Genomic DNA, 57504 nt, shown 5'->3' with positions numbered 1-57504 from the left:
ATCGAGGCGGACCTCTTCGGCGCCGAGCAGTGGTCGGCGGCGATGTTCTGGAACGAACTGGCGAACGGGCACCACTACGTGGCGGCGCTGGACTCCACCGACGCGCTCGTCGGCTACGCGGGGCTCGCCCTCGCCCCGCCGGACGAGGCGTGGGTGCAGAACGTGGCGGTACGCCGGGACGCCCAGCGCAGCGGCATCGGCCGGATGCTGCTGGTCGAACTGCTGGCCGAGGCGAACCGGCACGGCGTACGCCGGGTACTGCTGGAGGTGGCGGTGGACAACGCACCGGCCCAGCGCCTCTACGCGACGTACGGCTTCGAACCGGTCGGCGTGCGGCGCGGCTACTACCAACCGAGCAACACCGACGCACTGGTGATGCAGCTCGAACTGGAGCGGGCGAACAATGGCTGACGAACCCCTGATCCTCGGGATCGAAACGTCCTGCGACGAGACCGGCGTCGGTGTCGTACGCGGGCACACCCTGCTCGCCGACGCGCTGGCGTCCAGTGTGGACGAGCATGCCCGGTTCGGCGGGGTGGTGCCGGAGGTGGCCAGCCGGGCCCACCTGGAGGCGATCGTGCCCACCATGCGGCGCGCGCTGGACGACGCCGGGGTGACCCTGGCGGACATCGACGCGATCGCCGTCACCGCCGGCCCCGGGCTCGCCGGCGCGCTGCTGGTCGGGGTGGCCGCCGCCAAGGGCTACGCGCTGGCCGCCGAGAAGCCGGTGTACGGGGTGAACCACCTGGCCGCGCACGTCGCGGTGGACACCCTGGAACACGGCCCGCTGCCCGAGCCGGCGATCGCGCTGCTGGTCTCCGGCGGGCACTCCTCGCTGCTGCTGGTGGACGACCTGGCGACCGGGGTCACCCCGCTCGGCGCGACCATCGACGACGCCGCCGGGGAGGCGTTCGACAAGGTGGCCCGGCTGCTCGGGCTGCCGTTCCCGGGCGGCCCGCCGATCGACCGGGAGGCCCGGGCCGGCACTCCGGACGCGATCGCCTTCCCGCGCGGGCTGACCGCCCCGAAGGACCTCGCCGCGCACCGGTTCGACTTCTCCTTCTCCGGCCTCAAGACCGCGGTCGCCCGCTGGGTCGAGGCGAAGCAGCGGGCCGGTGAGCCGGTACCGGTACCGGACGTGGCCGCGTCGTTCCAGGAGGCGGTCTGCGACGTACTCACCAGCAAGGCGATCGCGGCCTGCCGGGACCGGGGCGTCGAGACGCTGGTACTCGGCGGCGGTGTCGCGGCGAACTCCCGGCTGCGGGCGCTGGCCGAGGAACGGGCGGCGAAACACGGCATCCGGGTCCGGGTACCCCGGCCCAAGCTCTGCACCGACAACGGTGCGATGGTCGCGGCGCTCGGCTCCCACCTGGTGGCCGCCGGGGTGGCCCCGAGCCGGCTGGACCTGCCCGCCGATTCCGCGATGCCGCTCACGATCGTCAGCGTGTAGTGGGGAGAGTGACGGCCGACGTGATCGTACGGATGTGGGAGGTACGCGCCGAGCGTGCCGGCTTCGCCGACCTGATCTCCTGGGTCTGCGACACGGCCCTGCCCGAGCTGGAACACGACCCGATGCACATCTCCAGCGAGGTCTTCTCCTCCACCGACAACCGGCTGGTGGTCATCTCGAAGTGGCGGGCCAACCCGGTCTCGCTGCCCGACCCGCCGGCCCGGATGCTCGCCCGTACCCCGCACGTCTGGGACTTCACCCAGGTCGACCGCTGAACCGAAGCCGCGGAAAACCCGTGGCAATCGTGGCGATTGGTTCCATAGCGTCACCCTGATGCGCCCCCTACCCGTCCCCGACCCGGGTGTGCCCGACCGGCGTTCGGCGACCAGGTTCCTGCTCTGGCTCGCCGCGCGGATCTGGCCCACCCTCGGCTGGGGGATGGGACTGGCCGTGGTCGCCTTCGTCGGCCAGGCCCTGATGCCGGCCGTACTGGGCAGGGCGATCGACGCCGGCCTGATCGCCCGGGACACCGACGCGCTGCTGCGGTGGGGGCTGGTGCTGCTCTCCCTCGGCGTCGCCCAGGCGATCGTCGGGATCGTCCGGCACCGGTTCGCCACCTTCAACTGGCTGGCCGGGGCGTACCGGACGGTGCAGATCACCGTCGACCACGCCAACCGGCTCGGCGCGACCCTGCCCAAGCGGCTCGCCACCGGCGAGGTGGTCAGCATCGGCACCGCCGACATCAACCACATCGGCGGCGCGCTCGACATCCTCTCCCGGGGCACCGGCTCGCTCTTCGCGGTGCTCACCATCACCGTGATCCTGCTCGCCACCTCCGTCCCGCTCGGCCTGGTGGTGGTGCTCGGGGTACCGGTGCTGATGGCGGTGGTCGCCGTGCTCATCCGGCCACTGCATCGGCGGCAGGAGGCGTACCGGGACCAGCAGGCGACCCTGACCACCCGGGCCAGCGACATCGTCGCCGGGCTACGGGTGCTGCGCGGGGTCGGCGGCGAGGCGGTCTTCTCGGCACGGTACCGGGCGGAGTCGCAGGCGCTGCGGCACGGCGGCGTACGGGTGGCCCGGGTGGAGGCGCTGCTGGAGGCAACCCAGGTCCTGATGCCCGGCATCTTCCTGGTGCTGGTCACCTGGCTCGGCGCCCGGTTCGCCCTCCGGGGCGAGATCACCGTCGGGCAGCTCGTCTCCTTCTACGGCTACACCGTCTTCCTGATCGGTCCACTCCGGATGCTGACCGAGCTGATCGACCGGATCACCCGGGGGCACGTCTCGGCTCGTCGGGTGGTCTCCATGCTCGACCTGCGACCGGGGATCACCGATCCGGAGCATCCGGTCGCGCTGCCGGACGGCCCCGGTGAGCTGGTCGACGTCGAGTCCGGGGTGACGGTGCGGCCGGGCCGGCTGACCGCGCTCGCCGCCGCCGCGCCGCAGGACGCGGTCGCCATCGCCGACCGGCTCGGCCGGTACGTCGACAGCGAGGCGACGCTGCGCGGCGTACCCCTGCGGAAGCTGACGCTGGGCACGGTCCGGCGGCGGATCATGGTGGCCGACAACGACGCGCGGCTCTTCTCCGGGCCGCTCCGGGCGGAGCTGGACCCGCACGACCGGGCCGACGACGCGACGATCGCGGCGGCCCTGGACGCGGCGAGCGCCACCGACATCGTGGCGGCGCTGCCGGGCGGGCTGGCCGGCCGGGTCGCCGAGCGGGGCCGCGAGTTCTCCGGCGGGCAGCAGCAGCGGTTGCGGCTGGTCCGGGCCCTGGTCGCCGACCCGGAGATCCTCATCCTGGTCGAGCCGACCAGCGCGGTCGACGCGCACACCGAGGCGCGGATCGCGGACCGGCTCGGCCCGGCCCGGCGCGGCCGGACCACCCTGGTCTGCACCACCAGCCCACTGGTGCTGGACCGGGCCGACCACGTGGTCCTGGTCTCCGACGGCAAGGCGGTGGCGGAGGGCGGGCACCGCGAACTGCTCGACACCGAGCCGCGCTACGCCGCCGTCGTGACCCGCAGCGAGGAGGACTGTGACCCGCAGCGAGGAGGACTAAGGTGACAGCCCGCGACTCGCTGCCGATCGCCGACCCGGCGCAGGTGCGACGGTACGCCCGCGGCCTGGTCCGCCGGCATCCCCGCGCGCTGGCCGGTGCGCTCGGGCTGCACGCGCTCGCCGCGGTCACCGGCCTGGCCGCGCCGCGCCTCCTCGGTGACCTGGTCGAGGCGATCTCCCAGGGCACCGGCACGGTGACCGTGGACCGGATCGCGCTGGCGATCGCCGGCTTCGTGCTGGCGCAGGCGGTGCTGGTCAGGTTCGCCCACTTCGCCTCGGCCCGGCTCGGCGAGCGGGTCCTCGCCGAGCTGCGGGAGGAGTTCGTGGACCGGATCCTGGCCATCCCGCTCTCCACCGTGGAGCGGGCCGGCACCGGCGACCTGCTGACCCGGAGCAGCCGGGACGTCGCCGCGCTGTCCCGGTCGGTCCGGTTCGCCGTGCCGGAGACGCTGATCGCCGTCGTCACGGTCTGCGCCGTGGTCGGCGCGGTGCTGCTGACCGATCCGCTGCTCATCCTGCCCGCCCTCGTCGCGGTGCCGATCCTGGTCCCGGCCACCCGCTGGTACCTGCGCCGGGCCGGGACCGGCTATCTCGCGGAGAACGCCGCCTACTCCGACATCACCGACGGGATCAGCGAGACCGTGGAGGGGTCCCGGACCACCGAGGCGCTCCGGCAGCAGGCCCGGCGCCGGGCCCGTACCGACGCCGACATCCGCCGGTCGTACGCGGCCGAGCGCTACACCCTCTTCCTGCGTACCGTCTTCTTTCCGCTGGCCGAGACCGGCTACGTACTGCCGGTCGTCGCGACCCTGGTCTTCGGCGGCTGGTTCTACGTCGAGGGCTGGGTGACGCTCGGCGAGGTCACCGCGGCCACCCTCTACGTGCAGCAGTTGATGGACCCGGTCGACCGGCTGCTCTCCTGGCTGGACGAGGTGCAGGTCGGCGGCGCGTCGCTGGCCCGGCTGCTCGGCGTGGCCCAACGTCCCGGGGACGCGCCGGCCGCCGGGGCGGCCACGACGGCCCGGCCGGCGGACCAGCGGCTCGTCGTCGACGACGTGCGGTACGCCTACCAGCCGGGGCGGGACGTGCTGCACGGCGTCAGCCTCGCCCTGGCGCCGGGGGAGCGGCTGGCCATGGTGGGCCCGTCCGGGGCCGGCAAGTCGACGCTGGGCCGGCTGCTCGCCGGGATCCACCAGCCGGGCAGCGGCTCGGTCACCGTGGGCGGTGTCCCGCTCGCCGATCTGCCGCTGGCCGATCTGCGTACCGAGGTCGCGCTGGTGACGCAGGAGCACCACGTCTTCATCGGTACGCTCCGCGACAACCTCAGGATGGTCCGGCCGGACGCCGACGACGACCGGGTACGCGCCGCGCTCGCCGCCGTCGACGCGCTGGACTGGGCGGAGCAGCTTCCGGCCGGGCTGGAGACCGAGGTCGGCTCGGGTGGCCATCCGCTCTCCGCCGCCCAGGCGCAGCAGCTCGCGCTCGCCCGGCTGGTCCTCGCCGACCCGCACACCCTGGTACTCGACGAGGCCACCTCGTTGCTCGACCCCCGGGCGGCCCGGCACCTGGAGCGGTCGCTGGCCGCCGTGCTGCGCGGCCGTACGGTGATCGCGATCGCCCACCGGCTGCACTCGGCGCACGATGCCGACCGGGTCGCGGTGGTGGAGGAGGGCCGGATCACCGAGCTGGGCCCGCACGCCGAACTGGTCGCCGCCGACGGCTCGTACGCGGCACTCTGGCGCTCCTGGCACGGTGACCGCCGCTGAGCCGATCGCCACGGACCTCTTGCAAAGAACTCTTTGCAAGAATAGCGTTGCAAACATGTCTGCGGATGAAGTCCGGCTGAACCCGACCTCGCTGCGTGGCCTCGCCCACCCGCTGCGGGTCCGGATCCTCAACACGCTGCGGGAGCACGGTCCCGCCACGGCCACCCTGCTCGCCGAGCGGCTCAACCAGTCCACCGGCGCCACCAGCTACCACCTGCGGCAACTCGCCCAGTACGGCTTCGTGGTCGAGGAGCCCGGGCGGGGCGCCGGGCGGGAACGGTGGTGGCGGGCCGCGCACCGGAACACCCGACTCGACAGCGAGGTCGGCCGGGACGCCCTCCCCGACGTCGAGACGTACCTGCGATCCGTCGCCGCGCTCTACGCCGAGCGGGTCGACCGGTGGCTGAACGAGTTGACCAACCTGCCGGCGGAGTGGGAGGGGACGTCCACGCTGAGCAACTGGCAGCTCCGGTTGACCCCGGAAGAGGCGCGGGAGTTCTCCGACGCGCTGACCGCGCTGATCGGGCGGTACCGCCGCGACGAGCCCGGCGTGACGGCGCCCGAGGACGCCGAGCCCTTCGTGGTGCAGGCGCAGCTGCTGCCCTTCGTCCGGCGCAACCACCACCGGCGGCCGGAGGACGACCGCCCGACGGAGGACGGCCGGGCGCCGGAGTCGGCGGACTGATGACCCGCAACCGCCGGCCGTTGGTCGGACTGCTGGTCGCCGAGGGAATCTCCCTGGTCGGCAGCCGGATGAGCATGGTGGCGCTGCCCTGGTTCGCCCTGCTGGTCACCGGCAGCGCCGCCAGGACCGGCCTGGTGGCGTTCGCCGAGATGCTGCCGTACGTGCTGGCCTGCGCCCTCGGCGGCCCGCTGATCGACCGGATCGGCGCCCGCCGGACCAGCATCGTCGCCGACCTGGGCAGCGCGGTGGCGGTGGCCGCCGTACCGCTGCTGCACCTGGCCGGTGCGCTCGACTTCGGCACGCTGCTCGGCCTCGTCGCCGTGGCCGGGCTGCTGCGCGGGTTCGGCGACACCGCCAAGCGGGTGGTGTTCCCGGAGACGGTGGCGGCGGCGGAGATCCCGATGACCCGGGCGACGAGCCTGCACGACGGGCTCAGCCGGCTCGGTACCCTGCTCGGCGCGCCCCTGGCCGGGCTGTTGATCGCCATCCTCGACGCCCCGCTGGTGCTGCTCCTCGACGCGGCGACCTTCCTGCTCTCGGCGGCGGTGCTCGCGGCCGCCGTACCGGCCCGGGACCGTGCCGACAGGACGGAAGAGTCCACGGTGGAGCCGACCACTGTGGAGGACGAGCAGGAGTCGTACCTGAGCGCGCTGCGCGGCGGCCTGCGTTACCTGCGGCGGGACCGGCTGGTGCACGGCATCGTGCTGATGCTGCTCGTCACCAACCTGGCCGACGCGGCGTACACCTCGGTGCTCACCCCGGTCTGGGCCAGCGAGGTGATCCGGTCGTCGACCGCGCTCGGCCTGCTCACCGCGAGTTTCGCCCTGGGCGCGGTGCTTGGCAACGTCGTCTTCACCGTCGTGGCGGACCGGGTGCCGAGGTTCGCCGTCTTCGCGGTCGGCTTCCTGCTCGCCGGGGCGCCCCGGTTCGTCGCGCTCGCCCTGCTGGACCGGCTCTGGGTGATCTATCTGATCTCGTTCGTCGCCGGGGTCTCCGTCGCGGCCGTCAACCCGATCCTGGGCGCCGTGAGCTTCGAACGGATTCCCGAGCGGCTCCGGGCCCGGGTGCTCGGGCTGGTGCACGCGGCAGCCTGGGCCGGCATCCCGCTCGGCGGGCTGCTCGGCGGGCTCGCCGTGCAGGAACTGCGGCTGCCGGTCGCCTGCCTGGTCTTCGCGGTGGCGTACCTGCTGGTCACGCTCATGCCGTTCGTGATGCCGGTCTGGCGCGGGCTCGACCGGCCGCCGACCCCGCCGGCCGAGCCGGCGGCGACGACGCCGGCCGGGCCGGAACTTACGGACGCACCGCGCCGATGATCTGGCCGATCCGCTCCGGCGAGGTCTCCGAACGCTGGTACTCGGGGCGGCTCAGCACGCCACCCATCCGGGGTACCGGGTTGCGGTGCGTCGCCGGGCCGTCCGAGCTGACCCGGGCGGTGAAGTGGTATTCGTCGGCGCCGGTGGCGGCGACGATCCGGGCGATGTTCCGCTCGTTGATCCCGCCGCCGGCCATCACCGCGATCCGGCCGGCGGCCTTGCCGACCAGGTCGGCGATGAGCGGAGCACCGGCCAGCGCGGTCTCCTCCTGACCCGAGGTGAGCACCCGGGGGATGCCCAGCTCGATCAGCTGCTCCAGCGCCTCGAACGGGTCCCGGACCATGTCGAAGGCCCGGTGGAAGGTGACGCTGGCACCGTCGGAGGCCTCGAGCAGCCGCCGCATGGTCGGCAGGTCGAGGTCGCCCTCCGGGGTCAGCGCACCGATCACGATGCCGTGCGCGCCGACCGTCACCGCCGCCTGCACGTCGCGGACCATCGCGTCGACCTCGTACGGGGAGTAGATGAAGTCCCCGCCCCGGGGCCGTACCAGCACGTGCACCCGGATCCGCTCGACGTGCCGCAGGGCCAGCTCGATGGTGCCGATGCTGGGGGTCAGCCCGCCCTCGAACAGTCCCGCGCAGAGTTCCACCCGGTCGGCGCCGGCCCGCTCCGCCGCCAGCGTCCCCTCGACGCTGTCGACACAGATCTCGAACGTGCTCATGCCAGCCTTTCCGATGACCGAACCAGGTTCTTGACAACCCGAACCACCAGGGCCATCCAAGGGTGCCCGATCGGTCCGGGCAACCGCATGTGGGAAAGAACGCCTTCGGCGGCCGGTCCGGCGGGGCGGAACGTGACGCCCGGGGCGGGACGGGACGAAGCGCTCAGCGGGTGATCTCCATGAAGGTCACCAGCAGCAGCAGGGTGGCGACGGCGACGGCGAAGACGATCAGCAGCTCCCGCCGGCTTCCGGTGCCGCCGCCGACCGGCTCGGCGACCTCCGGCGCCGCCGGCAGATCCCGGGTGACGGTGGCCAGCTCCCCGAGGGTACGGGCGGTGTAGACCGCACCGACCCGCTCGGAGAACTCCTCCAGGCTCAACCTGCCCTGCTCGGTGTGCCGTTGCAGGTCGGCGACCACCCGTTGCCGATCCGAGTCGGAGGCGCGCAGTTGCCCGTCCACGCCGGACAGCGTACGCCCCGGTGCCCGGTCAGCCCGCGTCGAGCGGGTCGGCGAGCAGGTGCTCGAAGGCCAGTTCCGCGGCACCGACCAGCGCACCGTCCTCGCCCAGTTGCGGGGTACGCAGTCGCACCTGCTCGCGCGGGGTGGGCAGGGCCAGCGAGTTGAGCCGGCTACGCACCCGGGCCGCCGCCGCGAGGTAGACGTCCCGGAGGGTGCCGCCGAAGATGACCACACCCGGGTTGAAGATGTTGATCAGATTCGCCACCCCGAACCCGAGCCAGTCGCCGACCTGCCGGACCGCCGCCTGGGCGTTCGCGTCACCCCGGGCGGCCGCGTCGACCACCCGCAGGGCGGCCTCCCGGCCCACGGCCTCACCCCGGCCGGCCGCCAGCAGCAGGGCGTACTCGCCGATCTCGGTCTCCCAGCAGCCGTACGAGCCGCAGCCGCACGGACTTCCGCCGGGGTTGACCACCATGTGCCCGACCTCGCCGGCGTAACCGCCCTGCCCGGTCAGCCGCCGCCCGCCGACGATGATCCCGGCGTCGATGCCGACGTCCCGGTGCAGGTAGATGACGTCGTCGTAGCCGCTGGCCGCACCCCGGGCGTGCTCGGCGACCGCGCTGGCGTCGGCGGCGTTGCTGACCAGCACCGGGCGCTCCTGCGGCAGCAGTTCACCGAGCGCCTCGGCCAGTCGCTTGTCCAGCTCGCCGCCGCCGGCCCAGGCGGCGCTCTCCGGCCGGATGTGCACCGCGCCGTCCGGGCGGCGCAACCGGCCGCAGACCGCCACGCCGCTGCCGACGTAGACCGAGCCGTCCGGTACCGCCTGGTGCATCTCCTTCACGAAGCCGGCCAGCAGCGGCAGGCTCTCCACCGCCGGCAGCCCCGGCGGCCGCTCGGCCTGCCGGCGGTCGAGTACGACCCCGCCCAGCCCGATCCGGGCGGCCCGCAACCGGTCCACCTCGACGCTGTACGCGTACGCGAAGACCCGCCCCGACTCGGGCCGGACGACCAGCGACGGCCGTCCGGCCCGCCCGGTCTCCCGGGGTGCCCGTTCGCTGACCAGCCCGGCGGCGGCCAGTTCGGCGGTGAGGGCGCCGATGGTGCTCCGGTTCAGCCCGAGCGAGGTGGTCAGCTCCGCCCGGGAGGTCGCTCCGTGGATGTGCACGTACCGCAGCAGCGCGCCGAGATTCTGCCGGCGAATCTCCTCCTGGCTCGGCCCCGCGCGCATCGTGCCCCTTATCGGTTACCGGTCGCTGCGGCCCGGCGTCGGGAGAGGGCGTCCACACTGGCCGCGAGCAGCAGCACCAGTCCGGTCACCACGAAGGTGAAGCCGGAACTGCGGCCGAGCAGCCCCATCCCGTTGTCGATGACCGCGATCACCGCGCCGCCGAGCACCGCGTCCACGATCCGGCCCTTGCCACCGAAGAGGCTGGTGCCGCCGATCACCGCCGCGCCGACCGCGTAGAGCAGGACCTTACTGCCCCCGGTGTTGGCGTCGACCGAGGTGGCCCGGCTGGCCGCCACGATGCCGCCGATCGCCGCCATCGAGGAGCAGATCACGAAGACCGAGATCCGGATCCGGTCCACGTTGATGCCGGCCCGCCGGGCCGCCTCGCGGTTGCCGCCGACCGCGTAGACGTGCCGGCCGTACGCGGTGCGTTGCAGTACGAAGGTGAGCACGACCAGCAGGACGACGATGATCGGCACCACGATCGGTACGCCCTTGAGCGAGACGAGCACGTTGCGGCTGCGTTCCAGGTTCAGCAGGTAGACGGCGGTACCGGCGATCACCGCCAGCGCCCCGATCCGGATCAGCACCACGGCGAGCGGCTCGGTGACCAGCCCGAGCGCGCTGCGCTTGCGGTGCCGGATCAGCTGCACGGCGGCGTAGCCGGCCACGCCGAGCAGGGTCAGCGCCCAGCCGAGCCACGGCGGCATGTTCCGGTTGGCGATCGCCACCAGCACCTCGTCCCGGACGGAGACGTTGGTGCCGCCCTTGATCAGCAGCAGCACGATGCCCTGGAAGGCGAGGAACGCCGCGAGGGTGACCACGAAGGACGGGATGCCGACCTTGGCCACCAGGAAGCCGATCACCAGCCCGATCACCACGCCGGTGACGAGCGCGGCGGCGACGGCGACGTACCAGGGATAGCCCTGGAGGGTGACGAGCTGGGCCAGCACCGCCGCGCAGACCCCGCTGGCGAAGCCGGCGGAGAGGTCGATCTCGCCGAGCAGCAGGACGAAGACCAGCCCCATCGCGATCAGCGTCACCGCCGCGCCCTGGGTGAAGAGGTTGGCGAAGTTCCCCTCGGTCATGAAGTTCGGGCGCAGCGCGGCGAAGACGACGCAGAGCACGATCACACCGAGTACGGCCGGCAGCGCGCCCATGTCGCCGCCGCGTACCCGGGCCAGGTAGTCCCGGAAGTGGCTGCCGACCGTGGGCACCGGCGCGGCCGGCACCTCGACCGGCGGCACCACGATGGTGGGAGGGGCGGCGCTCATCTGTCGACTCCTGCGCTCGTCGTCTCGGTGCTGGGTGGGGTGTCGTGCTTGCCGTTGCCGTTGCCGTTCTCGCCGGTCAGCCCGAGGCCGCCGCTGCGTCCGGCGGTGATCAGCTCGACCACCTGGGCGTGCGTGACGTCGCTGGTCCGCAGCTGCGCGACCATCTGCCCGAGGTAGAGCATGGCGATCTGGTCGGAGACGGCGAAGACGTCGTTCATGTTGTGCGAGATGAGCACGACGGCGAGACCGTTGTCGGCCAGCCGGCGGACCAGTTCGAGCACCTGGGCGGTCTGCGCCACGCCCAGTGCGGCGGTCGGTTCGTCGAGGATGACGACCCGGCTGTTCCAGAGCACGGCCTTGGCGATCGCCACGGTCTGCCGTTGCCCGCCGGAGAGGCTGGAGACGTGCTGCCGCAGCGACTTCACGGTCCGCACGGAGAGCCCGGCCAGGGTCTCGGCGGCCATCTGCTCCATGGTGGGCTCGTCGAGGACGAGGCCGCTGCGCTTCTCCCGGCCGAGGAACATGTTCTGCACGATGTCGAGGTTGTCGCAGAGCGCGAGGTCCTGGTAGACGACCTCGATGCCGAGGGTGGCGGCGTCCCGGGGGTTGTGGATCTGCACCGGTCGGCCCTCGAAGAGGATCTCGCCGCCGTCGGCCGAGTGGATCCCGGCTACGCACTTGACGAGGGTGGACTTGCCGGCGCCGTTGTCACCGACGAGTGCGGTCACCTCGCCGGGGTTGACCGACAGGTCGACGTCGCGGAGGACCTGGACGGGACCGAAACTCTTGTCGATCCCGCGCAGCTCCAGCAGGGGTGTCGCGGACACGGGTTGGTCTCCTTTACGCGGGTGTCCGGTGGCGGGTGCCGATCGCGGGGTGTCCGATCACGGGTCCGGTCCAGTTCTCTGGGGCGGCGAGGACGCCGCCCGGTACGGATGGTTCCGTACCGGGCGGCGTCTCGGCGGGGCGGTCGAGCCCGCTGCCGTCGTACGGTCAGCTCACGCCGGCCTCGGTGCAGGCGGCGGCGAAGGCGTCCTTGCAGAGCTCTTCCTTGGTGACGTAGCCGTCGGCGACGACGTCCTTGACGTTCTCCTTGTAGATGGCCTTCGGCTCCAGCAGCACGGCCGGCACGTCCCGGTTGCCCTCCGGGTCCCGGACGGTGGTGGGTGCGGCCTTCTTCTCGCCCTTGGCCAGCGCGATCGCCAGCTCGGCGGCCGCGTCGGCCTCCTGCTTGACCGCCTTGTAGACGGTCATGCACTGGTCACCGACGAGGATGTTCTGCAGGCCCTGCACGGTGGCGTCCTGGCCGGTCACCGGAACCTTGCCGTTGAGCTTGTTCCGCTTCAGCACGGAGATGACCGCGTTGCCCAGCCCGTCGTTCGCGGCCAGTACGCCGTCGATCTTGCCGTTCTGCTGGGTCATCATCTGCTCGAAGATCGTGCCGGCCTGGGCGTTGTCCCAGGCGGGTACCCACTGGTCGGGGCCCTTGACGTACTCCTTGGAGTCGTACTTGGCCTTCAGCACGCCGTCGTAGCCGTTCTTGAAGAGCGTGGCGTTGTTGTCGGTCTCCGAGCCGTTCAGTTCGGCGATGACCGGGTTCTTGGCGCCCTTGTCGGTCAGGCACTTGACCAGACCCTCGCCCTGGAGCTTGCCGACGGCCTCGTTGTCGAAGCTGACGTAGTACTCGGCCGAGCCGCCGAGGGTCAGCCGGTCGTAGTCGATGGTGGGTACGCCCTGGCTCTTGGCCTTGTCCAGCACCGCCTTGCCGGTGCCGGAGTCCAGGTTGACGATCATCAGGACGGTGACGCCCTCGGTCAGCATCTGGTCGGCGAGGGTCTGGAACTGCGCCTTGTCGCCCTGGGCGTTCTGGATGGTGTGCTTGACGCCGGCCGCGTCGAACGCCGCCTCCAGGTATTTGCGGTCCGCGGTCTCCCAGCGGACCGAGGAGGCGCTGTCCGGAAGGATGACGCCGATCTTCGGCTCGGGGGTGTTACCGCTGCCGTCGCCGGAATCGTCGCCGCAGGCGGCGAGGCCGCCCGTGGTCAGCAGGCCCACGGCGGCGATGGTGAGGATCCCTCTGCGCATTGCACGGGTCCTTTCGGGGTGGGTGTGGTGTCTCGGGTTCCAGCGGTGGTACGCCTGGACGGTCGTCGTGCGGCCCGTGGCCTCCCCCCGTTGGGCTGCCTGGATAGCGGCTCCGCCGGGTCGCGCTTCGGCGGGGCGTCGGTGGGCCGTGGCGATCGCCCGCCTCACTTTTGTTGTGTCCGGCAACGTATTGCGCGAAGACTCCTCGGGGCAAGGTCACCGAGGCCACGAGTTTGTTGTTGGCGATAACAATTCGGCAACGTGACCGACATCCCGGGATCGGCCGGTGGCGATACGCCGGAAATGATCGATCCTGCGGCGGCCCGGACGGACCGCCCGGACCGCCGGCCGAGGGCGTGGACCGGGCGACCGAGGACGGGGATCAGGGTGCGGCGACCGGCGCGGTGGTGGCCGAGGTGAGCCGGATCAGGTCGGCCGGGGCGAGTTCGAGTTGCAGCCCCCGGCGGCCCGCCGAGACGTAGATGGTGGGGAAGCGCTCGGCCGAGGCGTCGACCACGGTACGCAGCGCCTTGCGCTGCCCCAGCGGACTGATCCCGCCCCGGACGTAGCCGGTGGTCCGCTCGGCCAGCGTCCGGTCGGCCAGCGTCGCCCGCTTGCCGCCGACCGCCGTCGCCAGCGTCTTCAGGTCGAGTTCCCCGGTGACCGGTACCACCGCCACGGTCAGCACCCCGTCGACGCTGGCGACCAGCGACTTGAAGACCCGCTCCGGCGGTACGCCCAGCGCCGCCGCCACCTCGGCGCCGTAGTTCGGCGTCTCCGGCGCGACGTCGTACGGGTGCAGCGTGTGCGGGATCCGCTGCCGCGTCAGCAGCGCGGTCGCCGGTGTGCCCCTGCCCGCCACGGTCCGCACCCTACCCGGTCGACGCCGCCGGTTCCGGGGCCGGCACCGGACGGCAGAGCAGCACGGTAGGTGCGTCGGCGACCCGGGTCAGCACCAGGCTGACCGGCAGCGAGCCGGTCAGCCGCAGGTCGCGGCGGAGCCGCTCCGGCTCCAGCGCCGAACCCCGCTTCAGGATCTCCACCCGCCCGACGTCGAGGTCGCGCAGCCGGGTACGCAGCCGCTTCAGCGAGAAGGGCAGCGACTCGAGCACCTCCAGGCACCGGGCGTACGGGGTGGGCCGGGCGGCGTCGGCGTAGACGTACGCGATCTCGGGGTCGGCGAGGGTGCCGTCGACCGTACCGGCGAACTCGGCCACCAGGTGCGCCCGGACCACCGCCGGGTCCGGGTCGTAGAGGAAGCGCCGGACCGGGCCGACCGGGGCCCGGCGGGTCCCGTCCCCGGTCAGCTCGTGCACCGCCGTCCCGGCCAGCAGGGTGGCCCGACGGGGTGCGGCGGCGAGCGGGCCGGACCAGACGGTCGCCTCGACCAGGTCGCCGTCGACGCTGACCCACTCGCCCTCGGCGCTGGCCGGCAGCAGCCGGTGGTCGATCCCGGGCGCCACCTTGAAGACCGTCCGGGGCACCCGGTCGGCGAGGCCGAGCAGGAAGTCCCAGGGCGGGGAGTAGGCGGCCGGGTCGAAGATCCGCCGGCCGGTGCCGGCCCGGCGCCGGGCCGGGTCGCAGAAGACCGCGTCGACCGGGTCGTCGACGGCGGTCAGGTCGAACCGGGTCGCGTCGCCGAGCGTGACGGTGAACCGGTCCGCCACCCCGGCCGCCTCGGCGTTCGCGGCGGCCATCGCCGCGGTGACCGGGTCCGCCTCCACGCCGTACACCCGGATGCCGGCCCGGGCGGCGGCGAGCGCGTCGGCGCCGAGACCGCAGCCGAGGTCGACCAGGGTGGCCACCCCGGCGGCGCGCAGCCGGGCGGCCCGCCGGGCCGCGACCCCGGCCCGGGTGGCCTGCTCCAGCCCGGCCCGGGTGAAGAACATCCGGGCCGCCGCCGGGCCGAACTTGGCGGTCGCCCGGCGCCGCAGCTCGGCCTGGGTCAGCGCGGCGGCGGCCAGCCCCGGGGGTACCCCGGCCGAGCGCAGCGCGGCCGCCGCGCCCAGCGGGTCGCCGCCGGCCAGCTCGGCGGCGGTGGCCAGCGCGGTTGACCCGTCCGGGGTACGCAGCGCGGCGAGCTGCTCGACGTCCACCGGAGCATTGTGCCGGCCGGGGGCGGTCCCGGGCGTGTCGGGTTGGCACTCTCCTTGACGGAGTGCTAGCCGTCGGCATAACCTGCCGTTAGCACTCTCAAACCGAGGGTGCCAGCTTTCGGGCCGCTGTCCGGGAGCTGAACGCCAGGCGGACCGGCACCCGCGACGACGGACCCGCCCGGTGGCATGTGGCAGATTGACGCTGGTCGGCTCGCCGGCCGGCACAGAAACCAGTACCCCAGGAGGGTATGCCCGTGACTACCGCGACCAAGGTTGCGATCAAGCCGCTCGAGGACCGGATCCTGGTCCAGGCGAACGAGGCTGAGACGACCACGGCGTCGGGCATCGTGATTCCCGACACCGCCAAGGAGAAGCCGCAGGAGGGCACCGTCCTCGCTGTCGGCCCCGGCCGTTTCGACGACGACGGCAACCGGATCCCGGTTGACGTGAAGGTCGGCGACACGGTCATCTACTCGAAGTACGGCGGCACCGAGGTCAAGTACGCCGGCGAGGAGTACCTGGTGCTCTCCGCCCGCGACGTCCTCGCCGTCATCGAGAAGTGATCTGACTGATCCAGTGACGCTGCCCCGGACCGGCCCTGCCGGGCCGGGGCAGCGCTCGTGAAGGGACCCTGTTTACACAATGGCGAAGATTCTGAGCTTCTCGGATGACGCCCGGCACCTGCTGGAGCACGGTGTCAACACGCTCGCGGACACGGTCAAGGTCACTCTCGGCCCGCGCGGGCGCAACGTCGTCCTGGACAAGAAGTTCGGTGCTCCGACGATCACCAACGACGGCGTGACCATCGCCAAGGAGATCGAGCTCACCAACCCGTACGAGAACCTCGGCGCGCAGCTGGTCAAGGAGGTGGCGACCAAGACCAACGACGTCGCCGGCGACGGGACCACCACCGCCACCGTGCTGGCCCAGGCCATGGTCCGGGAGGGGCTGCGCAACGTGGCCGCCGGTGCCGGGCCGGCCGCGCTCAAGCGGGGCATCGACCTGGCCGCCGAGAAGATCTCCGAGGCACTGCTGGAGAAGGCCGTCGAGGTGGGCAGCCGGGAGTCGGTCGCGAACGTGGCGACCATCTCGGCGCAGGACGCCACCATCGGTGACCTGATCGCCGAGGCGATGGAGAAGGTCGGCCGGGACGGCGTCATCACCGTCGAGGAGGGTTCGACCCTCGCCACCGAGCTGGAGGTCACCGAGGGTCTCCAGTTCGACAAGGGCTTCATCTCGCCGAACTTCGTCACCGACACCGAGTCGCAGGAGGCGGTGCTCGACGAGCCGTACATCCTGATCACGACCCAGAAGATCTCCTCGATCGAGGAGCTGCTGCCGCTGCTGGAGAAGGTCCTCCAGACCGCGAAGCCGCTGCTGATCATCGCCGAGGACGTGGAGGGGCAGGCGCTCTCCACCCTGGTCGTCAACGCGATCCGCAAGACCGTCAAGGTCTGCGCGGTGAAGGCGCCCGGCTTCGGCGACCGGCGCAAGGCGATGCTCCAGGACATGGCGATCCTGACCGGCGGCGAGGTGGTGGCCCCCGAGCTGGGCTACAAGCTCGACTCGGTCGGCCTGGAGGTGCTCGGCACCGCCCGCCGGGTGGTGGTCGACAAGGACAACACCACCGTGATCGACGGCCGGGGCCGGGACAACGACGTCTCCGAGCGGATCACCCAGATCCGCAAGGAGATCGAGGCGTCCGACTCCGACTGGGACCGCGAGAAGCTCCAGGAGCGGCTGGCCAAGCTCTCCGGCGGCATCGCGGTGATCAAGGCCGGTGCGGCGACCGAGGTCGAGATGAAGGAGCGCAAGCACCGCATCGAGGACGCGATCGCCGCGACCAAGGCCGCGGTCGAGGAGGGGACCGTACCGGGCGGCGGCGCCGCGCTGGTGCAGATCCGCTCGGCGCTCGACGGCGACCTGGGCCTGACCGGTGACGAGAAGGTGGGCGTCTCGATCGTCCGCAAGGCACTGGTCGAGCCGCTGCGGTGGATCGCCCAGAACGCCGGCCACGACGGCTACGTGGTGGTGCAGAAGGTCGCCGAGCAGGGCTGGGGCAACGGCCTCGACGCCGCCACCGGCGAGTACAAGGACCTGGCCAAGGCCGGCATCATCGACCCGGTGAAGGTGACCCGCAACGCGGTCACCAACGCGGCGTCGATCGCCGGGCTGCTGCTGACCACCGAGAGCCTGGTCGTGGAGAAGCCGGAGAAGGCCGAGCCGGCCGCCGCCGGTGGGCACGGCCACGGTCACGGTCACGGCCACCAGCACGGTCCGGGCTTCTGACCGGTCCGGTCCGGATCACACCGATCCGCACCGCCCGACCGCGACACCGGGATCCGCGTGAGCGGGCCGGCGTGGGACCTCCCACGTCCGGCCCCGCTCACGCGGATCTTCGTTTCCGGGCTGTCGCCGCCCCGGCCCACGAACCCCGGCGCCTTTCCGCCCGGGCCACGGCCGATGGACACTGGTCCGATGAGGGTGCTCCCGGATCTGGGCGGTGACGGGCCGATGGCGACGACCCCGGCGGGACGCGGCGCCCTGCCGCGCCGGTTCGGTGCGCTGGCCGGGGTGGCCGCCGCGGCGGTCGCGGTCGGCGCGGCCGAGGTGGTGGCGGTGTTCACCGGCGCCCGCTCCGCCCCGCTGGTCGCGGTCGGCGGCGCGGTGGTGGACCTGGCGCCCGCCCCGCTCAAGCGGTTCGCCGTCGACGTCTTCTACGTCTACGACAAGATCGCACTCCTGGTCGGCACCGCCGTGCTGCTGGCCGGGTTCGCCGTCCTGGTCGGGCTGGTCGCGGTCCGGTCACGGCCCCTCGGGTACGCCGGGATCGCCCTCTTCGGCGCGGTCGGGGTACTCGCGGCGCTGACCCGGCCCGAGGCCGGCCCGCTCGCCGCGCTCCCCTCGCTGGTCGGCGCCGTACTCGCGGCCGGCGTACTGCGGCTCTTCGTCGCCGGACCGCTCGGCCGGTCCCTGGCCGCACCGACCGTCGCGGTCACCGCCCACCCGGACGAGTACGCCCGGCGGCGGTTCCTGACCGGGGTCGGGCTCGCGGTCGGCGGGGCGGCGGTGGGTGGCTTCGGCGGGCGCTGGCTGTCGACCCGGCGGGGTGTCTCGGCCGCCCGTGCGGCGGTCGAGTTGCCGGCCCCGGCCAGCCCGGCGGCGCCGGTGCCGGCAACCGCCGAACTCGGGGTTCCGGGGCTGTCGTCGTACGTCACGCCGAACCGGGACTTCTACCGGATCGACACCGCACTCGTGGTGCCCCGGGTGGACCCGGAGAGTTGGCGGCTGCGGATCCACGGTCGGGTGCGGAACCCGGTGACGCTGCGCTTCGCCGACCTGCTCGCCCGGCCGATGATCGAACGGCACATCACCCTCGCCTGCGTCTCCAACGAGGTCGGCGGGGAGCTGGTCGGCAACGCCCGCTGGCTCGGCGTACCGCTCGGCCCGCTGCTCGCCGAGGCCGGGCCGCTGCCCGGCGCCGACCAGGTGGTGGCGCGCTCCTCCGACGGCTGGACCTGCGGCAGCCCGACCGAGCTGCTCACCGACGGCCGGGACGCGATGCTGGCGGTCGGGATGAACGGCGAACCGCTGCCGATCGAGCACGGCTTCCCGGCCCGGGTGGTGGTGCCCGGCCTGTACGGCTACGTCTCGGCCTGCAAGTGGGTGGTGGAGCTGGAGCTGACCAGCTTCGCCGACTTCGACGCCTACTGGGTGCCCCGGGGCTGGTCGGCGCGGGGGCCGGTCAAGACCCAGTCGCGGATCGACACCCCACGGGCGGGCCGGACGGTGCCGGCCGGCCCGGTCACCGTCGCCGGGGTGGCCTGGGCGCAGCACGTCGGGATCCGCCGGGTGGAGGTACGCGTCGACGACGGGGACTGGCAGCCGGCGACCCTGGCCGGATCGGTCTCCACCGACACCTGGGCGCAGTGGTCCTGGCGATGGCTCGCCACCCCGGGCGAGCACACCCTGCGGGTCCGCGCGACCGACGCGACCGGGGCGGTGCAGACCGGGCAGTCGCGCCCGGTCGAGCCGGACGGGGCCACCGGCTGGCACACGGTCACCGTGACGGTGGGCTGAGCGCCCGGGGGCGGGCCGGGCGCGGGCCGTCGTCGGGTCAGGCGGAGCGTTGGATCGGTACCGGCTCGGGCCGAGCGTTGGTGGCGGGCATCGTCGACCGGAACGGCCGGCCGAGCCGGGCCTCCAGCCTGGCCACGTCCACCCGGCTCTGTCGACGGTCGGCGAGGTCCTCCCAGCCGACGGCGAGCAGGCGGAGCCGCTCGGACTCGCTGAAGCCACCCCACACCCCGTACGGCTCGCGTACGGCGAGCGCGTGGGCGGCGCATTCGGCACGAACCGGGCAGGTCACGCAGACCGCCTTGGCGCTGGCCTCGCGACGGTTGCGGGACGAGCCTCGCTCACCCTCCGGGTGGAAGAACTGGGCACTGTCCCGGCCCCGGCACGCGCCAAGCCGTTGCCACTCCCACAGATCGACGATGGGTCCAGGCAGCCTGCGTACGTTCGACATCAGCACCCTCCTTCCGCGCGGCACCGCGATGACCTGCTCGGCCGAGATCCGGGCGGCGGGCCGCGCAGGCGCACCGATCCGACCACGGGTTCCGGTACCCCGGGTGTGGACGGCTCACACGTACTTGATCGCGAACTTCTGGCGCCGAATCCGCTCCCTGGGGCGAATCGTCCAAAAAGTTTGTGGTTCATCCGTGGAAACTCATCATGATCATTCACCGGCGTGGTCTCCTCGTTGCGGAGAGGAGAGCACCGTGCGCACCGTTCTTGTCTGCGTCCGGACCCCGCTCGCGGCCCAGAACGTCGCGGCGGCGGCGGCCCGGCTCGGGTTGGCCGCCGCTGTCCGCACCGCGGTGTCCGACCCCGAAGCCATGCTCCGGCTCGCCGAGCGGCCGGCGGACGTGGTGCTCGCGGACACCGCGCTCACCCGCCCGGACAGCGTCGGCTTCACCCGGCGGGTCCTGGCCCGGTCACCCGGGGCGGCGATCCTGCTGCTCGGCGCCGAGGACCCGGGAGTCGCCGCGGCGACCATCGCGGCCGGCGCCCGGGGGTTGATCCAGGGCAGCGACCACGACCTGGTGAGCGTGGTCGCGAAGGCGATCCTGCTGCTCGGCGGCCGGCCCGGTCGGGGCGGTGCCGCCCTGCCCGGCGGCGCGCTGGCCGGCGGCGGTCAGGCCGGTCCCGTCGGTGCCGGCCGCGGCGGCGAGCCCGGTGAGCCGGGCGGCCAGCCCTCGGCCGGGCAGCGGCTGGGCAGTGTGGTGCGGGCGCCCACCGGACCCGGCCGGGACGGTCCGGGCGGGGAGACGCCGGGCGGCCGCTCACCGGGGGACGAGTCGGCCCCGCGTCGGCGCGAGGACCCGGAATCGCGTACCGGTGCCGGCGAGACCACCGGGGAACAGCCGACCGGGCCGGCGGTGGTACCGGCCCAGCGTGGCGACGACCCGAACGCGCCGACCGACCAGGGCACCTCGACCGGTACCGCCCCGGGGCAGTCGTACCCGACGGAGAAGGCCGGCCCGGACGGGCCCGGCGGAGGCGCTCCGGGCCAGGAGTCGCGCGGCGCCGACGGCCCGGGCGGAGCCGGCCGGGCCGCTCCGGCCCGCCGGCCGGTGCTGACCGAGCGCGAGATGCAGGTGCTGGTCGGGATGGCGGACGGGAAGAGCAACGCGGAGATCGGCCGGGAACTCTTCGTCTCCGAGGACACCGTGAAGACCCACGCCCGGCGCCTGTTCCGCAAGCTCGGAGCCCGGGACCGGGCGCACGCGGTGGCGGCCGGGTTCCGGGCCGGCCTGGTGGCCTGACCCCCACCCGGTGGGCCGTCCCCGCTCAGCGCGGGGTCTCGGTCTCGGCCTCGCCCTCGTTCTCGTCGGCGGTCTCGCTCAGGGTGTCGTGCACCCCGTCCGCGTAGCCACGGGCGTATTCCCAGGTGACGTAGTGATCCGGGTCGGGATCGTAGGCCGGCTCGTGCACCCGGGGCCGGCCCGAGGTCAGCAGGTGCCGCAGGTTGCCCCGGAGCAGGTCCCAGTCGAAGTAGTGCGGCTCCCGGCAGTCCTCGCACTCGATCACGAGGCCGCGTACCCCGACCGGACCCAGCAGCGCCTGGTAGATCTCCAGGTCGGCGAGGTCCTCCAGCACGTCCTGGCGCTCGACCTCGCTGAGCGGGTCGAGTTCGGTCTCCTCGCCCGGGTCGTCAAGGCCGGCGGAGGGATCGGCGGGGTCACCGTTGAACGGGTCGATCGGCTCCTCGTGCACCCCTCCACCGTAGTCCCAACACCGCCCGGCGTGGTCACCCGTTGTGGCCTGTACCGCCGCTGTACCCGCGCCCGCGACGCCCACCCCGCCGGATGGGTACGATGAACCATCGCGCCGTACCCCGGGGCGAACCCTGGCGCCGCCCCGCGCGGGCAGCCTGTCCGACCAGCTCAGCGCCGACCGACCCGCGTCGGCGAGATCGCGGCCGGGTCGGCGGTGACCGTCGTCGATCGTCAACCGGAGCACCGTCAACCGACCAGAGCACCGTCAACAAGCATCGTCAACCACAGCAGCAGGGGACACATCGTGGAGAACCGACCCACCAACGACCTTCCGCTGGCCACCGACGCCGACCAGCTCGCCGGGCACCTGCCCGAACTGCCGGCCGGTTCGGCCCGGGTGGTGCCGCTCGGGTTGACCTTCGACGACGTACTGCTGCAACCCGGCGAGTCCGAGATCATCCCGAGCCGGGTGAACACCATCACCCGGCTCAGCCGCAACGTCGAGATCGCCATCCCGCTGGTCTCCAGCCCGATGGACACGGTGACCGAGGCGCGGATGGCGATCGCGATGGCCCGCAACGGCGGCATCGGGGTACTGCACCGCAACCTCTCGATCGAGGACCAGGCGCTCCAGGTCGACCTGGTGAAGCGCTCCGAGGCCGGCATGGTCACCAACCCGGTCACCTGCGGGCCGGACGACACCCTGCGGGACGTCGACGCGCTCTGCGGCCGCTACCGGATCTCCGGGGTGCCGGTGACCGACGCCCAGGGCACCCTGGTCGGCATCGTGACCAACCGCGACATGCGGTTCGTCACCGACGGCGGTACCCCGGTACGCCAGATCATGACCCCGATGCCGCTGGTCACCGCCGAGGTCGGGGTGACCAAGGAGGAGGCGCTCGACCTGCTGCGCCGGCACAAGGTCGAGAAGCTGCCGATCGTCGACCCGGACGGGCGGCTGCGCGGCCTGATCACCGTCAAGGACTTCGCCAAGAGCGAGCAGTACCCGCTCGCCACCAAGGACGACGCCGGCCGGCTCCGGGTGGCCGCCGCCGTCGGGGTCGGCGAGGACGCCTACAAGCGGGCCCGCGCGCTGGTCGAGGCCGGGGTCGACGTGCTGATCGTGGACACCGCGCACGGGCACCAGCGGGCCGTGCTCGACATGGTCGGCCGGCTCAAGAAGGACACCACCGTCGACGTGATCGGCGGGAACGTGGCGACCTACGCGGGGGCGAAGGCGCTGGTCGAGGCGGGTGCCGACGCGGTGAAGGTCGGGGTCGGGCCGGGCGCCATCTGCACCACCCGGATCGTCGCCGGGGTCGGCGTACCGCAGATCACCGCGATCATGGAGGCGGCCCGGGCCGCCCGCCCGGCCGGGGTGCCGGTGATCGCCGACGGCGGAATCCAATACTCCGGCGACATCGCCAAGGCGCTGGTGGCCGGCGGCGACACCGTGATGCTCGGCAGCCTGCTCGCCGGCTCCGAGGAGAGCCCCGGCGAGCTGATGTTCATCAACGGCAAGCAGTTCAAGGCGTACCGGGGGATGGGGTCGCTGGGCGCGATGCAGTCGCGCGGGCAGGCCCGGTCGTACTCCAAGGACCGCTACTTCCAGGACGACGTGGCCAGCGAGGAGAAGCTGGTGCCGGAGGGCGTCGAGGGGCAGGTGCCCTACCGTGGCCCGCTGGCCCGGGTCGCCCACCAGCTCGTCGGCGGACTGCGGCTGGCGATGGGCTACGTCGGCGCGGAGACCATCCCCGAGCTGCACCGCCGGGGACAGCTCATCCGGATCACCGCCGCCGGGTTGAAGGAGAGCCACCCGCACGACATCCAGATGACGGTCGAGGCACCGAACTACCACACCCGCTGACGGTCACCGCCTCCCCGCCACCACCCCCCTTTCTACTCTGGAGTGACCCATGCGTGACGTGGTCGAGATCGGGCTGGGCAAGACCGCACAGCGCGGCTACCACCTGGACGACATCGCGATCGTGCCGAGCCGGCGTACCCGGGACGTGGACGACGTCTCGACCGCCTGGCAGCTCGACGCGTACCAGTTCGGGATCCCCTGCGTCGGGCACCCGTCGGACGCCACCATGAGCCCGGAGTCGGCGGTCACCCTGGGCCGGCTCGGCGGGCTCGGGGTGCTCAACGTCGAGGGGCTGTGGACCCGCTACGAGGAGCCGGCCAAGATCCTGGAGGAGCTGTCCCGGCTGGAGGAGGGCTCCGCGGCCACCCGCCGGCTCCAGGAGGTGTACGCCGAGCCGATCCGCCCCGAGCTGATCGCCGAGCGGGTCCGGCAGATGCGCGAGGGCGGCTCCACGGTCGCCGTCCGGGTCTCCCCGCAGCACACCCTGGCACTGGCCCCGGTGATCCTGGACGCCGGGGTGGACATCCTGGTGATCCAGGGCACCATCGTCTCGGCCGAGCACGTCTCCACCACCGACGAGCCGTTGAACCTCAAGGAGTTCATCGCCGACCTCGACCTGCCGGTCGTCGCCGGTGGCTGCACCGACTACAAGACGGCGCTGCACCTGATGCGTACCGGCGCGGCCGGCGTGATCGTCGGGCTCGGCGGCGACGACTGGTCGACCACCGAGTCGGTGCTCGGCATCCGGGTGCCGATGGCCACCGCGATCGCCGACGCGGCGGCGGCCCGCCGGGACTACCTCGACGAGACCGGTGGCCGGTACGTGCACCTGATCGCCGACGGCGACCTGCAGACCTCCGGCGACATCGCCAAGGCGCTCGGCTGCGGCGCCGACGCGGTGATGCTCGGCGAGCCGCTCTCGCTCTGCGCCGAGGCGCCGGCCGGCGGTGCCTGGTGGCACCCGGCGGCCAGCCACCCGAAGCTGCCGCGCGGCGCCTACGGGGTGGCCGACGAGCCGCTCGGCTCGATGGAGAAACTGCTCTACGGGCCGTCGGACGACCCGGAGGGCCAACTGAACCTGTTCGGCGGGCTGCGCCGGGCGATGGCCAAGTGTGGCTACCGGGACCTGAAGGAGTTCCAGAAGGTGGGGCTCGTCCTCGACCGGTAGTCGCCACCGTGATCGCGGAGGCGTGATGATCAGGCCGGGGCGGCCGGCGCTGGCCGGCGTACTGGCGACGCTGCTGGTGGCGCTCTCGACGGGCGGCTGCACCGGCACCCGCCGGGACGACCGGCCGACCGAGGGCTTCCGCCCCGGCGCGCCCGGGATCGGCGACCCGTACTTCCCGACCTACGGCAACGGCGGCTACGACGTCGCCAGCTACCACCTCCGGGTCAGGTACGACCCGGCGACCGACGAGCTGACCGGCGACGCCAGCATCGAGGCGACCGCCACCCAGGACCTGTCCCGGTTCAACCTCGACCTGGCCGGGCTGACCGTCTCGTCCGTACAGGTGGACGGCGTCGACGCCGCGCACGCCCGGACCGGCGCCGAGCTGGTGGTCACCCCGGCCACCGGCCTCGGCGAGGGCAGCCGGTTCGGGGTACGGGTCCGCTACTCCGGCAAGCCGGCCCCGATCAGCAGCCCCGAGCTGGGCAGCGGCGGGCTGCTGCACACCTCGGACGGTGCGATCGCGCTCGGCCAGCCGGAGTCGGCGAGCACCTGGTTCCCGGTCAACGACCATCCGCTGGACAAGGCGACCTACCGGATCGAGGCCACCGTGCCCGACGGGCTGGCGGCGCTGAGCAACGGCACCCCGGGCGGCAGCAGCACCGACGCCGGCTGGACCACCTGGCGCTGGGCGGAGCGGGCCCCGATGGCCAGTTACCTGGTCACGCTGGTGATCGGGAAATACCGGGTCAGCACCGGTACGCACGCCGGCAAGCCGCTGGTCACCGCGATCGCCGAGGGCCTGCCGGCGGGCGGGCCGGCGGAGCGGTCACTGGCCCGTACCGGTGAGATCGTCGACTTCCTGGCCAGCCGGTTCGGCCCGTACCCGTTCGAGGCGTACGGCGGGATCGCGCTCGCCGACAGCCGGATCGGGTACGCCCTGGAGACCCAGTCCCGCCCGGTGTACGGCCCCTCGTTCTTCGCCACCGGCCCGAACCTGGAGGTGGTGGCGCACGAGCTGGCGCACCAGTGGTTCGGGGACAGCGTCTCGATCCGGCGCTGGAGCGACCTCTGGCTCAACGAGGGCTTCGCCAGCTACGCCGAGTGGCTCTGGACCGAGCACGACGGCGGGCCGAGCGCGCAGACGATGTTCGAGCAGGAGTACGCCGGCACCGACTGGGCGGAGCCGGCGCTGGACCCGGGCCGGTCGGAGATCTTCAGCCGGGCGGTCTACAAGCGCGGTGCGCTGGCCGTGCACGCGCTGCGGCGTACGGTCGGCGACGAGACGTTCTTCCGGATCCTGACGAGCTGGACGACCGAGCGGCGGGACGGCAACGCGACCACCGACGACCTGGTCGCGCATGCCGAGCGGGTCTCCGGGAAGCCGTTGCGGCCGCTCTTCGACGCCTGGCTCTCCGGCACCACGGCACCACCCGTTCCCTGAACGCGTTGGTCTGGCCAGGCGATCGGCTGGTACGCCCGATCGCAACCGCCGGTGACCCGGCAGCCCGTGACGAATCACCGACGGTAGGGTCACAGTCCCCCACGGCGCAGCAGGTCGCGTCGGGAATCACTCACGGATTGGTGCAGATGACGACGACGCGGCGCTATCGGGCGGCAGTCGGCATGGTGGTGGCTGGCGCGCTCGGCCTGACCGGTTGCCAGGGCGACCCGGAGAAGACGGCGGTGCCGCCCGGCCCGACCCCCTCCGCCACCCCCAGCTACAACTTCCAGCCGGGTGCAAACGGTGTCGGCGACGACTACTTCCCCACGTATGGCAACGCCGGCTACGACGTCGACCGGTACGAGATCAAGGTCCGGTACGACCCGAAGACCGACCAGCTCAGCGGCACGGCGACGGTCTCGGCGAGCGCCACCGCCGACCTGGCCCGGTTCAACCTGGACCTGGCCGGCCTTACGGTACGGTCGGTCACCGTGGACGGCGCACCGGCGACCTCCGCCCGGCAGGGCAACGAACTGGTGGTCACCGCGGCGAAGGGGCTGCCGACCGGCACCCGGTTCAGCACGGTGATCGAGTACCACGGTAAGCCCGCACCGCTGCGCAACAAGGACCTTGGCGACGGCGGCTTCCTGCACACCACCGACGGCGCGATCGCGCTCGGTCAGCCGGAGTCGGCGAGCACCTGGTTCCCGGTGAACGACCACCCGGTGGACAAGGCGACCTACAGCTTCGAGATCACCGTGCCGAAGGGCCTGGTGGCGATCAGCAACGGCACCCCGGGCGGCAGTACCGTCGACGCCGGCTGGACCACCTGGAAATGGTCGGAGAGCACGCCGATGGCCAGCTACCTGAGCACGCTGGTGATCGGTAAGTACCGGGTGAAGACCGGCACCCACAAGGGGCGGCCGCTCTATACCGCGGTGGCCGACTCGGTGCGCAGGGGTGCCGCCGACACGGCCATGGCCAGCACCACCAAGGTCGCCGACTACCTGGAGACGCTCTTCGGCCCGTACCCGGTCGAGGCGTACGGCGGGGTGGTGGTCGCGGACGACCGGATCCGGTACGCCCTGGAGACGCAGAGTCGCCCCGTCTACGCCTCCGTCTTCTTCGGACCGAACGCCCGCAACGAGGTGGTGGCGCACGAGTTGGCGCACCAGTGGTTCGGCAACAGCGTGGCGCTGAAGACCTGGCAGGACATCTGGCTCAACGAGGGCTTCGCCACATACGCCGAGTGGCTCTGGGCGGAACACTCCGGCCGGCAGCGGGCCCAGCAGGCGTTCGACGTGCGCTACCAGCAGATGGACAAGTCGGTGTGGCAGCTCCCGCCGGGTAGGCCGGGCGCGGCGAACATCTTCAGCGAATCGGTGTACCAGCGCGGCGGCATGACGCTGCACGCGCTGCGGGTCACCATTGGCGACGACGCGTTCTTCAAGCTGCTGCGCACCTGGGCAGCGGAGAAGAAGGACGCGAACGCCAGCACCGAGGAATTCGTGGCGGTCGCCGAACGGGTCTCTGGCCAGCAGTTGGACGCCCTCTTCGACGCCTGGCTCTATGGCAAGAAGCGCCCGGCCCGGCCGAAGCACGCCGAATAACGCAGCGGCGCGGGCCGGTGCTTCGAGCCGGGCCGCGTCCGATCGCGGCCGTCGGTGCACCGGGAAGGCACGGGGCGAGCGAGATCGACGACGGCCCGGCTGCGGCCACGGTATGGCGCTCGGCATCGCTCGCGGCAACCGGCGTGGGAATCGCTGTGACTCAATCGCTGAGTCACAGCGATTCCGCGCTGGTCGGGATGCGTCAGGCCGCGACGTAGCCGTCGAAGACGTGGATCGCGTCGTGGGCGCCGCTGGAGTTCGCCCGGTTGGTGTTGAAGTAGAGCTTGCCGTCGCTGATTCCCACGCCCTCGATCTCGAAGAACGTGTACGCCGAGGAGGTGATGCGGAAGGAGAGGTCGGCGGCTGCCGGCGCGGTTCCGGTCGTCGTCGGCGACACGTTCCGGTAGACGAGCACGATGCTGCGGTTCTCCTTGGTCAGCGGGTAGTAGAGAACCTTCTTGGGCGCGTCGTAGAAGAAGCCCTGGTTGGTGAAGGTTCCGAGGTCCGGCACCACCGCGCCGTTGACGAGGGCGCCGTCGACCTGGAGGTTGAACGCGTTCGTCAGCTCGATGGTCCCGGAGGAGGCGCGCAGCGGGAGACTGCCGTTGTAGATCGTCCGTCCACTCTTGAACATGAACGTGATCGTGGTGCTGGTGACCGAGACGCGGTGGATTCCGGACGGCGTCGCCACGGCCCCGTTGAGACGCAACTGGTACGACCCGGCGTGGTAGTAGGTGGTGCCGTCGTAGCGGAGCCGCACGAGCTGCGGGCCGCTCGCCTTCATGGTGACGACGAACATGTGGTGCTGCGCGTCGATGTCGACGATCGTCATGTCGTTCGCGTGCCCGAGCCACGGGTTGGTCGACCCGCCGTTCGTGCCGTTCGTCATCAGCACCCGCGCGCCGGTGGTCTTGTGGACGCGGTAGATGACCGAGGTGTCGTCGTAATTGGTGCGGTTCTTGATCGAGTAGAGGTAGGTGGATCCGGCCGCGAAGCCCTGTACCCCGGTGCAGCAGCTCGTGTTGGGGGTGCTGGCGATGGTGGTGTAGGTGTTGTAATAGGCGGCCTGAGCTGGGGTTCCAGACAGGACCAGGGAACCGAGAACCAGTGTGACCAGGACTGTCAGTCGTTTACCGAACTGCATGTTGTCCTCCCCGAATCTCGACGACCCGAGGCCGGATGCCTCGGAGATCATCGAGTGCAGGCTATTGCTTCAGTTCCTGATCACAAGTTTCGGGTTGGCCGCCAGGTAGGCGTCGGCCCGGCCGGCGCGTAGTTCGGCGATGAACTTGCGGCCGACCGAGGTGAGTTGCTCGCCCCGGTAACCGCTGCCCCGGCCGACTCCGCTGCCGGGGAGCGCCACCAGGGTCATCGCCTCGGGGCGGAGCCGGCTGAGCGCGTACCCGAAGTCGACGATGTCGGAGCCGCTGCCGCTGCTGAAGGTCAGCGCGTCGCCGAGCGCGCGGACGACCTGGCGTACCCGCTCGGAGTCCCGGGCCAGGTCCTGGCTGAGGATCTTCGTCAGCATCGCCTTGATGAGCTGCTGCTGGTGCCGTTGCCGGGTGTACGCGCCACCGGTGGTGTAGCGCTGCCGGGCGTAGTCCAGCGCCTGCCAGCCGGTCAGCGTGCGGCGGCCCTTCTCGTAGACCATCTGCGGTCCGACGTAACCGCCGCCGCGCAGCGCGCGGTGCGTGCCGTCCGGCTCCCGGTGCTGCGAGACCACCCGCTGGTCCACGTAGAGGTCCACCCCGCCGAGGGCGTCGACCAGCTCGTCGAAGCCGCCGAAGGTGAGCACCGCACCGGCGTCGAACCGCTTGATCCCGGTGTACGCGCTCACCGTCGCGGAGAGCAGTTGGAAGCCCTGCGCGGTGCTCGGGCGCTTGTTCCGGCCGGGTACCCGACTGCCGTAGCTCATCGCGTGGGTCAGCTTGGTGCGGTCGCCGGGGAAGTTCGCCCTGGGAAAGCGCGGGATGTCGACGACCAGGTCGCGGGGGAGCGCGAAGAGGTATGCCCGGTCGAGTTCCTTCGTGACGTGCAGGACCAGCACGGCGTCGGCGTGCGGCTCCCAGTCCGGCTTGCTGACCCGGGTGTCGACGCCGACCAGCAGCAGGTTGAGCGGCCCCTTGATGTCGGCGCCGGGTTCCGGAGTCGGGCTCGGCGTCGGTGCCGCCGTGGTCGGTGCCGGCGTACTCGGCCGGGCCGTCGGAGCCGGATCGGAGCCGCCGCCGCCCCAGAGGCGGTTGGCCGCGTAGGCCGTACCGGCGAGCAGCACCGCGACCGCGACGATCGCGGCGAGCCAGACGATCCGGCGCCGTCTCGGCCGGCCGCCGCCGTGGCCGGATGCCGGCCCGTCGTCGTTTCCGGGTACGCCGGTAGCGCTTCCCCCGTGATCAGCCACGCGTCCACTTCCCCTCGGCCGTACGGTCTGCCAGGACCGGCCGTAACCCATAAGACGCCTCGTCGGCCCGCCGACGTTGCACCGCAGGAGCGCGGCAGCAGGAAATGATGGCGCAGATCCCGCCTGGTGCGATAGCTACCGCTCGGTAATGATGCTCAACATGGGGCAATCCGCCGGCACCGATCCCACCGACAGCACCGAACCGCCCGTCGACGTCGACGTCGACGTCGACGTCGTCGTCATCGGGTCGGGCTTCGGCGGCAGCGTGGCGGCGCTGCGCCTGGTCGAGAAGGGTTACTCGGTCCTCGTCCTGGAGGCCGGGCGACGGTTCGCCGACCACGAGCTGCCGAAGACCTCCTGGCGGATCCGCCGTTTCCTCTGGGCGCCCGCGCTGCGCTGCTACGGCATCCAGCGGATCACCCTGCTCCGCTCCACCGGCCGGGCCGCCCCCGGGGAACACGGCGGCGGTACGGCACCGGCGAAGGTGCTGGTGCTCTCCGGTGCCGGCGTCGGCGGCGGCTCCCTGGTCTACGCCAACACGCTCTACGAGCCGCTGCCCGCGTTCTACGCCGATCCACAGTGGCGGGAGATCACCGACTGGCAGGGTGAACTCGCCCCCCACTACGACCAGGCGAAACGGATGCTCGGCGTCACGACGTACCCGAAGGAGACGGCGGCGGACCGGGCGATGCGCGCGGTGGCCGACCGGATGGGGGTCGGGCACACCTTCCACGCCACCCCGGTCGGGGTCCACCTGGGCCGGCCGGGGGAGCGGGTGGCCGATCCCTACTTCGGCGGGGCCGGCCCGGAGCGGACCGGCTGCCTGCACTGCGGCGCCTGCATGACCGGCTGCCGGCACGGCGCCAAGAACAGCCTGGTCAAGAACTACCTCTGGCTGGCCGAGCGGCACGGCGCGCAGGTCCGCCCGCTGACCACGGTCACCTCGGTCCGGCCGGCGCCGTCGGGCACCGGCTACGAGATCGAGACGGTACGCACCGGAGCCTGGCCGGTCCGGCACCGCCAACGGATCCGGGCCGGTCAGGTGGTCTTCGCGGCCGGCGCGTTGCAGACCCAGCGGCTGCTGCACCGGATGCGCGCCGCCGGGGCGCTGCCGCACCTCTCGCCCCGGCTCGGCGCGTTGACCCGGACCAACTCGGAGGCGATCCTCGGCGCCACGGTGCCGGTACGGGCCGCCCGGCGTGCCGGGCTGGACTTCACCGACGGGGTGGCGATCACCAGCTCCTTCCACCCCGACCCGGCGACCCACGTCGAGCCGGTCCGGTACGGCCACGGCGCCAACCTGATGGGACTGCTCCAGTCGGCCCTGGTCGACGGCGGTCCGCGCCGAGTCCGGCGCTGGCTCGGCATCCTGGCCCGGCGACCCCTGACCTACCTGCCGCTGCTCTCGGTCCGGGACTGGTCCCGGCGCACGGTGATCGCGCTGGTCATGCAGTCGCTGGACAACTCGCTGACCGTGCACTACCGCCGTGGCCGGTTCGGCCGGCACCGGCTGGCGACCGCGCCCGGGCACGGCGCCGGCAACCCGACCTGGATCCCGGCCGGCAACCGGGCGGTCCGGTTGCTCGCCGAGCAGATCGGCGGCATCCCCGGCGGGTCGGTGACCGAGCCCTTCGACATGCCGGTCACCGCGCACCTGCTCGGCGGGGCGGTGATCGGGGCGACCGCCGCCGAGGGGGTGGTCGACCCGTACCACCGGGTCTTCGGGCATCCGGGACTGCACGTGGTGGACGGGGCGGCGGTCTCGGCGAACCTCGGGGTGAACCCGTCGCTGACCATCGCCGCCCAGGCGGAACGGGCGCTCTCGCTCTGGCCGAACCGGGGTGCCCCGGACCCCCGCCCCCCGCTCGGCGCGGCGTACGCCAGGATCCCGCCGACACCGCCGAGCCGCCCGGCGGTACCGCCCGACGCCCCGGCCGCGCTCCGCTGGTGATCCACCGCGTTCCCCCGGTACCCCGTCCGCCCGTGCGGCGGTTTCCGGGTCGGGACCCGTGCTGGGTAGGCTTCGTACACATGAACACGCCGCGCCCGGTCCTCGTGGTGGACTTCGGAGCCCAGTACGCCCAGCTCATCGCCCGCCGCGTCCGGGAGGCCCGGGTCTACTCGGAGATCGTCCCGCACTCGATGCCGGTCTCGGAGATGCTGGCCAGGGATCCAGCCGCGATCATCCTCTCCGGCGGCCCGGCCAGCGTCTACGCGCCGGGCGCCCCGCAGGTCGACGCGAAGCTATTCGACAGCGGCGTGCCGGTCTTCGGCATCTGTTACGGCTTCCAGGCGATGGCCCGGGCCCTCGGCGGCACGGTGGCGCACACCGGCGGCCGGGAGTACGGCGGCACCGCCCTGCGGGCCCGGTCCGACGCGGCCGCACTGCTCCGGGACCTGCCGGCCGAGCTGTCCGTCTGGATGAGCCACGGTGACTGTGTGACGGAGGCGCCGGACGGGTTCACCGTGACCGCCGAGTCGCCCGGTGCGCCGGTGGCGGCCTTCGAGGACCTCGTCGGCCGCCGGGTCGGCACCCAGTTCCACCCCGAGGTCGGGCACACCGAGCACGGCCAGCGGATGCTGGAGCGTTTCCTCTACGACGTGGCGGGGATCGAGCCGACCTGGACCCCGGAGAACATCATCTCCGACCAGATCGCCGAGATCCGTTCCCGGGTCGGCGACAAGGAGGTCATCTGCGGCCTCTCCGGCGGGGTCGACTCGGCGGTCGCTGCCGCGCTGGTGCACCAGGCCGTCGGCGACCAGCTCACCTGCGTCTTCGTCGACCACGGCCTGCTGCGGGCCGGCGAGGCCGAGCAGGTGGAGTCGGACTACGTCGCGGCGACCGGGATCAAGCTCAAGGTGGTCGACGCGGCCGACCGGTTCCTCGACGCGCTCGCCGGGGTGACCGACCCGGAGCAGAAGCGCAAGATCATCGGTCGGGAGTTCATCCGGGTCTTCGAGGCGGCGGCCCGGGAGGTGGCCGCCAGCGGGGACGTCGAGTTCCTGGTGCAGGGCACCCTCTACCCCGACGTGGTCGAGTCCGGCGGCGGCACCGGTACGGCCAACATCAAGTCGCATCACAACGTCGGCGGCCTGCCGGAGGATCTGAAGTTCTCGCTGGTCGAGCCGCTGCGCACGCTCTTCAAGGACGAGGTACGCCAGCTCGGCCTGGCGCTGGGGCTGCCCGAGGCGATGGTCTGGCGGCACCCGTTCCCCGGGCCGGGGCTGGCGATCCGGATCATCGGGGCGGTGGACCGGCAGCGGCTCGACCTGCTCCGGGCGGCGGATCTGATCGCCCGGGAGGAACTCACCGCCGCCGGTCTCGACCGGGACGTCTGGCAGTTCCCGGTGGTGCTGCTCGCCGACGTACGCAGCGTCGGGGTGCAGGGTGACGGACGCAGTTACGGGCACCCGGTGGTACTCCGGCCGGTGTCGAGTTCCGACGCCATGACGGCGGACTGGTCGCGCCTGCCGTACGACGTGATCGCCCGGATCTCCACCCGGATCACCAACGAGGTCGCCGAGGTCAACCGGGTGGTGCTCGACGTGACGAGCAAGCCGCCGGGCACCATCGAGTGGGAGTGACCCCGGTCCGCCTCGGTTAGCGCGGGTTCGGCGGCGTACCGCCGAACGCCTCCGTCGGCCCGTCCACGCCGGCCGGCGGGCCGGTCGGTGCGGTCGGCTCGGCCGGGTGCGTCTGCTGGACCCCGGGCGCCGGCGCGGCCGCCGGAGCACCGGTCGGTGCGGCCGGAGCCGTCGGGGTGGTCGGCGTACCGGCCGGCGGGGTCGGCGGGCCGGCCGGCGGGGTCGGCGTAGCCGTCCGGGTGCCGGGCGCCCAGCTCGGCGGCCAGACCGGTCCGGTGCCGGGCGGGTGCGGCCAGGCGGGGGCGTCGGCCGGCTCCTCCGGCATCAGGAACCAGAGCACCGGATAGGCCAGCAGGCCGAGCCCGCCGGTGAAGACCGCGACGGCGGCGAAGACCACCCGGACCAGGGTGGGGTCGACGTTGAAGTAGCGGCCGAGTCCGCTGGCCACACCGGCGATCATCCGGTCGGTGGTCGGTCGACGGAGCTGCTTGTACGGGGGCTGGCTGAACGGTATCTGCGTCATGGTTCCACGGTCCGCCCGGACGGCCGGCGCGTCCTCGGTGACCGCCCGGATAGCGACCCTGACCCTCCCCTGACCGGTGCCACCGGCATCCCGACAGTAGGGCCAACTGTCAGGAATCCGACTCTTTTCGTGGTCGGGTTGGATGATCAAGGGAGAATTTGGTCCTGTGACCCCCGCGCTGGAACCGATCCGCAAGATCGCTGCATACGCGATTTGCACCGATTCAACCGATCGGGTGCTCCTGGTCCGGGCCTCCTCCCGGTCCGGAACGCCCGGTGTCTGGTCGCTGCCCGGTGGCGCTGTCGACCACGGCGAGGACCCGAACCACACCGTGGTGCGCGAGACCGCCGCCGAGACCGGCCTCTCCGTCTCCGTCGTCGGGCTGCGGGACGTCCTCGCCGACATGAGATCGCTGCCGCACCGGGGTGTCACGATCCACACCGACCGGCTGCTCTACCAGGTCTCCGTGCGCGGCGGCACGCTCTGCGACCGGATCGGCCAGCCGACCGACCTCGCCCGCTGGCACAGCCTGGCGGAGGCGGAGAAGCTGCTGCTGCGGCCCTTCACCGCGCGCGCCCTCGGCCTGCCCAGCGGGCCGATCGACCTGCGGCCGGAGGAGGCGCCGGAGTTCCCCTCCTTCCACGCCGTACCCGGGCCGGACGGGCTGCACCGGGCCCAGCGCTTCGCGGCGTACGCGGTCGCCACCGACCCGGACGGCCGGGTGCTGCTGACCCGGGTCGCGGACGGCTATCCCGGCGCGGGCTGCTGGCACCTGCCCGGCGGCGGCACCGACTACGGCGAGCAGCCCGGCGCCGCCCTGATCCGGGAACTCGTCGAGGAGACCGGGCAGCGCGGCCGGCTGGTCGAGCTGATCGGGGTGGCGAGCCACCGGGACGCCGCCTCGCTCGGCCCCGAGGGCTATCCGATCGACTGGCACGGGGTACGCGCCTTCTACCGGGTGGTCGTCGACTCGCCCGCCCCGCCGACCGTCGGTGACGTCGGCGGCTCCACCTCCGAGGCCCGCTGGTTCGGCCGGGAGGAGTTGGAGGCGCTGCCGGTGGACCGGCTGACCGAGGTGACCGCCGAGGCCGTCCAGGCGGCCCGGCTGGGCTGACCGCCACCCGCTTCCCGACCCGCTTCCAATCCGCTTCCCGGCCCGGTTACCGGCCCCACGTCCGACTCCAGCTCCGACCCCGTTCTCCGACCCGCCCGTGCCGGCCGTCGGCCCGGACCGGCATGATCGGTGCGGGCGCGGGGGAAGGGGCGGCGTGGTGCGACGGCGACGGCGGATCGGGGCGTACGGGCTGTGTCGGGACGGTGAGCGCGTGCTGCTCGTCCGAGGCTCCGCGGCCCTGCCCTTTCCCGGCGTCTGGCAGGTGCCCGGGGGCGGCGTCGAGCACGGGGAGCATCCGAGGGCGGCGTTGCAGCGCGAGTTCGTCGAGGAGACCGGGCTGACCGTCGCGGTCACCGGGCTGCGGGTGGTGCTCGCCGACGTGATCCGGCTGGCCGAGGTCGACGGGCCGGTGGCCGAGCACACCGACCGGATCGTCTACGACGTCGTACCGACCGGCGGCGAGCTGCGTGCCGAGGCGGACGGCGGCACCGACGAGGTCGCCTGGATCGACCGGGAGGGCCTGGCCGGGCTGGCCCTGATGCCGTTCACCGCCGAGTTGCTCGGCCGCCCGGCGGACCCGCTGCCCGAGGGCGCCTGGCCCGCACCGGAGCCGGCCGGGCCCGCGCCGGGCGGTGCCGCGCCCCCGGCACCGCCCGACCGGTACCAGCGGTTCGCGGCGTACGGGCTGGCCACCGATCCCGCCGGCCGGATCCTGCTGACCCGGATCGCGACCGGGTTCCCCGGCGCCGGCCGGTGGCACCTGCCCGGCGGGGGTACCGACCACGGCGAGCAGCCGGTCAGCGCGCTGCTGCGGGAACTGGTCGAGGAGACCGGCCAGCTCGGCCGGGTGACCGGGCTGCTGCACGTGTCGCACCGGCACAACACCGCCGAGTTCGGCCCGGAGGGTCGGCCGCTGGACTGGCACGGGGTCCGGGTGATCTACCGGGTCGAGGTCGACGCGCCGACCGAGGCGAGGGTCACCGAGGCGGCGGGGGGCTCGACCGAGACGGCCCGCTGGTTCTCCCGGGACGAGGTGGCGGAGCTGCCGCGTACCGAGGTGGTGGACGCGGCGCTGTCGCAGCTCTAGACGCACCTCCGGCCGCTGCTCGCCGGCCGGTCGGGCGGCCGGCGGGGCGGGCAGTGAACGCGGAAATCTCTCCCGAAACGATGACTGTGACTGGTTCGGCTAGAGTTGCAGGCGGGCCGGCAGTGTGTGCCACGCCGGGGGTAGCGCCCCGGATGGGAGGTCTGAGTGCCTTGGGTGTTTTGGGATAAATACCCCTCAGGCAGCTATCGCCAATCCCTGCCGTCTGTGCGATGGTGTAGGCCGCAATTGGTTGCCGGCCAAGGAGTCCCGGCGCCCGATGGCGCTTGGGCGGGTGCCGCCACGGTGGCGGACAAAGTTGATCCGGTGATGGAGGAAACGTGCCGAGAGCCCCATGGCGTCGGCGTCGTACGTCGGACAGCCCGCGCCCCGCAGGGCGTCGCTGGGCGGGGCGGCTACGCCGCAGCGGTACGTTCGCCCGGCAGGTGTTGCTGGTCCGGGTGGGACGCCGGGATCACGACCTGGGCGACGACAGCCCCGGTGTCCTCGTGCGGCCCGACCGCTTCTACCCCGAGGACTCCACCCGGCTCGACCCGTACGACGTCGGCCCGCTGACCGCCGCCGAGATCGAGGCGGTCGTGCCGGTGAGTCCGGCCGTCGGCCCGGCCGATCCGGTCGACGCACCCGGGGCGGGGATGGCGATCCCGCTGCTGCCCGGCGAGCGGAGCATGGCGCGCCGGATCAAGTTCGCCGTGGTCAACGCCTGCACCCTGGCCAGCCTGACCCTCGGGCTGCTCGCCATCTTCCAGGCCATGCAGGGCGACGTGCGGGTGGCGGCGTACTGCCTGATCGCCTGCGTGGCGTTCGACGGCCTCGACGGGGCGCTGGCCCGCAAGATGGGCGTGGCCAGCCCGTTCGGTGCCCAGATGGACTCGCTGGCCGACATGTGCTCGTTCGGCCTGGCCGCCCCGGTGGTGGTCTACGCCTCGCTGGTGGGCTCGGTCTCGACCGCCGCCGCAGCGGTGGCCTGCGCACTCGTCGCCGCCTGCGCGGCGATCCGGCTCGCCCGGTTCAACGTCTCGCCGAAGGACGGGCGGTTCTTCTGCGGCGTGCCGACCACGATGGCCGCGGCGGTGCTCGCCCTGGCGGTGCTGATCGGGTTGCCGGTCTCCGGTGGGGTGCAGGTGGCCGGGGTCGGGCTGCTCGCCTTCGCCATGGTCTCCAGCTTCCCGTACGCCAAGCTGGCCCGCCTGATCAAGCTGCCGCCGTGGCTCTGGCTGGCCCCGCTGATCGGTGCCCTGGTCGACATCCGACTCACCTTCGCGATCCTGGTGGTCGGTTACCTGGTCAGCGGCCCGCTGCTCTGGTTGCGTCAGCGCCGCACCGCCTGACCGCCCCACGGTCGAGCGGTCGGCCGGGGCGTCACCCGCCCGCCCGCCGCCGGAGTCGTCGGGGAAGAGCTGGAATTCTCGGAAGCAGTACGGCCGTGCCGCAGACTTCACCACGGTGATCTGCGGCACGGCCGTTTCCGCTGACACGCCACCGGTCCGCCCCCGGGCCGGCCGGGCGCAGGCGGCGGCGCTGTCCCACAATCAGCGCCAGCGGGCGATCACGGAGGATCCGCCGATGACCCGCTCGCCCGGGCCGACCACCGGCTCGGCCGCGTCGGCCGGCAGGTAGACGTCGGTACGCGAACCGAACCTGATCAGGCCGAACCGTTCGCCCCGGGCCAGCAGTGCGCCGATCGGTGCCCGCTGCACGATCCGCCGGGCGATCAGGCCGGTCCGCTGGGCCACCACCACCGTGCCGTGCTCGGTGTCGAGCACCGTGTACGCGGCGACGTTGTGCTCCGCGTCCGGTTTCATCGCCGCCGCGAACCCGCCGTCGGCGACGAAGTAGTCGACCACCTTGCCGGCCACCGGTGCGCGGTTGACGTGCACGTCGAGGACGGAGAGGAAGACCGCGACCCGGAGGAACTCGCCGTCACCGAAGCGCTCGTCCCGGAGCCGCTGCACGGAGAGCACCTGACCGTCGGCGGCGGCGACCACGGCGGACTCGTCGTCCGGGATGTCCCGCTCCGGGTCCCGGAAGAACGCGGCCACCGGGCCGGCGGCGAGCGCGGGCAGCAGCCAGAGCCGGGACTTCGGCCGGGTGACCCGGGTGAGCGCGGCCAGCCCGAGCGCGATGCCGGCCGCCGCGACCCCGTTGGAGTCGATGTGCATCCCACGGGTCAGCGGAATGCTCGACGTACGGTGCGCGGGCGCCAACCGGGCCGCCACCGAGACCTCGGCCGGGGTGAACCGGAGCCGGTGCGCGCGGACCGGCGGCTGGTTGACCAGGACCAGGTCGCTGCCGACGCCGAAGAGCGCGCTCTGCCGTTCGAGTTCGCCGACCGCCCCCGGCGCCCGGCCGGGCAGGGCGGGCACCAGCACGCTGAGTACCCCGCCGTCGGTCAGGTACTTGCCGAGTCCGTCCAGCGCGCTCCGGGTCTCCTCGGCGCTGCCGGCCAGCGGTTCCGCGGCGATCACCACGTCCGCCGGGTCCGCGTCGGCCAGCGAGTCGGCGACCCGGACCCGTTGTGCGGTCCACTGCCCGAGGGCGGTGACGTGCTCGCGGAGCTGGTCGGCGCCGAGCGCGTCCGCCGGCACCACGGTGAGTACGTCGCCGGGGAGCAGCGCGTCGACCGCCGCCGCCAGTACGGACGAGTCGGTGGTGACCCCGACCAGCAGGGTGGTCTTCGGGCCGTGGTGCCGGGCCATCTCGGTGGTGAGGACGCGGGCGGCGCGCTCGCCGACGCGGACCGGGCGGCCTGGGCCGGTGGCGCGTACGGCGGGGGACTGGGTCATCTCGGGCGGGCTCCTCGCGAGGTCAGGACGGGCGGCTGCCGATGGCGGCGCGGGCTACGCGGTGCGGCGGTTTCCCGGCCGCTGGCACGTGACCGGCCGGCGGAGGCGCGAACCTCCGCCGGCCAGTTTAGGCACGCCCTGACCGAGTCGCACTGATCGTGCCGGCCGCTCGTGGCGTCACGCGGGCCGCTCGTCCCGCCGGTCCGCCGCCGTCTCGGGCGCCTCGGCCGGTTCACCGGCCGCCGTCGGGAGTACCTCGGTGTCCCGGTCGGAGAGCCGGTCGAGTCGCTCGGTCGGGTCCGGGTCGAGTCGGTCGGTGGGGTCCGAATCGAGCCGGTCGGTCGGGTCCGAATCGAGCCGGTCGGTGGGATCCGGGGTGAGGAGCGGGTCCCGGTCGAAGAGCGTCCCGAGGGGCGCGTCGGTCGGTCCGGGGTCGGCGAGGTCGTCGCCGGTCGGCGCGGCCGGGGAGCCGGGGTCGGGCGCCTCCGGCGCCGTCGACGGCTGCCGTCCGGACCGGTTGGCCCGGAGCGCGCCGACCAGGCCCAGCGCGCCGACCCCGATCAGGCCGGCGGCCACCAGCCAGCCGATGGCCGGCAGTGTGACGTGGGTGAGCTGCGCGAAGAGCCACCAGGCGGTGACGCCGAGAAAGATCACGGCGAACGTCAGCGACACTCCGTCGGTACGGTGTGCCTTCATCGAGTCACCTCCGCGGTGGCGGCGTCGACCGACAGGTTGAGCAGCAGCTTCCCGCCACCGGGTCCGTCCTCGCCGAGGTCGGTCACCTCCCGTTGGTTGCCGTCGAAGTTGCTGTACCTGCGGTCCAGGACCAGGGCGTCGCCCGCGTTCACGTCGAGTCGTACGGTCACGTCGACGGTGGGCGGCAGGATCACCTTCACCTCGCCGAGATCGACGTCCACGCTCACCCGGGCGTCCCGGTTCGTGAAGTCGATCCGGGTCAGGTCGAGCGTGGCGTTGCCGAGCCGGGTCTCGTAGCGGTCGGCCATCACCTCGTAGCTGGCCGGTGCCCAGAGCACGTCGTCCTCGGCGCGCAGCCTGGTGTAGGACTCGGCGACCGTGGAGATGCCGAGGGCACTGGCCGCGACCAGGCCGAGGGCGATCAGCCAGCGGGCCCGGCCGAACCAGGCCCCGACCAGCAGCCCGAGGGCGATGGTCAGCAGGACGGCGGCGAAGTAGGTGGACGGCATGACCCGGACCGCGTCGGTCAGGTCCAGGATCGCGACCACGCCGATCGCCACGAAGATCATCGAGAAGGTGGCGGGACCGAGCGCGGAGCGCTCACGGGGTCGCTTCGGTGGCTTGACCTTCGGCGGTGGCGGCGGAGCCGGAGCCGGCCGTGCGGCGTACGGGCCGTGCGGCGCGAACGGCGCCCGGTAGCCCCCCGGCACGGGTGGTACCGGCGGTACGCCCGGATGCGGTCCGGTCGGTACGGCCACCGGTGGCGGGTTCGTCGGCCAGACCGGAGCCGGCGGGGCCGGGGCGGCCGTCGTCGGCCCGGCGGGGTGGCCCGGCGCGGCGGTCGGCTGGGGTGCCGGCGGGTACCAGACCGGCTGGCCGGGCGCGGCCTGCGGCGGTACCGGCTGGCCGGGTCCGGGTGGCGGATAGCCGGCTGGCGGCGGTGGCCCGGCACCCGGTTGCCAGTACGGTCCGGTGCGGTTCCGGTCGCGGTTGAGCAGCAGCGCGCCGCCGATCAGCACCGCCGCGCCGAGCAGTACGGCCCGGTAGGTGTCGGTCACGATGAAGCCGAACATCACCGCGGCGACGATGCCGAGGATCAGCACGGTGACCGGGGACATGCTCGACCGGCCCCGGCCGAGCATCGACTCGACGGGCGAGGCGGTGTCGCCCTCGGCGGGGATGATCAGCCAGGCGGCGAGGTACACCAGCAGGCCGATGCCGCCGAAGAAACCGAGTACGGCGAGGAGGACCCGCCAGAGGATCGGGTCGCTGTTCGTGGCCCGGCCGATCGCGGCGCAGACCCCGGCCAGGTAGCGGCCCTCGCTCGGCCGGACCAGCCCGTACCGGTAGGTGAACCCGAACTCCGGCGGCGGCCCGCCGGCTCCGGGCGGTGGTGGGCCGGGGGGCGGGGTCGTACCCGGTGGTGGGGTCGGGCCGGGGGGCGGAGGCCAGCCGGTACCCGGTGGCGGTGCCGGCTCGGTCCGCTCCGGGCCGGCGGCGGCCGGGCCGGGCGTGCCGGGTGCCTCCGGGGCCGGGCCGGGGCGCTCCGCTCGGTCGGGGTCGCCCACCGGACCGGGCGTTCCACGGGCGGCGGCAGCGTCGTCGGTCATGCTCCGATCCTCCGTCGTCGCAGGTGCGGCCGGCCTCAGGCGACAACCCTGAGCCCACCCTGAGATATCCGGTACGTGAAGTCCGGGGAGTCCCCATGGCTGCTGGGCCGGCCGACGTGTGACGATCGGAGCGTCGGTGGAACGGGACGTGACCGGGCAGGTCCGCCGGGTCACCCCGCCGCCCGAGACGACGAGGAGTCCGAAGATCCGCGCCACGACCGAGCCGCCCCGCCTCTACCGGGCCCGCGACCACCGGATGGTCGCCGGCGTGGCTGCCGGGATCGCCCTGCACCTGGGCATCCGGGCGGTCTGGGTACGCGTGGCGTTCCTGCTGCTGCTCGGGTTCAGCGGGCTCGGCCTGCTGCTCTACGCGGCGTTCTGGGCGGTGGTGCCGCCGCTGCCCGGTGGGGCCGCCCCGCCCCGGCGCAACGTCTTCCAGTTGCTGCCGTTCGTCGCCATCGGCCTCGCCGTGATCCTGATCGAGGTACTCGCCTTCAAGTCCGACGGGGTGGCCGGCACGGCCGGCTGGCTGGTTTCGATCATCGCGGTCGGCGCCGGGGTGATCTGGCACCAGTCCGCGCCGGAGCGCCGCTGGCAGTGGGACCAGTCGCTGCCGGTGCCGTGGCTGGGGGCGGTGGTGGCGGAGAGCGACCGGCGGGCCTTCGTGCTGCGGTTCATCGGCGGCGGGGTGCTGGTCGCGGTCGGCCTGATCGGGGTGGTGGCGGTCTACCGCCCGCAGGGCAACTTCGACGCGGTGGTCAACGGGGTGATCTTCGCCCTGGTCGCGCTCGCCGGGGTCGGCGTGGTGGCCGCCCCGGTGCTCTGGCGGACCTACAACCAGCTGCGGGCCGAGCGGGAGGGGCGGATCCGGGAGCAGGAGCGGGCCGAGCTGGCCGCGATGATCCACGACCAGGTGCTGCACACCCTCGCCCTGATCCAGCGCAACGCGGCCGACGTCAAGACGGTGCAGCGGCTCGCCCGCGGGCAGGAGCGCTCGTTGCGGAGCTGGCTCTACAAGCCGACCGGTTCGCCGAACGAGCGGTTCGCGGCGGCGCTGGAGCAGGCCGCCGCCGAGGTGGAGGACACCTTCGCGATCACCGTGGAGGCGGTGGTGGTCGGCGACCGGGAGACCGACGAGCGGGTCGGCGCGCTGGTGGCCGCGGCCCGGGAGGCGCTGGTCAACGCCGCCCGACACGCCAAGGTGCAGACCGTCTCGCTCTATGCCGAGGTCGAACCGGAGCAGGTGAGTGTCTTCGTCCGCGATCGCGGTGCGGGGTTCGACCCGACTACCGTTGAGGACCACCGGCACGGCGTACGCGGCTCGATCATCGGGCGGATGAAGCGGCACGGCGGGCGGGCGGAGATCCGCAGTACGCCGGGGGACGGCACCGAGGTGAGACTCTTCCTCCCGATACCCCGGGAGGGCGCGGCACCAGGGAAGGACAGGTAACGATCATGGTTGAGCCGACGGAGCCGGCGCGGGAGGAAACCCCGGCGCCGCGACCGCTGCGGGTCTTCCTCGTCGACGATCACGCGATGTTCCGGGCCGGCGTCCGCGCCGAGCTGGGGGCGCACGTCGAGGTGGTCGGCGAGGCCAGCACGGTGGCCGAGGCGATCAGCCGGATCGCCGCCACCGAGCCGGACGTGGTGCTGCTCGACGTGCACATGCCCGACGGGGGCGGTCGGGCGGTGCTGGAGGCGGTCCGGCGTACCCGTCCGGAGGTGCGGTTCCTGGCGCTCAGCGTCTCCGACGCCGCCGAGGACGTGATCGGGCTGATCCGGGCCGGTGCCCGGGGGTACGTCACCAAGACCATCTCGCCGGACGAGCTGACCGCCGCGATCCGCCGGGTGGCCGACGGCGACGCGGTGTTCAGTCCCCGGCTGGCCGGGTTCGTGCTGGACTCCTTCGCCTCCCGGCCGGACGCGCCGGTCGCCGACCCGGAGCTGGACCAGCTCACCAACCGCGAGCGCGAGGTGCTCCGGCTGCTGGCCCGGGGCTACGCCTACAAGGAGATCGCCAAGGAGCTGTTCATCTCCATCAAGACGGTGGAGACGCACGTCTCGAACGTGCTGCGCAAGCTCCAGATGTCCAACCGCTACGAGCTGTCCCGGTGGGCGGCCGACCGCCGGCTGGTCTGAGCCGCGACGTCCGTCGGCGGCGGCGGGCGGGTCGTCGGTGCGGCGTCGGCGATCCACCGGTACGGCATCAGCCGAGCGGTGGGTGTCCGGACGGTGACGATCGGATACGCTGAATCGATGTCCATCACTGTCTGGCGGGCCGCCGGACCCCCGGTGCGCAGTCCCGTATCGTCCAAACGGACGAGCACGGTAGGTATGCGCTTGACATCGGAGAGCGCCCGGGGTGACGCGGGAAAGGTCACAACAAGCCGTGCGGACGGCCGTCGGAGCGGCCCGCGTCGGTGACGTTTCGCCTGCTCATCGCCGTGTTCGGAGGGGTGGTCGGGTGGCCGGGCACACGCCTGAAACATTGCCGGCAACTAACGGGTTGATAACGGCACCTTTCCGCGCTAGGCGGCTCAGTGTCACAGTGTCAGTCACCTCACAGTCCCTCGTGAGCGCCCTGAGGAGGCTTCACTCATGCGCGGGCAATTCCCGTTAAAGATGGCGGTCGGAGCGACCGCCATAATGTTGTTGGCGGCAGGCTGCGGCGGCGGCGGCGACGACGAGACCTCGGCGGCCGACGCCCTGGTCTCGATCGGCATCGGCGAGCCGCAGCACCTGATCCCCTCCAACACCACCGAGTCCAACGGTGCCGAGGTGCTGGCCGCACTCTTCAGCCCGCTGGTGGACTTCGACGCCGAGAACAAGCCGTACACGGTCGCGGCCGAGTCGGTCGAGTCGACCGACAACAAGGTCTGGACGATCAAGCTCAAGGACGGCTACACCTTCCACAACGGTGAGAAGGTCGGCGCCGACAACTACATCAACGCCTGGAACCACGCGGCGTACGGCCCGAACGGCAACGGCGGCTCGTACTTCTTCGAGCGCATCGAGGGCTACAAGGACCTGCAGTCCGAGGACCCGGACGGCGACGGCCCGCAGAAGGCTCCGGACCCGAAGGCGAAGACCCTCACCGGTCTGAAGAAGGTCGACGACCTGACCTTCACCGTGACGCTGAGCGAGCCCTTCTCCGGCTGGCGCTCGGTCATGGGCTACACCGTCTTCTACCCGCTGCCGAACGCGGCGTTCGCCTCCGAGGGCGTGCTCAAGGAGGACTACGAGCAGGCCCCGATCGGCAACGGCCCGTTCAAGATGAAGGGCACCTGGCAGCACGACTCGAAGATCGAGGTCGAGCGCTACGCCGAGTACCCGGGCGACAAGCCGAAGGTCGGCGGCGTCACCTACAAGATCTACCAGGAGCAGACCGCCCAGTACGCCGACCTGATGGGTGGCGCCCTGGACGTGGTGACCCAGATCCCGATCGAGAACCTGGGCACCGCCCCGGCCGACCTCGGTGACCGCTTCAAGACCAGCTCGAACTCGGTCTTCCAGTTCGTCGGCTTCCCGACCTTCCTCCCGCAGTACTCGAAGGTCGAGGTCCGCAAGGCGATCTCGATGGCGATCAACCGCAAGGAGATCACCGACAACGTCTTCCGTGGCTCGCAGACCCCGGCGACGTCGTTCGTCTCCCCGGCGGTGGCCGGCTACCGCGAGAACAGCTGCGGCGAGGCCTGCACCTACGACCCGGCCAAGGCCAAGACGGCGTACGAGGCCGCGGGCGGCCCGAAGCAGATCAAGATCACCTACAACGCCGACGGTGGTCACAAGGCGTGGGTGGACGCGACCTGCAACCAGCTCAAGACCAACCTGGGCGTCGACTGCGTCGGCGTCGGCGAGCCGAAGTTCGCCGACCTGCTCACCAAGGTCGAGAACAAGGAAGACGTCGGCATGATCCGGCTCGGCTGGATCATGGACTACCCGCTGATGGAGAACTACCTGGGCCCGCTGTACGGGACCGGCGGTTCGTCGAACTACTACGGCTACAGCAACCCGGAGTTCGACAACCTGGTCAAGCAGGGCTCGGCCGCGCCGACCCAGGAAGAGGCCATCAAGCTGTGGCAGCAGGCCGAGGACATCCTCGCCCGCGACATGCCGGTGATTCCGCTGCGGCTCGGCCAGAACGTCTTCGGCCACTCGGAGCGGGTCAAGAACGTCGAGGTCGACAAGTTCCAGAAGGTCGAGCTCCTCAAGATCGAGGCGACGAGCTGACCTGACTGCTCCAGCGACGGACGGTCCGGTCCGCCCGGCCCAGCTCGGGTCGGATCGGACCGTCCGTACGAGCCTCACCGGCCCCGGTGACCGGGACCGGTGAGGCTGCGGTCGCTACCGTGCGCATCACGGTCTGCTGCCCAGCAGGCAGTCACCGATGCTCGTCTCTAAGGACTTGATATGTTCCGCTACTTCGTGCGGCGCGTCCTGCAAGGGGTCCTGACGTTTTTCGGGGCCACCTTCATCGTGTACGCGCTGATGTTCGCCAACCAGGACGACCCGCTCCAGGCTCTGGCGGGTGAGCGTCCGCTGCCGGAGAACGTCCGGCAGGCGCTCACCGAAAGGTACCATCTGGACGACCCGTTCATCGTCCAATATGGCCACTACATGCGTGGCCTGTTGACCGGTGACTTCGGCATCTCGCTGACCAACCGGCCGATCAGCGACATGATGCAGCAGGCCTGGCCGGTGACCATCCGGCTGGCGGTCTTCGCGATCATCATCTCGGCGCTGGTCGCCGTCACCGCCGGCATCGTCTCCGGAATCCGTCGCGGCGGCGTCTTCGACACCACCACGCTGATCATCACCCTGATCCTGCTCTCCCTGCCGATCGTGGTGCTGGCGCCGCTGGCGCAGCTCATCTTCGGGGTGCAGCTCAAGTGGTTCCCGGCGACAGCCGGCGCCGATCCCGGGTTCTATCAACTCATCCTGCCGGCGTTGGTGTTGAGCTGTCTGGTGATCGCCACCCAGATCCGGGTCACCCGGGCCTCGGTGGCGGAGAACCTGCGCTCGGACTACGTTCGTACCGCCCGGGCCAAGGGACTGGCGAACCGTCGGGTCATCGGCGTGCACGTGCTGCGCAACTCGCTGATCCCGGTCGTCACGCTGATCGGTGTCGACCTGGGCAACCTGATGGCCGGGGCGATCGTCACCGAGGGTGTCTTCAACATCCCGGGCGTCGGCTTCAACCTGTTCCGCGGGATCCGGACCGAGGACGGCCCACTGGTGGTCGGCTTCGTCAGCATCCTGGTGATCGTCTTCCTGGTGGCCAACCTGGTCGTCGATCTGCTGTACGCGGTACTCGACCCGAGGATCCGCTATGAGTGAGCGAAGTGCGCGAATCAGTCGGCTCGGCGTGACACCGTCCCGGTGGCGGCGCCGAGCGGAGCGAGGCAGCGGCACGAGTAAGCGAGGCGCCCGATGAGCAACGTCGAATCCGTCACCCAGGCGGAGGTACCCAGTGCCGCCGGTGTGCCGGTGTCCCCGGACGGCGGTCAGGAGAAGCCGCGGAGTCTGACCGGGGATGCCTGGGAAGACCTCCGGCGCAACTGGATCTTCTGGGCTGCCGCCGTCCTGGTGCTGGTGGTCGTGGTGATGGCGGCCTTCCCGGGCCTGTTCACCTCGGCCGACCCGGACGCGTGCGCACTGTCCCGGCAGCACCAGGGACCGAGCGGCTCGGCCATCTTCGGCTACAACTTCCAGGGCTGCGACGTCTACGCCCGGACGATCTACGGCGCCCGCAACTCGGTGCTGATCGGGCTCTTCGCGACCATCATCGCCGGAGTGATCGGCCTGATCGTCGGCATGGCGGCCGGCTACTTCGGTGGTTGGGTCGACGCCCTGCTCGCTCGGGGCATCGACATCGTGCTGGGCATTCCCACCCTGCTCGCGGCGATCGTGCTGGCCCGGCGGCTCTCCTCCGACCCGCAGAACTCGGGCTTCGTCGCGGTGGTCTTCACCCTCGGCGTCCTGACCTGGACGACCGGCGCCCGGATCATGCGGTCGTCGGTCATCTCGGCGAAGAACCAGGACTACGTGGCGGCGGCCCGGATGCTCGGCGCCGGCTCCGGCCGGCTGATGTTCCGGCACATCCTGCCGAACGCGGCGGCGCCGTTCGTGGTGGTGCTGACCATCCTGCTCGGCGTCAACATCTCCACCGAGGCGACCCTGACCTTCCTCGGCGTCGGTCTGCGCGGCGACGCGATCTCCTGGGGGATCGACATCTCCACGGCGGCACCGTACGTCCGGGAGACGGCCACCCCGCTGGTCTGGCCGTCGGTCTTCCTGGCGATGACCGTGCTGGCGTTCATCATGCTCGGCGACGCGATCCGCGACGCCTTCGACCCGAGGCTGCGGTGAGCTGACCCATGACCGATATCAAGGCAGAGATCGACGTCCTGCCCGGGCTGGACTCGTCCGCCCGGCTGCTGGAGGTCGACGGCCTGCACGTGGAGTTCCGTACCCAGGTCGGTGTCGCCAAGGCGATCAACGGGGTGGACCTGCACCTGGATCCCGGTGAGACGCTGGCGATCCTGGGCGAGTCCGGTTGCGGCAAGTCCGTCACCGCCCAGGCGATCATGGGCATCCTCGACTCGCCGCCCGGGTTCGTCACCGGAGGCGCGATCCGCTATCGCGGCGTCGACCTGCTCAAGCTCCCCGAGGAGCAGCGCCGCAAGGTACGCGCCAACCACATCGCGATGATCTTCCAGGACGCGCTCTCCGCGCTGAACCCGGTCTTCCCGGTCGGCTGGCAGATCGGCGAGCTGTTCCGGATGCACCGGGGGATGTCCCGGGGGGACGCCAAGAAGCGGGCGATCGAACTCCTCGACCTGGTCAAGATCCCGGCCGCCAGGCAGCGGGTCGGCGACTATCCGCACCAGTTCTCCGGCGGCATGCGGCAGCGCGTCATGATCGCGATGGCGCTGGCGCTCGACCCGAAGGTGCTGATCGCCGACGAGCCGACCACCGCGCTGGACGTCACGGTGCAGGCCCAGATCATGAACCTCCTCGCCGAGCTGCGGCGGGAACGGAACATGGGCCTGATCCTGATCACCCACGACATGGGGGTGGTCGCCGACGTGGCCGACCGGATCTCGGTGATGTACGCCGGGAAGGTGGTCGAGGAGGCGCCGGTGCTGGACATCTACGCCCGGCCGGCGCACCCGTACACCAAGGCCCTGCTGGAGTCGATTCCCCGGCTGGACCTCAAGGGGCAGCAGCTCAATGTGATCAAGGGACTGCCGCCCAACCTGACCCGGATCCCGGCCGGCTGCCCGTTCCACCCACGGTGCGGGTACGCCCGCGACGTGTGCCGGGCCGACCCGCCCCCGCCGCAGTACGAGGTGGATCCGGTGCGGACGGCGCGGTGCCATTTCTGGACGGAGGTGGTCGGCGATGAGCCAGCCGTCAGGTAACGAGGTCGTGCTGGAGACCCGTGGGCTGGTCAAGCACTTTCCGATCACCCGGGGCATCGTCCTGCAGAAGAAGATCGGTGCGGTACGCGCGGTCGACGGCGTCGACCTGCACCTGCGCCGGGGCGAGACCCTCGGCGTGGTGGGCGAGTCCGGCTGCGGCAAGTCGACGCTGGCCAAGCTGCTGGTCGGGCTGGAGAAGCCGACCGGTGGCGCGATCAACGTCCGGGGTCAGGACATGACCCGGCTGGGCGGCGGCGAGCTGCGCAAGGCCCGGCGCAACATCCAGATGGTGTTGCAGGACCCGTACACCTCGCTGAACCCGAGGATGACGGTCGGCGACATCATCGGCGAGCCGTTCGACATCCACCCGGAGGTCGCCCCGGCGGCCGAGCGGAAGCAGCGGGTCCGGGAGTTGCTGGATCTGGTCGGGTTGAACCCGGAGCACATCAACCGCTATCCGCACCAGTTCTCGGGCGGGCAGCGGCAGCGGATCGGGATCGCCCGGGCGCTGGCGCTCAAGCCGGAGATCATCGTCTGTGACGAGCCGGTGTCGGCGCTGGACGTGTCGATCCAGGCGCAGGTGATCAACCTGCTGGAGCGGTTGCAGGACGAGCTGGGGCTCTCGTACATCTTCATCGCGCACGACCTGTCGGTGGTGCGGCACATCGCGGACCGGGTCGCGGTGATGTACCTGGGCAAGATCGTGGAGATCGGTACCGAGGACGAGATCTACGAGCGGCCGACGCATCCGTACACCCAGGCGCTGCTCTCGGCGGTGCCGGTGCCGGACCCGACCCTGCGCGGCCAGCGGGACCAGATCGTCCTGGAGGGCGACGTGCCGTCGCCGGCCAACCCGCCCTCGGGCTGCCGGTTCCGCACCCGGTGCTGGAAGGCGCAGGAGATCTGCGCCACCGAGGAACCGCCGCTGGTGGAGCGGGAGCACTCGGCGCACCCGAGCGCATGCCACTTCGCCGAGGAGCGGGACGTGGTGCACGCGGTCGAGTAGACCCGTCAGACGCGGTGGTGGACCTGACCCGGCCCACCACCGATGCGAGAAGAACGCCTCCTCACTGCCCGGGGCGCGGGCCGCCATCCATGCGGCCGGCGTCCCGGGCTCGCGTTCGCACCACGGCCGTCGACGGCCGCGACGCCGCGCCGGTCGCCGCGGACCCGTCCGGGGTACGGCTCAGAGCGGGCCCCGGCCGGCCCGGAGCAGCAGCAGGGCGAGCTGGGTACCGTCGGCGCCGAGCGCCTCCCGGAACCGGTCCAGGATCTCGCGCTCCCGGGAGAGGACGAGCCGGGTGCCGCCGGAGGCCATCCGGGTCCGGCCGACCTGCTGGGAGAGCGCCGCGCGCTCCTGCCAGAGGGCGATCAGCTCACCGTCGATCTCGTCGATCCGCTCCCGCAGCCCGAGGATGTGCTGCGCGGCCTCCGGCGCGGTCGTCCCGGTCTCGGGCTCGGCGCCGTTCGCCGGAAGCTCTGCCACCTCTGCCGCCACCTCTGTCGCCATGGGGTCCTCCTTGCCAGCTAGGCCCCCGGTGCCTGGATCCCGACGCGAAAAGCCCCGGGCTCCAGGAGCCCGGGGCTTTTCGTAGGTCATGTTCAGGCGCGACCCACGGCTGCCGGACTCCCGGAGCCGTAGTAAAAGTAAGCCTGCGCCCGACGGATCACGGGTTTGAGTATGCCCAGCCAGCGGTGTCTTGGCAAGCACATCGGCGATGCCCGCGGACCGCCGCCGGAGCGCCCGGCGGGAGCGGTACCCGGGGCGGCGGAGCCGGGTACGGGCCCGGCGCAGGCGTACGTTGTCTCCCCGGCGGCATAGACTCGCGGGGCGATGCATGCTCTCTTCGAACCTCCGCCGCCCTCCGTCCCTCCGGCCCCGGACGCGCCCCGGCACCGGCCGTCCGGCCCCGACCCGCAGGCCCTGCTGGCCGGGCTGAACGGGCCACAGCGGGACGCGGTGACCCACTCCGGGGCGCCGCTGCTGATCGTGGCCGGCGCCGGCTCGGGCAAGACCCGGGTGCTGACCCACCGGATCGCCTACCTGCTCGCCGCCCGGGACGTGCATCCGGGACAGATCATCGCGATCACCTTCACCAACAAGGCGGCCGGGGAGATGAAGGACCGGGTCGCCGCGCTGGTCGGGCCGAGAGCCCGGTTGATGTGGGTGTCGACGTTCCACTCCGCCTGCGTACGCATCCTGCGGGCCGAGCACGAGCACGCCGGGCTGAAGTCGACGTTCTCGATCTACGACGCCGACGACTCGCGCCGGCTGATGCAGATGGTCACCCGGGAGCTGGACCTCGATCCGAAGCGCTACCCGGCCCGGGGGTTGACCACCCAGGTCTCCAACCTGAAGAACGAACTGGTCGACCCGGAGACGTTCGCCGCCCGGGCGAAGGGGCCGAACGAGCGGGCGCTGGCCGAGGCGTACACCCTCTACCAGCGGCGGCTGACCGAGGCGCACGCACTCGACTTCGACGACCTGATCATGACGACGGTGCACCTGCTCCAGTCGCACCCGCACGTCGCCGAGAGCTACCGTCGCCGGTTCCGGCACGTACTCGTCGACGAATACCAGGACACCAACCACGCGCAGTACACCCTGGTCAAGGAGCTGGTCGGCGGTACGCCCGGGGTCGAGCCGGCCGAGCTCTGCGTGGTCGGCGACGCCGACCAGTCGATCTACGCGTTCCGGGGCGCGACGATCCGGAACATCCTGGAGTTCGAACGGGACTTCACCGACGCCCGGACGATCCTGCTGGAGCAGAACTACCGCTCCACCCAGACGATCCTGAACGCCGCCAACGCGGTGATCGAGCGGAACAGCTCGCGCAAGCCGAAGCGGCTCTGGAGCGAGGAAGGCGCGGGGGAGCAGCTCGTCGGCTACGTCGCCGACACCGAGCACGCCGAGGCGGACTGGGTGGGCCGGGAGATCGACCGGCTCTGCGACTCCGACGCGGCCCGCCCGGGCGACGTGGCGGTCTTCTACCGCACCAACGCGCAGTCCCGGGTCTTCGAAGAGGTCTTCATCCGGGTCGGGTTGCCCTACAAGGTGGTCGGCGGGGTCCGGTTCTACGAGCGCAAGGAGGTCCGAGACGCCCTGGCCTACCTCCGCGCCGTGGTCAACGACGACGACACGGTGAGCATCCGGCGGATCCTGAACACCCCCCGCCGGGGCATCGGCGACCGGGCCGAGGCCTGCGTGGAGGCGCTCGCCACCCGGGACCGGATCTCGTTCGGCGCCGCGCTGCGCCGGGCCGCCGAGGCGCCCGGCATCTCCACCCGGGCGGCCAACTCGATCGCCGAGTTCGTCAGCCTGCTCGACGGGTTGCGGGAGCTGGCCGAGACCGCCCTGCCGGAGGAGGTGCTGGAGGCGGCCCTCACCCGCTCCGGCTACCTCGGCGAGCTGGAGGAGAGCATCGACCCGCAGGACGCCGGCCGGGTGGAGAACCTCCAGGAGCTGGTCAGCGTCGCCCGGGAGTACACCGAACGGGTGGAGGCGCTGGCCGAGGAGGGCGGTCCGGGTGCCACCCTGGCGGGCTTCCTGGAGCAGGTGGCGCTGGTCGCCGACGCCGACCAGGTGCCGTCGGACGACCCCGACCACCAGGGCGTGGTCACCCTGATGACCCTGCACACCGCCAAGGGGCTGGAGTTCCCGGTGGTCTTCCTGACCGGCCTGGAGGACGGCGTCTTCCCGCACCTGCGGGCGCTCGGCGACAACCGCGAGCTGGAGGAGGAGCGCCGGCTGGCGTACGTCGGGATCACCCGGGCCCGCAAGCGGCTCTACCTCTCCCGGGCGGTGACCCGGTCGGCCTGGGGGCAGCCGTCCTACAACCCGCCGTCCCGGTTCGTCGACGAGCTGCCGGGCGACCTGGTCCGCTGGGAACGCACCGGGGCCGCCTACACCTCGTGGTCGGGGACCGGCGGCGGGGTGGGTGGCCGGTCCGGCTCCGAGGACCGCTCCGGCGCCTACCGGGGCGGCGGCTTCTCCGGGGGTACGCCGAAGGCCGCCCAGCTCGCCTCGCGGCTCGGCATCGACGGCAGTCGGCTCAGTACGGCGAGCGAGTTGAAGCAGCCGCCCAAGGTTGCCGCCGGGGATCGGGTCAACCACCAGCGCTACGGTCTCGGCCGGGTGCTGGCGGTCGAGGGGCACGGTTCGGGTGCCCGGGCGCAGATCGACTTCGGTGACCAGACGCTCTGGCTGGTGCTCCGGCACGCCCCGATCGACAAGCTCTGACCGTCCGCCGGGCGGCCCGAGTTCCCGCTCGACCGCCGACCGGGCTCAGCAGCCCAGGTCGACCCCACGGGCCCGCATCCACGGCGCCGGGTCGACCTGGTTCCAGAGCCCGTTGTGCACCTCGAAGTGCAGGTGCGGTCCGGTGGCGTCGCCGGTGGCACCCTCGTACCCGATCACCTGGCCGGGCTTGACCCGGTCGCCGACGCTCACCACGGTCCGGCTCTGGTGGGCGTAGTGGGTGAGCCAGCCGTTGCCGTGGTCGACGACCACCGAGATGCCGTACCCGGCGAAGGCCCAGCCGGCGTCGACCACCGTGCCGGCTCCGGCGGCCCGGATCGGGGTCTCGGCCGGCATCGCCAGGTCGATGCCGGCGTGCATCGTCCCCCAGCGCATCCCGTAGCAGGAGGTGACGCCGGCGCCCGGCATCGGGTCGACCCAGGCGGCCGCCTTCCGGACGGTCGGGCTGGCCGCCTTCGCGGAGGCGCTGCTCCGGCTCGGCTTCGGGGTCGGCGGCCGGGTGGTCGCGGTGGTGGCCGGGGTCGGCGTCGCGGTCGCGCTCGGGGTCGGGGAGGTCGTCGGGGCGGTGTCCTCCCGTGCGGACCGGTCGGCGCGCTGCGCGGCGTCGGCCCGGGCCGACTCCTGCTCGGCCACCGACACCCGGTCGGTCGGCCGGTCGTCGCCGAGGGCCACCGCGGTCACCGCGCCGGCCACGCCGAGGCCGAGCAGTGCGACCAGTCCGGGTACGAGGTACCGGCGCCGGCCGCCGACCCGGTGCCGGGCGACGCCCGATCCTCCGGTACGCCGGGGCGCGGTGGGCTCGGCGGCCCGGTCATCGGTCGGCTCGGGCTGGGTCGGATCGGTCTCCGGCACGACGGGTCCCTTCTGGTAGCGGAGTGGACCCGGAAATGGTGGTCGGCGCCGTGCTGCCCGCTCCGCCCCGGGTCGTCGAGCACGGCCGGGGGCCGGACGGCAGCGCCGGGGTTATGCCGTGAATCGACCCGGTCGACCCGTCTGGCAGGTGGTTCGGCTGTGCTGTCCGTCACATCGACCGGTGTGGCGCAGGAAACTTCGCCGGACCCTGGGCGAAAGAAAACCGCCCAACCGGTCTCGGTCGGGCGGTAATGCGGCGTGACGGCGCGTCAGGAGGCGGCTACGCCGGCGTACGGATCGTCGACTTGTAGCTGAATGTCCACGTCCCGGTCCCGCAGGTAGGGGATGGGGTCGGTCGGCTTGCCTTTGACATGCAGCTCGAGATGCAGGTGTGAGCCGTAGGAGTGGCCGGTGTTGCCGACCAGGCCGAGCTGGTCGCCGGCCTTGACCTCCTGCCCCTCGGTGACCAGCAGCTTCGAGGAGTGCCCGTAGATCGACTCGGTGCCGTCGGCGTGCTCGACGATGACGCAGTAGCCGTACCCGCCGAACCAGCCGGCCTTGGTCACCGTGCCCGCGTGCACCGCGTGGTAGGGGGTCCCCTCGGGGGCGGCCAGGTCGATGCCGGCGTGCAGCTTGTTCCACTTCATGCCGTACGGCGAGGTGAAGCTGTACTTGTCGAGCGGGAGCCGCCAGACGTCGGGCGCGGCGGCGAGGGTGGAGGCGAGTCCGTCGTCGCCCCGGTCGTCCCGGGACGGCCGCTCGGCGTCGGCGGCCCGCGCGCTCAGGTCCTCGCTGGTGGCGGCGGCCTTTTCCAGGTCCGCCAGTGCGGACGGGCTGACCGCCTTGGCGTCGGGGAGAGCCCCCGCGCCGAGCGCGACGACGCCGGCTCCGACGAAAGCCGTGGTGACGACGGCGGCGTAGCGGCTGCGCGGGGGTGTGGGGACGCGGCGTCGCCCTCGATAGCGATCGGGCTCAGACGACAGGCGCTGGCGCACGCACACCCTCCGTTGTCGGGTCAGTGTTGCGACCGTGACCGATGTTCGACGATCGAAGTGAACTCCGGTTGACCGCGTTGTCGCCGGGTCGTAGACCTGATGACAACCGTGGGCCACGGTAACCAACCCCTAGGCGCGCCACAAGTCGCAGCGCCAGATTGCCGGTTCGCTGTGCGGTTGTGCGTCATGGAATGCCATATCTCGTAACCTTTTGCGACCGGCCTCGTTAGTAACTCTCGGTTACTTCTGATGCAGCGGTGTGTCATCGATCCGACCCGCGGGAGAGCCCGCTCGGTGGCCTCCCTAGGGGTGTCGCCGGACGGCTGCCGGGTACCCCGGACCCCGCCGCTTCCGGGCTCGTCGCCGCGGGGAGTTCCCGGGCGGCCGGCAACCGGGTTACCGTTCGTTAAGGTAACTCTGACCGGTGTCCTGGAGAGGTGTTGCGCTGATGAGTTCTCGGATCCGGGTGGTCGTCGCCAAGCCCGGCCTGGACGGGCACGACCGGGGTGCGAAGGTGGTCGCCCGGGCCCTGCGGGATGCCGGCATGGAGGTCATCTACACCGGTCTGCACCAGACGCCCGAGCAGATCGTCGAGACGGCGATCCAGGAGGACGCCGACGCGGTCGGCCTGTCGGTGCTCTCCGGTGCGCACATGACGCTGTTCCGCCGGGTGTTGGAACTGCTCGCCGAGCGGGACGTGACGGATCTCGTCGTCTTCGGCGGCGGGATCATCCCGGACGCGGACATCCCGGAGCTGGAGCGGCTCGGCGTCGCGAAGATCTTCACCCCGGGCGCCACCACCGGCTCGATCGTGGAGTGGGTCCGCGACAACGTCGGCCAGCCGGTGATCGGCTGACCCTGCCACCCCGCCGGCGCGCCGAGTGGTACGGGCCGGGGCGCCGGGTCCGGAGATGGGGGAGAGGCCGGACGCACCCCTCACACGTCCGGCCTCTCTATGCGCGATGCCCCGCCGCCACCCCTCGACCGACAGGGCATCGGCCGTCTCCGTCATCGCGCTCCCCCAGCGCTCCGACATCAGACTCAACGACGTCCCTTACGCCGGGTTACGCCGCCCGGGAAATCTTTTCCCCGCCGCCCCAGGTCGGCGGCCACACCGACCCGCCGGCCTGCTGTGCGTTACCGCACACCGAGCACCCACGTGGATGCCGGGCGTGCTCACCTCGCTAGGCTGCGGCCGACGGCCTGTTCGTGCCTACAGCAGGCCCAACTCATTCACACGCTGGCGGCGGTGCGACGGCGCGCCGCGGAGACGGGACGGGACGCGCAATCGTGGACCTGTACGAATACCAGGGGCGTGAGCTGTTCGAGCGGCACGGGTTGCCCGTGCTGGCCGGCGGTGTCGCGACGACCCCCCAGGAGGCCCGCGCGATCGCCGAGCGCCTCGGCGGCCGGGTGGTCGTCAAGGCTCAGGTGAAGGTCGGCGGCCGGGGCAAGGCGGGCGGCGTCAAGCTGGCCGAGGGGCCGGACGAGGCGGTGGCCCGGTCCACCGACATCCTCGGCATGGACATCAAGGGCCACACGGTCAACAAGGTCATGCTGACCGTGACCGCGGACATCGCCGAGGAGTACTACTTCTCCTACCTGCTCGACCGCGCCAACCGCACCTTCCTCTGCATCGCCAGCGTGGCCGGCGGGATGGACATCGAGCAGGTGGCCGCCGAGACGCCGGAGCGGGTCGCCAAGGTGACGATCGACGCCAACGCCGGGGTCGACGAGGCCAAGGCGCGGGAGATCGTCGAGGCCGCCGGCTTCCCCGCCGAGCTGACCGACCAGATCGTGCCGATCGCGGTACGCCTGTGGCAGGCGTTCGTGGCCGAGGACGCCACCCTGGTCGAGGTGAACCCGCTGGCCCGGACGGCCGACGGAAAGGTGCTCTGCCTCGACGCGAAGGTCTCGCTCGACGAGAACGCCGGCTTCCGGCACCCCGACCACGAGGCGCTGGTCGACCAGGCCGCGGTGGACCCGCTGGAGCAGCGGGCCAAGGAGAAGGACCTCAACTACGTCAAGCTGGACGGCGAGGTCGGCATCATCGGCAACGGCGCCGGCCTGGTGATGTCCACCCTCGACGTGGTGGCGTACGCGGGCGAGTCGCACGGCGGCGTCAAGCCGGCGAACTTCCTCGACATCGGCGGCGGCGCCAGCGCCGCGGTGATGGCGAACGGCCTGGAGATCGTCCTCTCCGACCCGTCGGTACGCAGCGTCTTCGTCAACGTCTTCGGCGGGATCACCGCCTGCGACGAGGTCGCCAACGGCATCATCCAGGCGCTGGCCCTGCTCGCCGAGCGCGGCGAGACGGTCGACAAGCCCCTCGTGGTACGCCTCGACGGCAACAACGCGGAGGCCGGGCGGGCCATCCTCGACGGCGCCGCGAACCCGCTGGTGCAGCGGGTGGACACTATGGACGGCGCGGCCCAGCGGGCCGCCGAGCTCGCGGCTGCGGGGGTGTGAGATGGCTATCTGGCTGACCAAGGAGTCCAAGGTCGTCGTACAGGGGATGACCGGCTCCGAGGGGATGAAGCACACCAGGCGGATGCTGGCGGCCGGTACCAACGTCGTCGGTGGGGTCAACCCGCGCAAGGCGGGCCAGAAGGTCGCCTTCGACAACGTCGAGCTGCCGGTCTTCGCCAA

At 72.2% G+C, this 57504-nt stretch carries 49 protein-coding genes and 2 pseudogenes (2 of these 51 cut by a window edge); 32 read left to right on the top strand and 19 right to left on the bottom strand.

Features of this window, described 5'->3' with window-relative positions:
* The 7 genes in view from rimI to C6W10_RS24205 are tightly spaced (at most 58 nt apart) and all read left to right on the top strand, a layout consistent with a single transcriptional unit that may run on beyond the window.
* On the top strand, positions 1-411 hold the 3' portion of the coding sequence (gene rimI / locus C6W10_RS24235) for a ribosomal protein S18-alanine N-acetyltransferase (RefSeq protein WP_107264244.1). 51 nt of this gene lie to the left of the window's left edge; only the last 411 of its 462 coding nucleotides appear in the window; the start codon falls outside the window, past its left edge; it ends in the stop codon at positions 409-411.
* Positions 404-1450, top strand: coding sequence for a tRNA (adenosine(37)-N6)-threonylcarbamoyltransferase complex transferase subunit TsaD (tsaD, locus tag C6W10_RS24230; protein WP_107260782.1), 1047 nt, complete (start codon positions 404-406; stop codon positions 1448-1450). The genes rimI and tsaD overlap by 8 nt, the downstream gene beginning before the upstream one ends.
* Positions 1451-1470: 20 nt before the next feature.
* On the top strand, positions 1471-1725 hold the full coding sequence (locus C6W10_RS24225) for a hypothetical protein (RefSeq protein ID WP_107264243.1): 255 nt from the start codon (positions 1471-1473) through the stop codon (positions 1723-1725).
* A gap of 58 nt (positions 1726-1783) precedes the next feature.
* Positions 1784-3517: an ABC transporter ATP-binding protein gene (locus tag C6W10_RS24220; RefSeq protein ID WP_107260780.1), complete on the top strand. Its 1734-nt coding sequence runs from the start codon at positions 1784-1786 to the stop codon at positions 3515-3517.
* Positions 3514-5277 carry an ABC transporter ATP-binding protein gene (locus tag C6W10_RS24215; protein ID WP_107260778.1) on the top strand — a complete coding sequence of 588 codons (1764 nt, stop codon included), beginning with the start codon at positions 3514-3516 and terminating at the stop codon, positions 5275-5277. The genes C6W10_RS24220 and C6W10_RS24215 overlap by 4 nt, the downstream gene beginning before the upstream one ends.
* Before the next feature lie 55 nt (positions 5278-5332).
* On the top strand, positions 5333-5962 hold the full coding sequence (locus C6W10_RS24210; protein WP_107260777.1) for a winged helix-turn-helix domain-containing protein: 630 nt from the start codon (positions 5333-5335) through the stop codon (positions 5960-5962).
* Positions 5962-7275 (top strand): MFS transporter, encoded by a 1314-nt coding sequence (locus C6W10_RS24205; protein WP_107260775.1) that lies wholly within the window; start codon positions 5962-5964, stop codon positions 7273-7275. The genes C6W10_RS24210 and C6W10_RS24205 overlap by 1 nt, the downstream gene beginning before the upstream one ends.
* Here C6W10_RS24205 and C6W10_RS24200 read toward each other — a convergent pair.
* From C6W10_RS24200 to C6W10_RS24165, 8 genes are all read right to left on the bottom strand, one after another.
* Positions 7253-7996, bottom strand: a complete 744-nt coding sequence (locus C6W10_RS24200) for a copper homeostasis protein CutC (protein WP_107260773.1) — start codon at positions 7994-7996, stop codon at positions 7253-7255. The two genes, C6W10_RS24205 and C6W10_RS24200, sit on opposite strands and share 23 nt — an antisense overlap.
* Positions 7997-8159: 163 nt before the next feature.
* On the bottom strand, positions 8160-8456 hold the full coding sequence (locus C6W10_RS24195; RefSeq protein WP_107260772.1) for a DUF1707 domain-containing protein: 297 nt from the start codon (positions 8454-8456) through the stop codon (positions 8160-8162).
* Between the two features lie 28 nt (positions 8457-8484).
* Positions 8485-9684 carry an ROK family transcriptional regulator gene (locus C6W10_RS24190; protein ID WP_107260770.1) on the bottom strand — a complete coding sequence of 400 codons (1200 nt, stop codon included), beginning with the start codon at positions 9682-9684 and terminating at the stop codon, positions 8485-8487.
* Positions 9685-9692: 8 nt separating this feature from the next.
* Positions 9693-10958: a sugar ABC transporter permease gene (locus C6W10_RS24185; RefSeq protein ID WP_107260768.1), complete on the bottom strand. Its 1266-nt coding sequence runs from the start codon at positions 10956-10958 to the stop codon at positions 9693-9695.
* Positions 10955-11785 (bottom strand): ATP-binding cassette domain-containing protein, encoded by an 831-nt coding sequence (locus C6W10_RS24180; RefSeq protein ID WP_107260766.1) that lies wholly within the window; start codon positions 11783-11785, stop codon positions 10955-10957. Before C6W10_RS24180 ends, C6W10_RS24185 begins: the two co-directional genes overlap by 4 nt.
* A gap of 166 nt (positions 11786-11951) precedes the next feature.
* Entirely contained in the window at positions 11952-13043 is a 1092-nt protein-coding gene (locus C6W10_RS24175) for a sugar ABC transporter substrate-binding protein (RefSeq protein ID WP_107260764.1), read from the bottom strand.
* 382 nt (positions 13044-13425) lie between these two features.
* Positions 13426-13905, bottom strand: a complete 480-nt coding sequence (gene ybaK / locus C6W10_RS24170; protein WP_107264242.1) for a Cys-tRNA(Pro) deacylase — start codon at positions 13903-13905, stop codon at positions 13426-13428.
* 10 nt (positions 13906-13915) lie between these two features.
* On the bottom strand, positions 13916-15139 hold the full coding sequence (locus tag C6W10_RS24165) for a methyltransferase domain-containing protein (protein WP_107260762.1): 1224 nt from the start codon (positions 15137-15139) through the stop codon (positions 13916-13918).
* 248 nt (positions 15140-15387) lie between these two features.
* On the opposite strand from C6W10_RS24165, the gene groES reads away from it, so the two are divergent.
* The 3 genes from groES to C6W10_RS24150 all read left to right on the top strand — a co-directional run bounded on the left by groES (position 15388) and on the right by C6W10_RS24150 (position 19219).
* A complete protein-coding gene (groES, locus tag C6W10_RS24160; RefSeq protein ID WP_199187625.1) occupies positions 15388-15702 on the top strand; it encodes a co-chaperone GroES in 315 nt (104 codons plus the stop codon).
* 79 nt (positions 15703-15781) lie between these two features.
* Positions 15782-17428 carry a chaperonin GroEL gene (groL, locus tag C6W10_RS24155; protein ID WP_107260760.1) on the top strand — a complete coding sequence of 549 codons (1647 nt, stop codon included), beginning with the start codon at positions 15782-15784 and terminating at the stop codon, positions 17426-17428.
* A gap of 225 nt (positions 17429-17653) precedes the next feature.
* The gene (locus tag C6W10_RS24150; protein ID WP_107264241.1) at positions 17654-19219 is read left to right on the top strand and encodes a molybdopterin-dependent oxidoreductase; all 1566 of its coding nucleotides are present in this window, start codon (positions 17654-17656) and stop codon (positions 19217-19219) included.
* A gap of 37 nt (positions 19220-19256) precedes the next feature.
* Here C6W10_RS24150 and C6W10_RS24145 read toward each other — a convergent pair whose 3' ends face one another.
* Positions 19257-19667, bottom strand: coding sequence for a WhiB family transcriptional regulator (locus C6W10_RS24145; protein ID WP_107264240.1), 411 nt, complete (start codon positions 19665-19667; stop codon positions 19257-19259).
* A gap of 253 nt (positions 19668-19920) precedes the next feature.
* Here C6W10_RS24145 and C6W10_RS39765 point away from each other — a divergent pair.
* Both C6W10_RS39765 and C6W10_RS24135 read left to right on the top strand, forming a co-directional pair.
* A pseudogene (locus C6W10_RS39765) lies at positions 19921-20782 on the top strand (helix-turn-helix transcriptional regulator).
* The gene (locus tag C6W10_RS24135; RefSeq protein ID WP_369930863.1) at positions 20776-20967 is read left to right on the top strand and encodes a response regulator transcription factor; all 192 of its coding nucleotides are present in this window, start codon (positions 20776-20778) and stop codon (positions 20965-20967) included. The pseudogene C6W10_RS39765 and the gene C6W10_RS24135 overlap by 7 nt, the downstream one beginning before the upstream one ends.
* 25 nt (positions 20968-20992) lie before the next feature.
* Here C6W10_RS24135 and C6W10_RS24130 read toward each other — a convergent pair whose 3' ends face one another.
* Entirely contained in the window at positions 20993-21418 is a 426-nt protein-coding gene (locus C6W10_RS24130; protein ID WP_107260758.1) for a DUF5319 domain-containing protein, read from the bottom strand.
* Between the two features lie 306 nt (positions 21419-21724).
* Between C6W10_RS24130 and guaB the strand changes: the two genes are divergently transcribed.
* The 4 genes from guaB (at position 21725) to C6W10_RS24110 (ending at position 27509) form a co-directional block, all read left to right on the top strand.
* Positions 21725-23287, top strand: a complete 1563-nt coding sequence (gene guaB, locus C6W10_RS24125; RefSeq protein WP_107260756.1) for an IMP dehydrogenase — start codon at positions 21725-21727, stop codon at positions 23285-23287.
* A gap of 49 nt (positions 23288-23336) precedes the next feature.
* Positions 23337-24455 (top strand): GuaB3 family IMP dehydrogenase-related protein, encoded by a 1119-nt coding sequence (locus C6W10_RS24120; RefSeq protein ID WP_107260754.1) that lies wholly within the window; start codon positions 23337-23339, stop codon positions 24453-24455.
* Between the two features lie 25 nt (positions 24456-24480).
* Positions 24481-25899, top strand: coding sequence for a M1 family metallopeptidase (locus C6W10_RS24115; RefSeq protein WP_107260752.1), 1419 nt, complete (start codon positions 24481-24483; stop codon positions 25897-25899).
* Positions 25900-26045: 146 nt separating this feature from the next.
* Complete coding sequence (locus C6W10_RS24110; protein ID WP_234361402.1) at positions 26046-27509, top strand: M1 family metallopeptidase; 1464 nt, start codon at positions 26046-26048, stop codon at positions 27507-27509.
* Positions 27510-27711: 202 nt separating this feature from the next.
* Here C6W10_RS24110 and C6W10_RS24105 read toward each other — a convergent pair whose 3' ends face one another.
* Both C6W10_RS24105 and C6W10_RS24100 read right to left on the bottom strand, forming a co-directional pair.
* Positions 27712-28704 (bottom strand): hypothetical protein, encoded by a 993-nt coding sequence (locus tag C6W10_RS24105; protein ID WP_107260748.1) that lies wholly within the window; start codon positions 28702-28704, stop codon positions 27712-27714.
* A gap of 18 nt (positions 28705-28722) precedes the next feature.
* A complete protein-coding gene (locus C6W10_RS24100; RefSeq protein WP_234361943.1) occupies positions 28723-29814 on the bottom strand; it encodes an LCP family protein in 1092 nt (363 codons plus the stop codon).
* Between the two features lie 253 nt (positions 29815-30067).
* On the opposite strand from C6W10_RS24100, the gene C6W10_RS24095 reads away from it, so the two are divergent.
* Together C6W10_RS24095 and guaA are read left to right on the top strand one after the other, a co-directional pair.
* Positions 30068-31858: an FAD-dependent oxidoreductase gene (locus tag C6W10_RS24095; RefSeq protein ID WP_107264239.1), complete on the top strand. Its 1791-nt coding sequence runs from the start codon at positions 30068-30070 to the stop codon at positions 31856-31858.
* Between the two features lie 80 nt (positions 31859-31938).
* On the top strand, positions 31939-33492 hold the full coding sequence (gene guaA, locus C6W10_RS24090; protein ID WP_107260744.1) for a glutamine-hydrolyzing GMP synthase: 1554 nt from the start codon (positions 31939-31941) through the stop codon (positions 33490-33492).
* 208 nt (positions 33493-33700) lie between these two features.
* Here guaA and C6W10_RS38745 read toward each other — a convergent pair.
* Positions 33701-34015: pseudogene (locus C6W10_RS38745) on the bottom strand (PspC domain-containing protein); the annotation flags it as partial.
* Positions 34016-34181: 166 nt separating this feature from the next.
* On the opposite strand from C6W10_RS38745, the gene C6W10_RS24080 reads away from it, so the two are divergent.
* From C6W10_RS24080 to C6W10_RS24070, 3 genes are all read left to right on the top strand, one after another.
* Positions 34182-35129: an NUDIX domain-containing protein gene (locus tag C6W10_RS24080; protein ID WP_107260741.1), complete on the top strand. Its 948-nt coding sequence runs from the start codon at positions 34182-34184 to the stop codon at positions 35127-35129.
* Between the two features lie 157 nt (positions 35130-35286).
* Positions 35287-36216 (top strand): NUDIX hydrolase, encoded by a 930-nt coding sequence (locus C6W10_RS24075; RefSeq protein WP_107264238.1) that lies wholly within the window; start codon positions 35287-35289, stop codon positions 36214-36216.
* Positions 36217-36659: 443 nt separating this feature from the next.
* Positions 36660-37565, top strand: a complete 906-nt coding sequence (locus C6W10_RS24070) for a phosphatidylcholine/phosphatidylserine synthase (RefSeq protein ID WP_234359693.1) — start codon at positions 36660-36662, stop codon at positions 37563-37565.
* A gap of 201 nt (positions 37566-37766) precedes the next feature.
* On the opposite strand, the gene C6W10_RS24065 is transcribed toward C6W10_RS24070, so the two are convergent.
* The 3 genes from C6W10_RS24065 to C6W10_RS24055 form a co-directional block, all read right to left on the bottom strand.
* Positions 37767-39020, bottom strand: coding sequence for a phosphatidylserine decarboxylase (locus tag C6W10_RS24065; protein WP_107260737.1), 1254 nt, complete (start codon positions 39018-39020; stop codon positions 37767-37769).
* A gap of 177 nt (positions 39021-39197) precedes the next feature.
* Complete coding sequence (locus C6W10_RS38740; protein WP_234361401.1) at positions 39198-39716, bottom strand: phage holin family protein; 519 nt, start codon at positions 39714-39716, stop codon at positions 39198-39200.
* On the bottom strand, positions 39713-41326 hold the full coding sequence (locus tag C6W10_RS24055; protein WP_107260735.1) for a PspC domain-containing protein: 1614 nt from the start codon (positions 41324-41326) through the stop codon (positions 39713-39715). The genes C6W10_RS38740 and C6W10_RS24055 overlap by 4 nt, the downstream gene beginning before the upstream one ends.
* Positions 41327-41531: 205 nt before the next feature.
* Between C6W10_RS24055 and C6W10_RS24050 the strand changes: the two genes are divergently transcribed.
* The 7 genes from C6W10_RS24050 to C6W10_RS24020 all read left to right on the top strand — a co-directional run bounded on the left by C6W10_RS24050 (position 41532) and on the right by C6W10_RS24020 (position 49756).
* Entirely contained in the window at positions 41532-42776 is a 1245-nt protein-coding gene (locus tag C6W10_RS24050) for an ATP-binding protein (RefSeq protein WP_304598560.1), read from the top strand.
* A gap of 5 nt (positions 42777-42781) precedes the next feature.
* Positions 42782-43465 carry a response regulator transcription factor gene (locus C6W10_RS24045; protein ID WP_107260733.1) on the top strand — a complete coding sequence of 228 codons (684 nt, stop codon included), beginning with the start codon at positions 42782-42784 and terminating at the stop codon, positions 43463-43465.
* A gap of 459 nt (positions 43466-43924) precedes the next feature.
* Entirely contained in the window at positions 43925-45556 is a 1632-nt protein-coding gene (locus C6W10_RS24040) for an ABC transporter substrate-binding protein (RefSeq protein ID WP_107260731.1), read from the top strand.
* Positions 45557-45736: 180 nt separating this feature from the next.
* Positions 45737-46663, top strand: a complete 927-nt coding sequence (locus C6W10_RS24035) for an ABC transporter permease (protein ID WP_107260729.1) — start codon at positions 45737-45739, stop codon at positions 46661-46663.
* A 93-nt stretch (positions 46664-46756) separates the two neighbouring features.
* Entirely contained in the window at positions 46757-47695 is a 939-nt protein-coding gene (locus C6W10_RS24030) for an ABC transporter permease (RefSeq protein WP_107260728.1), read from the top strand.
* 8 nt (positions 47696-47703) lie between these two features.
* Positions 47704-48750 (top strand): ABC transporter ATP-binding protein, encoded by a 1047-nt coding sequence (locus C6W10_RS24025; protein ID WP_107260726.1) that lies wholly within the window; start codon positions 47704-47706, stop codon positions 48748-48750.
* Complete coding sequence (locus C6W10_RS24020) at positions 48731-49756, top strand: ABC transporter ATP-binding protein (protein WP_107260724.1); 1026 nt, start codon at positions 48731-48733, stop codon at positions 49754-49756. The genes C6W10_RS24025 and C6W10_RS24020 overlap by 20 nt, the downstream gene beginning before the upstream one ends.
* Positions 49757-49936: 180 nt before the next feature.
* On the opposite strand, the gene C6W10_RS24015 is transcribed toward C6W10_RS24020, so the two are convergent.
* A complete protein-coding gene (locus tag C6W10_RS24015; RefSeq protein ID WP_107260722.1) occupies positions 49937-50260 on the bottom strand; it encodes a chorismate mutase in 324 nt (107 codons plus the stop codon).
* Positions 50261-50584: 324 nt separating this feature from the next.
* On the opposite strand from C6W10_RS24015, the gene pcrA reads away from it, so the two are divergent.
* The gene (pcrA, locus tag C6W10_RS24010) at positions 50585-52990 is read left to right on the top strand and encodes a DNA helicase PcrA (protein ID WP_107260720.1); all 2406 of its coding nucleotides are present in this window, start codon (positions 50585-50587) and stop codon (positions 52988-52990) included.
* A 45-nt stretch (positions 52991-53035) separates the two neighbouring features.
* Here the strand turns inward: pcrA and C6W10_RS24005 are convergent, their stop codons facing one another.
* Positions 53036-53860 carry a M23 family metallopeptidase gene (locus tag C6W10_RS24005; RefSeq protein WP_107260718.1) on the bottom strand — a complete coding sequence of 275 codons (825 nt, stop codon included), beginning with the start codon at positions 53858-53860 and terminating at the stop codon, positions 53036-53038.
* Between the two features lie 269 nt (positions 53861-54129).
* Positions 54130-54855 carry a M23 family metallopeptidase gene (locus C6W10_RS24000; protein WP_107264236.1) on the bottom strand — a complete coding sequence of 242 codons (726 nt, stop codon included), beginning with the start codon at positions 54853-54855 and terminating at the stop codon, positions 54130-54132.
* A gap of 448 nt (positions 54856-55303) precedes the next feature.
* Here C6W10_RS24000 and C6W10_RS23995 point away from each other — a divergent pair, with 448 nt between their 5' ends.
* The 3 genes from C6W10_RS23995 to sucD all read left to right on the top strand — a co-directional run.
* Entirely contained in the window at positions 55304-55711 is a 408-nt protein-coding gene (locus C6W10_RS23995) for a cobalamin B12-binding domain-containing protein (RefSeq protein ID WP_107260717.1), read from the top strand.
* 434 nt (positions 55712-56145) lie between these two features.
* The gene (gene sucC / locus C6W10_RS23990; RefSeq protein WP_107260715.1) at positions 56146-57324 is read left to right on the top strand and encodes an ADP-forming succinate--CoA ligase subunit beta; all 1179 of its coding nucleotides are present in this window, start codon (positions 56146-56148) and stop codon (positions 57322-57324) included.
* 1 nt (position 57325) lies between these two features.
* Positions 57326-57504: the start of a succinate--CoA ligase subunit alpha gene (gene sucD, locus C6W10_RS23985; RefSeq protein ID WP_107260713.1), read on the top strand. The gene runs 709 nt beyond the window's last position; the window shows 179 of its 888 coding nt (coding positions 1-179); it begins with the start codon at positions 57326-57328; its stop codon lies off the right edge, out of view.

The sequence above is a fragment of the Plantactinospora sp. BB1 genome, assembly GCF_003030385.1.
In the GTDB taxonomy this organism is placed as follows: Bacteria; Actinomycetota; Actinomycetes; order Mycobacteriales; family Micromonosporaceae; genus Plantactinospora.
The sequence above is the reverse complement of the archived record's forward strand: the minus strand, read 5'-3'. Positions and strand labels throughout refer to the sequence as shown.

Excerpts from the sequence above, each read along its gene's own strand:
- tsaD (WP_107260782.1), top strand. The coding sequence starts at position 404 with ATGGCTGACGAACCCCTGATCCTCGGGATCGAAACGTCCTGCGACGAG.
- C6W10_RS24220 (WP_107260780.1), top strand. The coding sequence starts at position 1,784 with ATGCGCCCCCTACCCGTCCCCGACCCGGGTGTGCCCGACCGGCGTTCG.
- C6W10_RS24210 (WP_107260777.1), top strand. The coding sequence starts at position 5,333 with ATGTCTGCGGATGAAGTCCGGCTGAACCCGACCTCGCTGCGTGGCCTC.
- C6W10_RS24205 (WP_107260775.1), top strand. The coding sequence starts at position 5,962 with ATGACCCGCAACCGCCGGCCGTTGGTCGGACTGCTGGTCGCCGAGGGA.
- C6W10_RS24200 (WP_107260773.1), bottom strand. The coding sequence starts at position 7,996 with ATGAGCACGTTCGAGATCTGTGTCGACAGCGTCGAGGGGACGCTGGCG.
- C6W10_RS24190 (WP_107260770.1), bottom strand. The coding sequence starts at position 9,684 with ATGCGCGCGGGGCCGAGCCAGGAGGAGATTCGCCGGCAGAATCTCGGC.
- C6W10_RS24185 (WP_107260768.1), bottom strand. The coding sequence starts at position 10,958 with ATGAGCGCCGCCCCTCCCACCATCGTGGTGCCGCCGGTCGAGGTGCCG.
- C6W10_RS24175 (WP_107260764.1), bottom strand. The coding sequence starts at position 13,043 with ATGCGCAGAGGGATCCTCACCATCGCCGCCGTGGGCCTGCTGACCACG.
- groES (WP_199187625.1), top strand. The coding sequence starts at position 15,388 with ATGCCCGTGACTACCGCGACCAAGGTTGCGATCAAGCCGCTCGAGGAC.
- groL (WP_107260760.1), top strand. The coding sequence starts at position 15,782 with ATGGCGAAGATTCTGAGCTTCTCGGATGACGCCCGGCACCTGCTGGAG.
- C6W10_RS24150 (WP_107264241.1), top strand. The coding sequence starts at position 17,654 with ATGGCGACGACCCCGGCGGGACGCGGCGCCCTGCCGCGCCGGTTCGGT.
- C6W10_RS24145 (WP_107264240.1), bottom strand. The coding sequence starts at position 19,667 with ATGTCGAACGTACGCAGGCTGCCTGGACCCATCGTCGATCTGTGGGAG.
- C6W10_RS24120 (WP_107260754.1), top strand. The coding sequence starts at position 23,337 with ATGCGTGACGTGGTCGAGATCGGGCTGGGCAAGACCGCACAGCGCGGC.
- C6W10_RS24115 (WP_107260752.1), top strand. The coding sequence starts at position 24,481 with ATGATCAGGCCGGGGCGGCCGGCGCTGGCCGGCGTACTGGCGACGCTG.
- C6W10_RS24110 (WP_234361402.1), top strand. The coding sequence starts at position 26,046 with ATGACGACGACGCGGCGCTATCGGGCGGCAGTCGGCATGGTGGTGGCT.
- C6W10_RS24105 (WP_107260748.1), bottom strand. The coding sequence starts at position 28,704 with ATGATCTCCGAGGCATCCGGCCTCGGGTCGTCGAGATTCGGGGAGGAC.
- C6W10_RS24095 (WP_107264239.1), top strand. The coding sequence starts at position 30,068 with ATGGGGCAATCCGCCGGCACCGATCCCACCGACAGCACCGAACCGCCC.
- guaA (WP_107260744.1), top strand. The coding sequence starts at position 31,939 with ATGAACACGCCGCGCCCGGTCCTCGTGGTGGACTTCGGAGCCCAGTAC.
- C6W10_RS24065 (WP_107260737.1), bottom strand. The coding sequence starts at position 39,020 with ATGACCCAGTCCCCCGCCGTACGCGCCACCGGCCCAGGCCGCCCGGTC.
- C6W10_RS38740 (WP_234361401.1), bottom strand. The coding sequence starts at position 39,716 with ATGAAGGCACACCGTACCGACGGAGTGTCGCTGACGTTCGCCGTGATC.
- C6W10_RS24055 (WP_107260735.1), bottom strand. The coding sequence starts at position 41,326 with ATGACCGACGACGCTGCCGCCGCCCGTGGAACGCCCGGTCCGGTGGGC.
- C6W10_RS24045 (WP_107260733.1), top strand. The coding sequence starts at position 42,782 with ATGGTTGAGCCGACGGAGCCGGCGCGGGAGGAAACCCCGGCGCCGCGA.
- C6W10_RS24040 (WP_107260731.1), top strand. The coding sequence starts at position 43,925 with ATGCGCGGGCAATTCCCGTTAAAGATGGCGGTCGGAGCGACCGCCATA.
- C6W10_RS24035 (WP_107260729.1), top strand. The coding sequence starts at position 45,737 with ATGTTCCGCTACTTCGTGCGGCGCGTCCTGCAAGGGGTCCTGACGTTT.
- C6W10_RS24030 (WP_107260728.1), top strand. The coding sequence starts at position 46,757 with ATGAGCAACGTCGAATCCGTCACCCAGGCGGAGGTACCCAGTGCCGCC.
- C6W10_RS24025 (WP_107260726.1), top strand. The coding sequence starts at position 47,704 with ATGACCGATATCAAGGCAGAGATCGACGTCCTGCCCGGGCTGGACTCG.
- C6W10_RS24020 (WP_107260724.1), top strand. The coding sequence starts at position 48,731 with ATGAGCCAGCCGTCAGGTAACGAGGTCGTGCTGGAGACCCGTGGGCTG.
- C6W10_RS24015 (WP_107260722.1), bottom strand. The coding sequence starts at position 50,260 with ATGGCGACAGAGGTGGCGGCAGAGGTGGCAGAGCTTCCGGCGAACGGC.
- pcrA (WP_107260720.1), top strand. The coding sequence starts at position 50,585 with ATGCATGCTCTCTTCGAACCTCCGCCGCCCTCCGTCCCTCCGGCCCCG.
- C6W10_RS23995 (WP_107260717.1), top strand. The coding sequence starts at position 55,304 with ATGAGTTCTCGGATCCGGGTGGTCGTCGCCAAGCCCGGCCTGGACGGG.